The organism is Chitinophagaceae bacterium (genome assembly GCA_016717285.1).
Lineage (GTDB): Bacteria > Bacteroidota > Bacteroidia > Chitinophagales > UBA10324 > JACCZZ01.
The window spans coordinates 578,530-636,200 of sequence record JADKFU010000005.1 but is presented as its reverse complement, the minus strand read 5'-3'; the positions used below and the strand labels follow the sequence as shown (position 1 = coordinate 636,200).

At 40.9% G+C, this 57,671-nt stretch carries 40 protein-coding genes and 1 pseudogene (2 of these 41 only partly in view); 24 read left to right on the top strand and 17 right to left on the bottom strand.

The features are described 5' to 3' along the window. From IPO83_12475 to IPO83_12450, 6 genes are all read right to left on the bottom strand, one after another. Positions 1–139, bottom strand: the start of a protein-coding gene (locus tag IPO83_12475; GenBank protein MBK9732078.1) for a SusD/RagB family nutrient-binding outer membrane lipoprotein. 1,217 nt of this gene lie to the left of the window's left edge; 139 of the gene's 1,356 nt are visible here — the first part of the coding sequence; the start codon lies at positions 137–139; its stop codon lies off the left edge, out of view. A 32-nt stretch (positions 140–171) separates the two neighbouring features. Then, the gene (locus IPO83_12470) at positions 172–3,435 is read right to left on the bottom strand and encodes a SusC/RagA family TonB-linked outer membrane protein (protein ID MBK9732077.1); all 3,264 of its coding nucleotides are present in this window, start codon (positions 3,433–3,435) and stop codon (positions 172–174) included. A gap of 245 nt (positions 3,436–3,680) precedes the next feature. After that, on the bottom strand, positions 3,681–5,801 hold the full coding sequence (locus IPO83_12465; GenBank protein MBK9732076.1) for a thioredoxin family protein: 2,121 nt from the start codon (positions 5,799–5,801) through the stop codon (positions 3,681–3,683). A 144-nt stretch (positions 5,802–5,945) separates the two neighbouring features. Continuing rightward, positions 5,946–6,680: a phosphoribosylformylglycinamidine synthase subunit PurQ gene (gene purQ / locus IPO83_12460; protein ID MBK9732075.1), complete on the bottom strand. Its 735-nt coding sequence runs from the start codon at positions 6,678–6,680 to the stop codon at positions 5,946–5,948. A gap of 5 nt (positions 6,681–6,685) precedes the next feature. Continuing rightward, positions 6,686–7,693 carry a hypothetical protein gene (locus IPO83_12455; protein ID MBK9732074.1) on the bottom strand — a complete coding sequence of 336 codons (1,008 nt, stop codon included), beginning with the start codon at positions 7,691–7,693 and terminating at the stop codon, positions 6,686–6,688. Positions 7,694–7,705: 12 nt separating this feature from the next. Next, complete coding sequence (locus IPO83_12450) at positions 7,706–9,166, bottom strand: hypothetical protein (protein MBK9732073.1); 1,461 nt, start codon at positions 9,164–9,166, stop codon at positions 7,706–7,708. Positions 9,167–9,316: 150 nt separating this feature from the next. Between IPO83_12450 and IPO83_12445 the strand changes: the two genes are divergently transcribed. Then, positions 9,317–10,516, top strand: a complete 1,200-nt coding sequence (locus tag IPO83_12445; protein MBK9732072.1) for an acyloxyacyl hydrolase — start codon at positions 9,317–9,319, stop codon at positions 10,514–10,516. Positions 10,517–10,571: 55 nt separating this feature from the next. On the opposite strand, the gene IPO83_12440 is transcribed toward IPO83_12445, so the two are convergent. From IPO83_12440 to IPO83_12430, 3 genes are all read right to left on the bottom strand, one after another. After that, complete coding sequence (locus IPO83_12440; protein MBK9732071.1) at positions 10,572–11,045, bottom strand: SRPBCC family protein; 474 nt, start codon at positions 11,043–11,045, stop codon at positions 10,572–10,574. A gap of 25 nt (positions 11,046–11,070) precedes the next feature. Then, positions 11,071–11,757 (bottom strand): SDR family oxidoreductase, encoded by a 687-nt coding sequence (locus IPO83_12435; GenBank protein MBK9732070.1) that lies wholly within the window; start codon positions 11,755–11,757, stop codon positions 11,071–11,073. A 129-nt stretch (positions 11,758–11,886) separates the two neighbouring features. Further along, positions 11,887–14,802, bottom strand: a complete 2,916-nt coding sequence (locus tag IPO83_12430; GenBank protein MBK9732069.1) for a glycosyl hydrolase — start codon at positions 14,800–14,802, stop codon at positions 11,887–11,889. Between IPO83_12430 and IPO83_12425 the strand changes: the two genes are divergently transcribed. The 7 genes from IPO83_12425 (at position 14,801) to IPO83_12395 (ending at position 21,349) form a co-directional block, all read left to right on the top strand. Continuing rightward, positions 14,801–14,962 carry a hypothetical protein gene (locus tag IPO83_12425; protein MBK9732068.1) on the top strand — a complete coding sequence of 54 codons (162 nt, stop codon included), beginning with the start codon at positions 14,801–14,803 and terminating at the stop codon, positions 14,960–14,962. The genes IPO83_12430 and IPO83_12425 overlap by 2 nt on opposite strands. A gap of 222 nt (positions 14,963–15,184) precedes the next feature. Continuing rightward, the gene (locus tag IPO83_12420) at positions 15,185–15,553 is read left to right on the top strand and encodes a diacylglycerol kinase family protein (protein MBK9732067.1); all 369 of its coding nucleotides are present in this window, start codon (positions 15,185–15,187) and stop codon (positions 15,551–15,553) included. Positions 15,554–15,559: 6 nt separating this feature from the next. Further along, a complete protein-coding gene (locus tag IPO83_12415; GenBank protein MBK9732066.1) occupies positions 15,560–16,720 on the top strand; it encodes a hypothetical protein in 1,161 nt (386 codons plus the stop codon). Between the two features lie 264 nt (positions 16,721–16,984). Continuing rightward, the gene (locus IPO83_12410; GenBank protein MBK9732065.1) at positions 16,985–17,179 is read left to right on the top strand and encodes a hypothetical protein; all 195 of its coding nucleotides are present in this window, start codon (positions 16,985–16,987) and stop codon (positions 17,177–17,179) included. Then, the gene (locus IPO83_12405; protein MBK9732064.1) at positions 17,173–17,835 is read left to right on the top strand and encodes a hypothetical protein; all 663 of its coding nucleotides are present in this window, start codon (positions 17,173–17,175) and stop codon (positions 17,833–17,835) included. Before IPO83_12410 ends, IPO83_12405 begins: the two co-directional genes overlap by 7 nt. Before the next feature lie 8 nt (positions 17,836–17,843). After that, the gene (gene priA, locus IPO83_12400; protein ID MBK9732063.1) at positions 17,844–20,330 is read left to right on the top strand and encodes a primosomal protein N'; all 2,487 of its coding nucleotides are present in this window, start codon (positions 17,844–17,846) and stop codon (positions 20,328–20,330) included. Between the two features lie 233 nt (positions 20,331–20,563). Next, positions 20,564–21,349, top strand: a complete 786-nt coding sequence (locus IPO83_12395; GenBank protein ID MBK9732062.1) for a DUF3494 domain-containing protein — start codon at positions 20,564–20,566, stop codon at positions 21,347–21,349. A gap of 183 nt (positions 21,350–21,532) precedes the next feature. Here the strand turns inward: IPO83_12395 and IPO83_12390 are convergent, their stop codons facing one another. Beyond that, a complete protein-coding gene (locus IPO83_12390) occupies positions 21,533–22,933 on the bottom strand; it encodes a radical SAM protein (protein ID MBK9732061.1) in 1,401 nt (466 codons plus the stop codon). Positions 22,934–22,986: 53 nt separating this feature from the next. After that, positions 22,987–23,811 carry a class I SAM-dependent methyltransferase gene (locus tag IPO83_12385; GenBank protein MBK9732060.1) on the bottom strand — a complete coding sequence of 275 codons (825 nt, stop codon included), beginning with the start codon at positions 23,809–23,811 and terminating at the stop codon, positions 22,987–22,989. Between the two features lie 112 nt (positions 23,812–23,923). Here IPO83_12385 and prfA point away from each other — a divergent pair, with 112 nt between their 5' ends. The 10 genes and pseudogenes from prfA to IPO83_12335 all read left to right on the top strand — a co-directional run bounded on the left by prfA (position 23,924) and on the right by IPO83_12335 (position 37,376). Continuing rightward, positions 23,924–25,000 carry a peptide chain release factor 1 gene (gene prfA, locus IPO83_12380; GenBank protein MBK9732059.1) on the top strand — a complete coding sequence of 359 codons (1,077 nt, stop codon included), beginning with the start codon at positions 23,924–23,926 and terminating at the stop codon, positions 24,998–25,000. Positions 25,001–25,184: 184 nt separating this feature from the next. Continuing rightward, positions 25,185–26,531: a sigma-54-dependent Fis family transcriptional regulator gene (locus IPO83_12375; GenBank protein ID MBK9732058.1), complete on the top strand. Its 1,347-nt coding sequence runs from the start codon at positions 25,185–25,187 to the stop codon at positions 26,529–26,531. 635 nt (positions 26,532–27,166) lie between these two features. Beyond that, entirely contained in the window at positions 27,167–27,244 is a 78-nt protein-coding gene (gene kdpF, locus IPO83_12370) for a K(+)-transporting ATPase subunit F (protein ID MBK9732057.1), read from the top strand. 3 nt (positions 27,245–27,247) lie between these two features. After that, complete coding sequence (gene kdpA, locus IPO83_12365; protein ID MBK9732056.1) at positions 27,248–28,939, top strand: potassium-transporting ATPase subunit KdpA; 1,692 nt, start codon at positions 27,248–27,250, stop codon at positions 28,937–28,939. A gap of 36 nt (positions 28,940–28,975) precedes the next feature. Next, positions 28,976–31,009 (top strand): potassium-transporting ATPase subunit KdpB, encoded by a 2,034-nt coding sequence (gene kdpB, locus IPO83_12360; GenBank protein ID MBK9732055.1) that lies wholly within the window; start codon positions 28,976–28,978, stop codon positions 31,007–31,009. 20 nt (positions 31,010–31,029) lie between these two features. Continuing rightward, positions 31,030–31,602: a K(+)-transporting ATPase subunit C gene (locus tag IPO83_12355; GenBank protein MBK9732054.1), complete on the top strand. Its 573-nt coding sequence runs from the start codon at positions 31,030–31,032 to the stop codon at positions 31,600–31,602. Positions 31,603–31,608: 6 nt separating this feature from the next. Next, on the top strand, positions 31,609–32,685 hold the full coding sequence (locus IPO83_12350) for a porin (GenBank protein ID MBK9732053.1): 1,077 nt from the start codon (positions 31,609–31,611) through the stop codon (positions 32,683–32,685). 2 nt (positions 32,686–32,687) lie between these two features. Beyond that, complete coding sequence (locus IPO83_12345) at positions 32,688–33,812, top strand: sensor protein KdpD (GenBank protein ID MBK9732052.1); 1,125 nt, start codon at positions 32,688–32,690, stop codon at positions 33,810–33,812. 1 nt (position 33,813) lies between these two features. Continuing rightward, positions 33,814–35,548 (top strand): annotated as a pseudogene (locus tag IPO83_12340) (PAS domain-containing protein). A 157-nt stretch (positions 35,549–35,705) separates the two neighbouring features. Beyond that, a complete protein-coding gene (locus tag IPO83_12335; protein ID MBK9732051.1) occupies positions 35,706–37,376 on the top strand; it encodes an amidase in 1,671 nt (556 codons plus the stop codon). Between the two features lie 132 nt (positions 37,377–37,508). Here IPO83_12335 and IPO83_12330 read toward each other — a convergent pair whose 3' ends face one another. The 5 genes from IPO83_12330 to IPO83_12310 all read right to left on the bottom strand — a co-directional run bounded on the left by IPO83_12330 (position 37,509) and on the right by IPO83_12310 (position 43,134). Then, positions 37,509–38,576 carry a ketoacyl-ACP synthase III gene (locus IPO83_12330; GenBank protein ID MBK9732050.1) on the bottom strand — a complete coding sequence of 356 codons (1,068 nt, stop codon included), beginning with the start codon at positions 38,574–38,576 and terminating at the stop codon, positions 37,509–37,511. Positions 38,577–38,644: 68 nt separating this feature from the next. Then, positions 38,645–39,001 carry a hypothetical protein gene (locus IPO83_12325; protein MBK9732049.1) on the bottom strand — a complete coding sequence of 119 codons (357 nt, stop codon included), beginning with the start codon at positions 38,999–39,001 and terminating at the stop codon, positions 38,645–38,647. Then, complete coding sequence (locus IPO83_12320; GenBank protein ID MBK9732048.1) at positions 38,994–39,935, bottom strand: UDP-N-acetylmuramoyl-tripeptide--D-alanyl-D-alanine ligase; 942 nt, start codon at positions 39,933–39,935, stop codon at positions 38,994–38,996. Before IPO83_12320 ends, IPO83_12325 begins: the two co-directional genes overlap by 8 nt. A gap of 93 nt (positions 39,936–40,028) precedes the next feature. Further along, complete coding sequence (locus IPO83_12315; GenBank protein MBK9732047.1) at positions 40,029–42,398, bottom strand: fibronectin type III domain-containing protein; 2,370 nt, start codon at positions 42,396–42,398, stop codon at positions 40,029–40,031. A gap of 319 nt (positions 42,399–42,717) precedes the next feature. After that, on the bottom strand, positions 42,718–43,134 hold the full coding sequence (locus IPO83_12310; GenBank protein ID MBK9732046.1) for a hypothetical protein: 417 nt from the start codon (positions 43,132–43,134) through the stop codon (positions 42,718–42,720). Positions 43,135–43,413: 279 nt separating this feature from the next. Between IPO83_12310 and IPO83_12305 the strand changes: the two genes are divergently transcribed. Continuing rightward, positions 43,414–43,659, top strand: a complete 246-nt coding sequence (locus IPO83_12305; GenBank protein MBK9732045.1) for a hypothetical protein — start codon at positions 43,414–43,416, stop codon at positions 43,657–43,659. On the opposite strand, the gene IPO83_12300 is transcribed toward IPO83_12305, so the two are convergent. Then, entirely contained in the window at positions 43,637–44,587 is a 951-nt protein-coding gene (locus IPO83_12300) for an IS1595 family transposase (protein ID MBK9732044.1), read from the bottom strand. The genes IPO83_12305 and IPO83_12300 overlap by 23 nt on opposite strands. A gap of 255 nt (positions 44,588–44,842) precedes the next feature. On the opposite strand from IPO83_12300, the gene IPO83_12295 reads away from it, so the two are divergent. The 5 genes from IPO83_12295 to IPO83_12275 form a co-directional block, all read left to right on the top strand. Next, entirely contained in the window at positions 44,843–45,172 is a 330-nt protein-coding gene (locus IPO83_12295) for a hypothetical protein (protein MBK9732043.1), read from the top strand. A 438-nt stretch (positions 45,173–45,610) separates the two neighbouring features. Further along, positions 45,611–46,531: an exodeoxyribonuclease VII large subunit gene (locus IPO83_12290; protein ID MBK9732042.1), complete on the top strand. Its 921-nt coding sequence runs from the start codon at positions 45,611–45,613 to the stop codon at positions 46,529–46,531. Positions 46,532–46,536: 5 nt separating this feature from the next. Further along, entirely contained in the window at positions 46,537–46,833 is a 297-nt protein-coding gene (locus tag IPO83_12285; protein ID MBK9732041.1) for a hypothetical protein, read from the top strand. Further along, positions 46,811–46,999 carry an exodeoxyribonuclease VII small subunit gene (xseB, locus tag IPO83_12280; protein ID MBK9732040.1) on the top strand — a complete coding sequence of 63 codons (189 nt, stop codon included), beginning with the start codon at positions 46,811–46,813 and terminating at the stop codon, positions 46,997–46,999. Before IPO83_12285 ends, xseB begins: the two co-directional genes overlap by 23 nt. 221 nt (positions 47,000–47,220) lie before the next feature. Beyond that, positions 47,221–57,671: the 5' portion of a T9SS type A sorting domain-containing protein gene (locus tag IPO83_12275; GenBank protein ID MBK9732039.1), read on the top strand. The gene runs 709 nt beyond the window's last position; only the first 10,451 of its 11,160 coding nucleotides appear in the window; the start codon lies at positions 47,221–47,223; its stop codon lies beyond the right edge, outside the window.

The following is a 57,671-nucleotide window of genomic DNA, read 5'->3' as shown; positions in this document are numbered from 1 at the left end:
GTAACAGCACTCTCGGTATTACACTGGTAGGAGAATTCGGGTTGTCATTTACACCCTCCAAAAACCCTTTTCTGCAGGATTCTGAAACAACAATCATTGTTGTCATCAGAAGGATTATAAAAATTTTGTTGTATCTCATTGTTAAGAAATTTAAGATGAAAAAAAGAGCGATTACAGGGTAAGTCTTAGATTAAGTCCAAAACTTCTTACACCCGGCATATTGAAATAATCCATTCCCTGGCTATGATTGGCACCTGTCAAACTGGTTTCAGGATCAACGCCCTTGTAGTCAGTCGATAACCAAAGATTACGACCAACCAAAGAGATGTCGATTGAAGCAATTGGTGTTTTTTCCAAAACCTTGGGAGCAATTGTGTATGTTAACGCTAATTCTCTCAATTTGATGTAAGAACCATCTTCAATAAATTGCTCGGTTGGTCCGCCGAAACCGCTACCAAGTCCCTGGTACCAACTCTGATCTAAAGGCACTTCAATATTATTGGTTTGTCCATCAGACAGAACGCCTTCAAATACAGTCGTTTCACCACGATTTTCAGTTTCTACGGTTTTACCAAAGAAATTAAGTGCACCTCTTGTTCCATTCCAGAGATCTCCACCTTGTCTAACATCCATCAGCACACTAATAGAAAGACCTTTCCAGGCAAGAGAAGTGCTCAGGCCTGCGATCCAATCAGGATTCACATCACCAATAACACCAACCTGTGCATCCTGAATCGGATAGCCGTAAGTAGGATTCTCGCTTCCATCAGACAGGAATTGAACATCATCAATCACGATGTTACCATTATCATCCCTCAACCAACGACTTCCATATATAGAACCGTACTGTTCTCCAACAATTGCATAAACGGCTGAACCTTCAAATCCGCCAAGAAACAATTCATTAACGCCGTTAGCTAGTTCCAGCACTTCACTCTTGTTAGTGCTCCAGTTAGCGCCAATATCCCATTTCCAATCCTTAGTCTTGATAGCTGTGATGTTCAGGGCTACTTCAAATCCTTTATTTTCAATAGAACCTGAGTTAAGATATTGCTGCTGGTAGCCAGTAGAACCGGCGATAGGAGCAGGAATGATCTGATCAACAGATTTTGACTGGTAGTAGGTAACATCAAGACCTATTCTGTTATTGATAAAACGAAGGTCAGCACCTACTTCAAAGGAAGTTACTTTTTCAGGTTTCAAACCCGGATTTCCAAGCGTTGCTGAATTAGAATATGCAGTAGTTGCATTACCATTTGCATCAGGCAAAGGAAAAGCAATACCGGAAGTCCATCCATCGCTGGCAGTCGTTTGAGCGTAGTAATTTTCAAGTGCATACAAAGGAGCATCATGTCCAACCTGTGCAACAGACAAACGAAGTTTTCCATAAGGGAAAACTTTGTTATTGCTAAGTCCCAGCGCTTCTGTAAATACCCAGGAAAGTGATGCAGAAGGATAGAAGAATGAATTGTTTTCAGCAGGAAGAGTAGACGAATGGTCATTTCTGCCAGTAAGTGTAAGGTAAAGGCTATTTGCAAAACTAAGATCCAATGAACCATAAAATCCATAAATCCTGTAATGAGACTCATATTCGCGGGTGAGCACGTTTGCAGCATTAGAGAAGTTATAGAAATCAGGAATCACAAGATTATCTCCCTGTACGTAAATATCCTGTTTACTTTGACTGAGTGCATTGAAACCCAATGTCAAAGAACCGCTGAATTTATCAGAGAATTGTTTTGAAGCAGTACCCAACAGATCATTATTAATCTGGCGGTAAGTATAGTCGCGTTCAAAGATCTGTCCATCAGGCGTAGCACGTGAATTAATTGCGAAAATCTGGTTGCGGCGATCTGAATAGAAGTCAACACCCACTCTTTCTGTAAATTTCAACCAGGTCCAGGGAGACCATCCAACTTCACCATATCCGTACATGCGGTTAACATCATCCTGAAAAGGATTCTGATTGATAGTCCAGTAAGGATTGTCATAACCTACTCCCGCACGATAGTTCCGTTGTGACCCATCATCAAGAACATAGGCAGATGCTTCTGTGGGGTCATCAGAACCATTCGAATTATCAAAAGAAATAGGAGTACGAAGCAGATCCAGCATAAGACCAGAAAGGTTCGAACCCTGTTGCACCCGGTTTCCACCTGATTTTACATAGGTAATTGAACCGGCTGTTGAAAATTTCTCGGATATCTTCATTTCACCAGACAAGGTTCCGCTGTAGCGTTGAAAATCAGATAAAGGAACAACACCTTTCTGGTTAAGACTTCCAAAAGAAACTCTGAATCCACCCTTGTCGCCACCACCGGAAAGTGAAAGATTGTTTTCCATGGTATTACCGGTTCTAAAGAACTGGTCTTCGTTATTATAGGGTGTGAAGGGAATTGCCGCAGAGTTATTTGCTGCTGCCGATTGGCCAATCAGTTCACCATATTGATTATAAGGAGTTACCTGTGTTGGATCCCAGAAAAGTGTATCGGCTAAAGCGCCCCATGAACCGGAAGCAGTAGAACCGTATTTAGCGATAGTACCGCCAGACCCTTTGATATATTTGTCCTGCATTTCAGGTAATTTATTCACCTCTTCTACAGTGTATGTGCTGCTAAAAGAAGCATGCATACCCTTTCCGGCTCCTTCTGCTCCACCTCTTTTCGTGGTAATAATTATTGCACCATTTGATGCCCGTAATCCATATAACGCCGCGGCAGCAGGACCCTTGAGAACTGTTATAGAAGCAATATCGTCTGGATTTACGTCAATTGCCCTGTTGGAATTGTTTACACTTTCCAGCAAATTATTATTAATGAGCGCTCCTTCGTTATCAGGACTGCCCGATGCATTATAGGAGTTATCAACCGGAATACCATCAATTACAAAAAGCGGTGAGTTGTCACCTGTAATGGAAGTAGCTCCGCGAAGTTGCAGGAAAACCGAACTGCCTGGAGCTCCGGAGGAGTTAATTACCTGAAGACCAGCTACTTTACCAGACAAAGCTGATAAGGTATTGTTTGCGCCGGCTGCTGTTAATTTATCACCGGAAACATCCTGAACAGAATAACCAAGTGACTTCTTTTCAGCAGAAATACCCACAGCGGTTACTACTACTTCTTCCAAGCCGAGAACATCTTCTTCAAGTTCGATATTCACCACATTGGTAGCGCTGATAGGCACTTCTTTCGATTTGTAACCGAGGTATTTAAATACCAGGGTAGTTGCATTGGATGGAACGGACAGCGAATAATTGCCATCGACATCAGTGTAGGTACCTGTTGTAGATCCCTTCACGAGGACAGATGAGCCAATGATTGCTTCCCCGTTATTGTCTTTGACAGTTCCGGTAATCAACCGGTTCTGTGCAAAAGAAGCTTGCCATGTGAGTACTAGAACAAGCATCGCAAGCAGTAAGCGGATAGCTTTTGTCATAGGATTTTAGTTTGGTGAATGAAAAAAGATGGTGGTAAATGTATGTAAAATACTCTCAGAAAAGAATGCGGCATTTAACATTATGAACAATCCTTCGTGAAAGTGTTGATCCGGACGAACCAAATCTTCTGATAGACGAAACCATAGAAATAAAGGTTGTAAGGAGTTGTTTGTTTTTTATCGAAGGCCTGATCTTCTACAAAAGATGGCAGTACATAAGGAGACTACACAGAAATTCTTGCCTGCTATTTGGAAGATAATAACATGTTACGCGCTTTAAATTTGCTTATCCCTTCATCCAAAAACCTGACATAAGTGCTTATATCAGCCGTATAAGCTCTGGGTGGAGTGAGCAATTTTCCTTCATTATCAAGTAAAACATAATAAGGTTGTGCTCCTATTCCATAATTAGAATATTGAATATCAAAATTTCGGTCGCCCAAGGTAATGATTTGTTTGTCAAGCGCTTTGGAGAAGTATTGTTGGTCTTTGGGTAGTTCAAACTTATCATCCACATATAAAGAGACCATCACATATTCGTTTCTTAATCTTTTCAGCACTTCCGGATCAGGCCAAACTGACTTTTCCATCTTCCTGCAATTAACACAACCCCAACCGGTGAAATCGACGAATAATGGTTTCTTCAATTCTTTGGCTTTGGCCAATGCCTCATCATATTCAAAATACAAGTCAAGGCCCAGGGGCGATTCAAAGAGTGACCCGTATTTTTTAGCTACCGGAAGCTCACTACTATTTTCCTGGTACGGTTGATTGTGCACATTTGCCTCAAGGGTAAATTCAGAATAAACAGGAAGAAATCCACTTAAAGGTTTAAGCGGTGCGCCCCACAATCCCGGAACCATATAAATAGCAAAAGCAAGACTCACGAGGGCAAACAGTAATCTAGGTACGGAAATATGAGACGAATCTCCATCAAGTGCCAGCCGGATTTTACCTAGGAGATACAATCCTAACACAAGGAAAATGATAATCCAGATTGATAAAAATATATCACGGGAAAGGAAGTTCCAATGATAAGCCATATCAACTTTGGAAAGATAGATAAAACTAAGGGCGAGTTCTATAAATCCAAAAGATACCTTGATAGTGTTCATCCAACCGCCTGATTTGGGGAGTTTTTTTAATCCTGATGGAAACCAGGCAAACAAACCAAAGGGCAGTCCAAGTGCCAGTCCAAAAGCTGAAAATCCAATCAATGGTTTCACAAATTCTCCATCTCTGGAAACAATAGAAATAAGGTTAGCTACGAAGGGCAGGGTGCAGGAAAATGACACCAGTACCAGTGAAAAGGCCATGAAAAAGATACCGATCAGACCACCTCTGTCAGACAAAGATTCAGATTTATTGATCCAGCTCGAAGGAACACGGATTTCGAAAACGCCTAAAAATGATAAGCCAAAAAGAAAAAAAAGCACAAAAAACAAAAGGTTGAAAAACCAGCCGGTAGATAATTCATTGAGCTTTTGTTCATTGGTAAATAATGAAACGAGGATGCCCAGCAACACAAAAATTACAATGATGAAAAATCCATATAGAAATGCATTGAAACGACCCTGCTGCTTGCTTTTATTTTGTTTCAGAAAAAAACTAATGGTGAGAGGAATAACGGGCCAGACACATGGCATCAGCAAAGCAATAAGTCCATAGCCAAATCCTGCCAGAAATGTTTGCCAGTAACTCATCCTTCTCACGTCATCTTCATCAGCTTCAGTATTGACCTGAGCAGTTGCCATCGTTGAATCGATAACACCCACAGAAGAAATTGCTCCAACGGAAGTTGTATCGGGAATTGAATCCTTACTTATGGTTCCAACTGAAGCACGATCATCAATTTGCTTCATCGCTGCACCAACAGTATCAATAGCCGGTGTACCCGTTAATTTAAACTCAAACTTCTGATCGCTGGGTGGATCGCAGGATCGATCATTGCATGTCATAAAACTGACCATCCCATTTACGAAAACATCTGAAGCATTGATCTTCACTCTCTGGGAAAATGTCACATACTCTTCATACCATATCAATTTCATATCATCAAACAACGGCTCGATCGCTTCTTTACGGTTGCCAACTTCTTTTACGATTCCAATGCGCTTATAGTCCTTTGAGTTTTCAAATGTAAATGATGATGGTATAGGACCGCCTTCACCAATAAACTGGCTATATAAATGATAACCAGCGCCAATTTTAGCTTTTATAAGGAGATCGAACTCGTCTGATTTGATCTTTTTGGTATCGAAACTCCACTCTACATTCGGATTGGCATATTGGGCAGATATGCTAAACGAAAAAGCCGTCAGCAATAAAAACAAAAACAGTAATCTAATTACAGCACTTTTAGGCATGAAGCAAAATTGTACTATTATTTATCCAAGACACAAGGGACTCACGCAATTAACACTTTATTAAACAAGCTACCACAACACAATGGGTATTGGTTAAAACTCAATTTTTACGCTGATCAGCAATAAGTGTTTCAATTGCTGCTGTTAACGTAAGAGGTCATCCATCACATCCACTTCCAAAGCTTCGGCATAACTGATAAAAGTTTCGAACAATAATTTACCGTCAGTATTCCCGAGCATGTCTTCAGAAGCCCTTTCCGGATGTGGCATCATGCCGAAAACATTCCGCGTTTCATTGCAAATGCCTGCGATATTTGCCATTGATCCATTAGGATTTCCTGTATCATTCACCCTGCCGCTCTCATCACAATACTGAAAAATCACCTGCTTGTTTTTTTGTAAACGATCAAGTGTTTGCTGATCGGCATAATAGCGTCCTTCAGCGTGTGCAATCGGAATTTTGTAAGCACTTCCAGGCATTAATCCCTTAGTAATAGCCGATTCTGCGCCGGAAGGAGTGATGAAAACATTTTTGCAAATGAACTGCTGACCGGCATTTCGTAATAACGCACCAGGAAGCAAACCAGCTTCGCAAAGAATTTGAAATCCATTGCAAATGCCCCAGACAAATCCACCGCTGTTGGCAAATTCCACCACGGCATTCATAATAGGTGAAAAACGGGCAATCGCACCTGAACGAAGGTAATCGCCATACGAAAATCCTCCCGGCAGCATAATACAATCATTCAGGCTAAAATCAGGGAGTGATTTGTCTTTATGCCAAATCACAACAACTTCCTGTTGCAGTACTGATTCCAATACATGAATAAGATCCCGATCGCAATTGGAACCAGGAAAAACTACTACACCAAACTTCATGTAAATTAAATTAAGGGATTAAAAAGGTAGTAGAACTGAAAAAAAAGAATGGCCAAAATTAAGCATAAATGAACGACTTCAACAATAGCTTTTCGCCTGAACTCTGCAAAGAAAAATGCAAACGCTAAACCTGCCGGTATGCACAGCCAGACAAAATGGAACAATTCTCCCGTAAACTGTATCAAAAGTGATAGAATTCCTGCCACAAAGAACCATGCCACTACAATCAGATAATTGCGCACCTGTACTACCATACGAAACAGATTGGATTGTATAAACGTAGCTGCCCAAACAAGAATGGCAAGCACAGGTATTCCAATAGCGAATATGCGGATGTTGCGTTCGATTGCCGCCGCATTGAACCGTAATTCTGAGATAATAAGTGAGTTCAGAAACTCAGGAAGCTGATGAATCCAAAAAAAGTAAACACCGATAAAATAATACGGCAATACGAGTCCAATGGCCGCAATCAGGTATTCACGTAAACTGAAAGGCCTCAACACCATGAGCGCTGCCAAAACAAAAAGAAAAAAAACGATGTATGGAAAAAAGAAAAGCGAAGCAATAGCAATCAGGAAGGAGGTATCAAAAACGGGAGCCGTCACTTTATCCTTTTTGTACCATGCAAAAATCCGCGCAAGCGCCATCAGCAAAAAAGTATTGGCGATAAGCGCTGAAGTAAGCAAGGTGAATTCGACAAAAAGAGAAGAAACTAAGATAAAAGAGAAAGCAGGCAAATACGACGACTTAGCCATGATACGGTAATAATTAACCAGGTAATTGAAATACAATGCCTGGAAAAACAGTAATGCTGTGCTTATGACATGAAATATAAAATTGCGGTCACCGGCAAATGTTGCAATCGCCTGGTAGGTAAGCCCACTGAGCAAATTGGCATTTTCAGGCACTTCAAAAACAACAGGCTGTGCAAAAAGCACAATCCGCAGTAATACAGTATAAAGGAGCAACATGAAAATAACAGCAGGATGATACGACCGGAATATGCTGACCAATGGAGAATGTTTTTAAAATATGATTTTAACAAACTGAAGGTAATTTCTTTTTAAGCTTGGCACCACCACTTCATTCGGAGCCACCTGTTTTGCGGCCTGGGGAATGATCATGACACCTTTTCTGTCGGCATTAAAAACCTCCACATGCTGTTGCTTTCCGGTTACGTCAATATTATAGCCACCCACACTTGTTTGTCCATTTTGAACATCATTGTAAATAAAGTGCAGTGCAGCAGGTGAAATGACAGTTGCAAAGGAAGAGTAGTAACCGCCATCACCTTCCGTAGCCTGCTTCTTGTGAAGAATTTGTTTCCAATTGAGTGACAAATCATCGTTAAAAGAAAAAACAGCCAATTCATCATAGTGATAATAATTAACCGTAAAGCCGGAGCTGATTCCAAAAGTGCCATAACCTGAGTTATTAAATGATTCGGATGAAACTGAAATTGCTTCCGTAATCAGTATACCACCACCATCTCTTGTAACAATCAGTTCCTTTGGCTGAAACTCAAAAAATCCATCATTCTTACGTGGCGGTTTATTTCCTGTGAGCTGTGATATGAAATCGAGAGAGTGCGGCTCAAATTTTTTGGCAGGCAAAGAATCATTTTCACGCAATACAAAGAAATATGCACCTTCAGATTCAACTCCCGCAGCGCTTGCATATAAACCTGCCATGAGCAATTTCCCGGAGCTTAAATCGATCTTTACTTTGCACGGAGTCAGCAAATGATTTTTCTCAAAGAATTCAGTTTCACTTAAATGCTGTCCCTTCGCTTTGATGTGAAAAACATGAAGCCCTGAAAAAGTAAAATCGTTGTTGAAATTCTTAGTATAGCTTTCTCCCACCACTACTGATGCATTGCCTTGTGTGTCTACTACCGCTTCAATCAATATTGGAATTTCCATACTTTTTATTTTCCAGGAACTAGACCAGAACTTGTGAAGGTGGAAATTGTAACATCGTGCATGAAGCAGGTCGTTGGAATTAAATGCCGCATCCTGATAATAGATCAGAATTTTTGATTTATCCGGATTGAATGCAAAATGGAGATCAGGAGCTGCGTTGACAAGGGTTCTGTTGATGGTATCTACAATGTAAGACAGTGGTCCCGGTTCAAGCTTTGCATTCGTTCTGAAAGCTTTAAGAAGTGTGACATTTTTGACGATAATGGAATAAAAAAAAATAATGGAATCTTCATACAAAACAATCTGCTCAAGCTTGGCATTCTTCTCCTTTTTGGGAGTGGCTTTTTTCCATCTAAGCTGCATGTTGTCGTAAAAAGCAATCATTTCATCGGTATTTCTGCCGAGCGCATGCACAATTGTACCTTGAAGATTCTTGCCCAGCACATCCACCCTTGCATAACCCGTTGTTACTTTTTGAGGTGCTGAAAACAAAATTTCCTGCGAAAAAGAGCAGCAGGGTATTAAGGAAGTGATCAACAATCCAAAACAAATTTTAAGAAACATGCGCAACAGATTTTCCTGTTCAAAAATACTTAAAACGTGAATGAAGCCGCTAAGATATAACACATCAATGCTAATATTAAAAAGCTTTAAGAATGCAAAGCTTCAAAATTATGAATTAGAAAATCGAGTCGATCGTCTAAGTATTTATAAATGTTATCAGGCTTACTGATGGACAAAGCCAATTCATTTTATATTTACCGGATGCTTGATTCCAAACCATCATTGCTGTGGATTGCATTCATTTTAAATTGTCCTTTCTTACTCTGTGCTCAGTCAAATGCAAACTTTAACAGTAATGTTGTGTGGAAAGGCTGGGGAATTGCACCAACCTATTCTCACGGAAGAGTGATCAGGCATACGCCCAACTTTCAACCGGAGATTGAAGGGCCGTCCAATGCTTTTGAAATAAATTTATCCAAACAAACACATGGCTCCAAAGACTGGCAGCAATTGTATCACTATCCGTTACATGGAATTGCAATCGCCTACACTGATTATGGAAATAAAGAAGTGCTCGGCTACGGAATTTCGATTTTACCCAACCTTGATATTCCTTTGATACGCGGTGAACGACTGTGCCTTCATTTGAGAATCGGAACAGGCATTGCATTTTTATCAGAGCATTATGATTACAACAATAATCCGGAAAATAATGTGATTGCAACCACTATTAATAATACCACTTCATTTTCTTTGGGAGGAAGCTGGCGGTTTGCCCGCAATTTCTCTTTCCTTGCAGGCGGTTCGCTTACCCACTTTTCATCCGGTGCTGTTAAAACTCCTAATCTTGGTATCAACATTAAAGCATGGAACGTGGGGTTACGCTATGAACCGGTGCCGTATGATAAAAGTGAATTCATAAAAAGGAACCTTGCTCCGCTTCATAGAAGAGTGCTGTTCAACGTTGCCGCAGGGCTTGGTTTCCAGGAGCAATTACCTGCTGAAGGACCGATGTATCATGTTTATCAATTTCAGCTTTCAGCAGGCACATTACTTACACGATGGAACAAACTTTCCATCGGGGCAATGGGGACGTATAAGGAGGCTGCAAATAGTTTTATTAAACACGAAGAAATTTATCCTGATCAATATTTCCTCCACTCCTGTGCTGTATCAGGTTTTATAAAAGATGAATTTTTGTTTGGCTTTGCAGGCGTCTCGATAGTGGCCGGTTATAATTTTTACAAACCTTCTCCGCTGGAATATGGGTTTTATCAAAAGTTAGGAGTGCCCATTTACCTGCCTCCATTTGGAAAAGAAAAACATGAGCAGTTTTCTATTGGTGTATATGTGACTGCCGGAGAATTTACCGCCGATTATGTATCGGTGGATGCAGGGTTTGAATTTTAGCCTCACATTAATTTTCTATAAGTCTCTCTTTCTTCCTGATACAATTGAGACCTGCTTATTTTGTTGAATTGCCAAACAGCGATTCCATTTTCTTCTTTCTGAATGCAAAAATTCCTTCCACTCTTTTTTGTACCGTAAGCCGGTTGATGATATCACCTAAAAACCAACCCGGCACTTTCCAGCTCACAATATCAGTCATCTTCACTCCTTCAGGCACTGCTTCAAAAAAGTGCTCGTGGTGCCAGTAAGCAAACGGACCGCTACGTTGCTCATCAATAAAATGACGTTGGTATTCTACGGCTGTAATTTCAGTGGTCCAGTTTAATGGAATACCTAATAAAGGACTGACTTTATATTTGATCAGCATGCCAGCGTACACTTTGTCCTCCGGATTGAATGTAGATAGAATATTAAAATTCATTTCCGGTGGTGTGATCTTGTTCAGGTTTAGCGGAGAAGAAAAAAAATCCCATGCTTCGTTCAATGGAATGGAAATGATTTGTGTGTGCTTTAATGTATGTAGACTCATTTACTTTTCTTTTTTTATCGTTGCACTATCTGGTTCCTGAAATTCCACCGTCCATTTTTATTACCTGGCCGGTAACAAATTTCGATTCATCACTTAATAGCCAATAGGCAAGTGATGCAATGTCATTCGCTGATCCTATCTGTTTTAATGGATGACGTTCTTTTGCTGCCTGAAACTTGCTCCCGGAATCAGTAAAACGAGCGGAAAGTGGCGTTTCAGTAAGTGAAAGTGCTATTGCATTTACCCTGACAGCAGGAGCCAGTTCGGCAGCCAGTGAGCGCATCAATCCTTCAACCGCGCCTTTAGCTGCTGCAATGGAACTGTGGAAACTCATTCCTGTTTCCACCGCTACTGTACTGAATAAAACAATGGAAGCAATTGCTTCCTTCTTTAAGTTGGGCAGATATTTTTGAATCGTTTTCACGGCACCAAGGACATTGATGCTGAAGTCATTCAAAAAGTCTTCATCGCGAAGGGATCTGATTGGTTTTAGGGTGATGGAACCCGGACAATACACCAAGCCATGCAGAGGCATTTCGATTTCAGGAAGTGCATCTTTCAAAATATCCGCAGCATAAAATTCCACTTGCGAAAGATTCAGTTCACGTGCGTTGCGTGCAACGATTATGGGTTTATTTCCATCAACCATTATTTTTTTTACCAGTTCGAAACCAATTCCTGATGAGCCGCCGGCAATGAGATAATTTTTCATTCCGCGTATTAACAGCGAAATGAGGGAAAGGTTTTCTGAGGCTGCAAACAAAAATTCTTTGGATGAAGTGATACCTCAACGGCAAAATGCTACCCTCAGGCGGAAAGGTTACGATCCGGTGCTCATTTGCTAGTCCGGTTTTTCAATTACCAATATGCCCTCAGATTTGATCCCGTTTGCTTCCACCGTGTATTTATATTTTCCTGCTTGTAAATAATAGTTTCCATTGTCTGCTTTTTTCAACTTTATTTTATCGTCATCTTCTTTCAGGTCTTTGTTCAAAAATTGTTCGTATGAAACATTCTGTGTTGAATCCGTTGAAAAATCATAATCGAAATAATTCAATCCTTTCACACCATCATAACTCAATTTATTCAACACCAGACTACTGTCTGCAAAAATGGTGATAGTTACTTTAGCCGGCTGATTCAGATATACTGGAATTTTTAATTGTGGTTTTGCAATGGTGTCCCAATTAAAATCTTTTTGTCCCCAATTTTTATTATAGGCAACAGGTTCAATGGAGAAAACAAACAATGGCTTTTGCAATATCGAATCGCGTAGCTGTTGCAATTCCTTCACGGAAGCAATGTAGATGGATCTGCCATGTGTTCCAAGAATTAAATCGTGATCACGGGGATGAATCACCAAATCATGTACAGCCACTGCCGGTAATTTACCGTTCATGCTCATAAAGGTTTTGCCGCGATCAAGTGATACATAGCAACCATTATCTGTTCCTACATACAATATGTTTTCATTTACAGGATCTTCTTTCACCACATTGATAGGTTCCATCGGGAGCGTGGTTCCGATACGCGACCATGTTGTTCCAAAATCCTCAGAAGAATACAGGTAGGCAGCAAAGTCATCCCAACGATATCCACTCAACGCAGCATAAACCCGAGACTCTTTAAATGCTGATGCCTGTATCCTGCTCACCCATAAATCCTGCGGTAACTTTTCTGAAATTTTTGTCCAGCTATTGCCGCCATCCTTTGTTACATACATTAATCCGTCATCGCTTCCGGTATAAATCAAACCAAATTTTAATGACGACTCCTGAATACTTGTTAAAGTTCCATAGGGAACATCTCCCTTTTTTCCACCCTTGGTGAGATCCGGTGAAATCGGTTTAAAATCGCTCCCATTGTTGAGTGAACGGAATAATTTGTTCGCGCCAAAATAAACGATGTCGGCATTGTGTGTAGAAAGGCAGATCGGCGATTGCCAGTTCCACCGGTACGGACGTTCGCCAAGTTCATGTGATGGGGTGATATATTTGGATGTTCCTGTTAGTGTGCTCACGCGAAAATAATTTCCGAATTGAAACCCTGTATAAACATTACTTCCTCCGCGTGTATCAACAGCTACCTGCATTCCGTCGCCATCCATAATTTCTTTAAATGGATAAATGCCTGTCTGATGCCACTCATTTGAATTGGTGGTGTTGCTGCTTCCAAACCATACACCGTTATCCTGCAGTCCTCCATATACGTTGTATGGTTTTTCATTGTCGTAATTCACAGAGTAAAACTGACCAACTGGCGGATTGTTACACTTCATCCACGTCTTTCCATCATCGTAAGATATATTTACGCCACCGTCATTGCCATTGATCAAATGACCTTTTTTATCCGGATCGATCCATAAAGCGTGATGATCAACGTGCACATTTTCCTGGTTGATATCGCGGAATGTTTTTCCACCATCATCAGAACTGAGCACCACGAAGCCAACGAGATAAACCTTATCAGGATTATTTTTAACAACACGAACCTGTGCGAAGTAGTAACCGTAGGTATAAAAAAGCTCGTCCATATAATCATTGTAGGGTTTTACCCAGGTTTTTCCACCATCATCGGAGCGGTACAATTCAGCGCCAACCACATCGGTTTCGAATAGCAGTGAGTTGGCATCGTCTAAGTATTCCACCAGCGTTTGCGGCGTAATCGTTCCTGATTTCATCAGCGTTAAAATGGTATCGGCAGTGTATTTCTCCGGAAAATTTTCATCGCGTAAAAAATTTTCCACTTTCTTTTTCTGCAATTGTTGAAAAGCGGAAACATTCATCGTACGCAACATGTCTTTGGTGAGCAGTGTAGTGTCTTCTTCTTTTTTCTTTTCACGGCGGAATTGATTATCGAGAAAAGCATACAGGACGGTGTTGCCATTTTTTATTCCCGCATCTAATCCAATACGCCCAACACCATCGCCATGAGGAAAAGTATTCGTTCCATCCGTAATCAGTTGCCAGCTTTCGCCTGCATCTATGCTTTTATAAATACCTGATGAAGGTCCGCTTTCCTGGAAATTCCAGGCCCGTCGATTACGATCCCATGCAGTTGCATAAAGAAAGTTCTTATTGCCCGGATCGATTATGATATCGATGCAGCCGGTGTGATCATTTACAAAAAGTGTTTGCTTCCAGGTTACGCCACCGTCTGTAGTTTTATATACGCCTCGTTCTTTATTGTCAGAATATAAATGACCGAGGGCCGCAACATACACTACATCGGCATTTTCCGGATCCAAAACGATCCGGCCGATATGCTGACTTTCATTCAATCCCATATTCTTCCATGATTTTCCACCATCTTCACTTTTATAAATCCCAACGCCTGCGTAGGAAGAACGGCTGGAATTATTTTCACCGCTGCCAATCCATATAATGCTGTTTTTCCAATCCACCGCAATGTCACCGATAGTCATAACTGCTTCATGATCGAAGAGCGGAGTAAATGACATTCCGTTATTATCCGTGCGCCACAAACCACCGGAGGCAAAGGCCACATAAAATTGTGCTGAATTTTCAGGATTCACGTCTACATCAGTAACACGGCCACTCATAATTGTCGGGCCGACATTTCGAAATTCAACCTGCTGCACCAATGAGCTTTGATCAAGCTCGTTTCTGACATCAAATCCCTGTAATCTTTTTACTGCTGTCGTAAACGGTGGAGGTGATACAGGCGTGGTAGAAGATTTTTTTTGAGCGAAGCACCATGAGCTAATGAACAAAAGAAGCAAGCAGATTTTTTTCATGCGCGAATTTCTTGATGGTGATGAAAATACAAGAAAAGATCAGATCAACATAGAAACTTCGACAAAAGAGAAAGCCATGCAGCAGAGGAACGTCTCCATAACCTCCAATAATCAGTTTAAAAACTCAAACATATTTCAGGCTGACATCATCATTGAATAACTGCTCAAAAAAGAGGCTGAAATTAAATAGGAATCATAAATGTTTGAATGGTGACACTTGTATTCATTTACATTTTGCTATTTCACACCTGAACAAAATTGCTTTCATGATAACAATCAGAAATTTTCAATTGAAAAAATATTGCTTCGCTGTATTTTGAACTGAAAAATGTGGAATCAATTATACTTCACGCGACTAAATCCACTTTCTTTGCTCAAAAAGATGGAAAAAGAATTAAAGAGCAGTAATATTTTCAAGAAACTCACGACCGCATTTACCGGTTTGCTGATTCCATACCGAACAGAAACCAGCATCAGGATTCAAACTGCAGTTGTAGTTGCTGGCACTTTGTTTGGCTGGTATCTGCAGATCAGCAGGACAGACTGGATTCTTTTAGTGTTGGCAGCAGCTTTATTGCTGATCACTGAATGTATCAACACAGCCATTGAGCAACTGGTTAATTTTGTTTCACCAGGCTACCATGAAATGGCCGGGAAAGTAAAAGATATTGCCGCCGGAGCCGTCTTTTTAGCAGGCACTGCCGCTTTGATCATTTGCATTTTAGTTTTCGTTCCTTACTTCAACAAATAATTTACGATGCAATTAATAGTTGTTGCAGATACTGTTACAGAAAAGCGATTTCTTGAAGTGCCGCTTTCGATCTATAAAAATGATGCTAACTGGGTTCGCCCGTTGGACAATGATATCAAAGCAGTTTTTGATCCTGATAAGAATAAACTTCTGAAAACAGGTGCCGCCATACGGTGGATTTTGGAAAATGAAGATGGGAAGCTGATTGGAAGAATTGCCGCTTTTGTAAATGAAAAAACAGCACGTACATCAGAATATGTGACGGGCGGTATAGGTTTTTTTGAATGCATCAATGATCAAAAGGCAGCGAATATTTTATTTGATGCTTCTAAAGAATGGTTATTATTAAAAGGAATGGAAGCGATGGATGGGCCGATTAATTTTGGTGACCGTTCATCGTGGTGGGGTTTGCTGTTTGAAGGATTTGAGCCGCCCAGTTACCAGATGAATTACAATCCGCCCTACTACATTCAACTCTTTGAGTCGTATGGTTTTCAGACTTACTTTAACCAACTGGTTTTCAGGTACAATATTCAGGATGAAGTGCCAGAACTATTCAGAGCAAAAGCGGAACGCATCTTCAGAAGCAGTGCCTTCCGGTTTGAACATGTAGATAAGAAGCAACTTAATAAGTATGCTGCCGATCTCACGCAGGTTTACAATGAAGCCTGGAGCAAAATGGGATTTTTTAACCCTGTGACTTTAGAACAGATGATGACAGCGATGAAAAAGATGCTTCCCATTATGGATGAGAGACTGATCTGGTTTGGCTATTTCAAGGATCGTCCGATTGCGTTTTTTGTGATGCTACCGGAAATCAACCAGGTGATTCGCTATCTGAACGGTCGCCTTGATTGGTATGGCAAGTTAAAGTTTGCGTGGTATCGCTGGCGTGGTGTGATTGATAAAATGTCGGGAATTTTATTTGGTGTAGTGCCCGATTTTCAAGGCAAAGGAATAGATGGTGCATTGATTGTAGCAACCGGGAATGTAGTACAACCTTTAAAAAAGTACAAAACTTTGGAAATGAACTGGATTGGCGATTTCAATCCCAAGATGATCCGTATGGTGGAAAATTTAGGGACCACTGTTTCTAAACGTTATCGTACTTACAGGAAAATATTTGATCCTTCGAAACCATTTTTTCGGGCACCTATGGTAGATTAAGGATAAAATACTTTATTTAGCATTCATATTTTTTCATTCAGTTTATTTATATGCCTGATAGAACCCATTTTCATGAGCTTGCAATGGAAAGATTGCAAGAGACCAAATTACTTTCCGCAAATGGACATTTTACAGGAGCCCGCTATCTAAGCGGATGTTTAAGCTGCGTAAATCAAGGTTGCAAAAATTGACAGAACTGAAACGGGAGAAATCTCAAAATCATTTTTAACGCATAACTTTGACAGACTTATAAAATTGGGGGGATTGCAGAAATTCTTAAATCAAGAGATTTCTAAAAATCCTCAATTCGCGGCGAACTGGTCGTTAATAGCTGGTTGGAAGGAATCTGACCGATACAATAAAATTGGTTCTTCTTCTAAAGCGGAGATGGAAGAAATTTTAAGTGCGATTGAAGACAACGAGAACGGAATTTTAAACTGGATAACAAAACTATGGTAGGTGAACTAACAATCGAAAATACTTTGCGACAAATTGAAAAGTATTTTCTCAGGCAACTCGACTTTGAATTAGCGGGAAGATCATGTGATTTTATCCTATTAACTCCCTCTGAATCCGGTTTTGAAAACCCTCAATATTCATGGTTATTAAGTGACAGAAGATTTGACCACTATTCTCAACTAATTATTATCCGGGAATTACTTGAAATCTTTCGTGAAAACCTGAGTGAGGAAGAATATCTCTCCATAGCAAGAATTAACATTATCAATAGCCAGAGTCCGTTAGTTAGAAACATCAGATCAATGTTTCCTCTTAACAAAGAATTTATTGAAATAACTGATGTTGTTGTTGCTGGTGAAAAAATCAATTATGCGATACTCATTAATTCCAAAAGGCTTCAGTTACTTAAAGCTGGTAGAGCAGTAACTATTACCAGAAATGATGGAATTGAAATAAATGCTGGGATAATTTCAATGGATCATACTTATCAAATTAAATATTGGACTGGCAAAGGTCTCAGGGAGCTTTTCAATACGAGTGCATCTTCGGAAGAAATAATTATCGCTGATTCAAACAAATCGAAAGATGATGCTTTTCTGTCGGAACAAAACTATATTGCTTATATCAATTACGATGAAATTCTGAGTATCAGTTAAATTAATAGATGTTTCCAGATACATTATCGCATGAATTTTCAACATTTGCTGAGGTAATACTTCCATTATCACTACAGATAAACTACACGTACGGTATTCCAAAAGAACTTGAAGCTAACGCCACCATTGGAAAACGTGTCGAAATTCAATTCGGTCAGCGAAAGATTTATGCGGGAATCATTAAACGCATTCACCACCAAACTCCAAAGGAATACAGAATCAAACCCATCATCTCTGTATTGGATGAATCTTCAATAGTTACGGAAACGCAATTGAAGTTTTGGGAGTGGATGGCCGGTTATTATTTGTGTGCTGAAGGAGATGTAATGAATGCCGCGTTGCCCAGCGGATTTAAGCTGGAGAGTGAAACCAGCATTGTAATGCATCCTGCTTTCGATGACAACTTTTCAAATCTTTCCGATAAAGAATACCTGATTGCTGAAGCGCTGCATTTACAAAAAGAGTTAACCATTGACGAGATCGGGAAAATTCTACGGCAGAAAACAGTATATCCGATCGTTCAAGCGTTGCTGAAAAAAAATGTAGTGTTGGTGAAGGAACAATTGCTCGAACGTTTCAAGCCAAAGATGGAAACCTTCATCCGCATTAATCCTGTATATGAAAAGGATGATCAATTGCGACCGATCTTTGATGAACTCGAAAGAAAAGCACCTAAGCAACTGGCATTGCTGATGGCTTATACACACCTCAGCAATCTCCACGGTACACGCTATAAAGAAATTCTGAAAAGTGATCTGCTGGAAAAATCAAAAGCCGACAATGCCGCATTGAATGCATTGCTGAAAAAAAATATTTTCCTGCAACAGCAGAAAGAAACAGGGCGAATCAACGAAGTGGAATCTGAGAACATCACATTTGATCTGACATTACCACAGGAAGAAGCGTTAAAAAATTGCGCGAAACAATTTGCTGAAAAGAATGTAACGCTGCTGTATGGCGTAACGGGCAGCGGAAAAACAAATGTGTACATAAAGTTGATGGAGGCAGCACTTGCATCAGAAAAACAAGTGTTGTATCTGCTACCGGAAATTGCATTGACAACACAGATCATTGAAAGGTTGCGCAAACAGTTCGGTAAAAAAATAGGTATCTATCACTCACGTTTCAATCCGCAGGAACGTGTGGAAATCTGGAATAAGCTATTACATGGTGAATACCAGATTATTCTTGGCGCACGCTCAGCATTGTTTCTTCCATTTGAAAACCTCGGACTGGTGATTGTGGATGAAGAGCATGATTCTTCTTACAAACAAAATGATCCCGCTCCCCGTTACAACGGGCGTGATGCAGCCATTTATCTTGCAAGTTTACACGGTGCAAAAACTTTGTTGGGAAGTGCCACACCATCACTGGAGAGTTATCACAATGCCACAGCAGGCAAGTTTGGTCGTGTTGAACTAAACGAACGATATGCAGGACTTGAAATGCCGGAGATAGTACTAACCGATGTGAAAGATGCGAAGAAGAAAAAACAATTGCATGCACATTTCACTGCAATGTTGTTGGATGAATTGAAAGTAACCGTTGACAAAAAAGAACAGGCCATACTTTTTCAAAACCGGCGTGGCTATGCGCCTTACATGGAATGTGAAACATGCGGTTGGACAGCGATGTGTCCGAATTGTGATGTACACCTCACCTATCACAAATTTCAACATGAATTGAAATGTCATTATTGCGGACATAGAAAAAGTTCGTTCTCACAATGTCCGGCCTGTGGCAGCAGTCAACTAAAAATTACAGGATTCGGAACGGAGAAGATTGAAGATGACCTGAAAGTTTTTCTTCCGGGCGTTGTTATCGCACGGCTGGATTATGATGCAGTGAAAAGCAAGAATGGTTATCAAAAAATAATCGGTGCTTTTGAGCGCAACAAAACACAGGTGCTCGTAGGAACACAGATGGTGACCAAGGGTTTGGATTTTGAAAATGTTTCATTGGTTGGAATATTGAATGCCGATCAGTTGATTAACTATTCCGATTTCCGGTCTGCTGAACGTGGCTTCCAGGTGATGTCGCAGGTGAGCGGCCGCTCAGGAAGAAAGAACAAACGTGGCCGCGTGATTATTCAAACCAGCAACATGAACAATGCATTGTTGCCCTTTATCATCAATCATGATTACCGTGGATTTTATGCGGAAGAAATCAGGCACCGTCAAAAATTTCAATATCCGCCTTTTACAAGATTGATTCAACTTATTTTCAAACACAAGGATAAAAAAACGGTGTGGGAAGCGAGTCACCTTGTTGCAAACGCTTTGCAAAAAGAATTGCAGAAGAAATTATTAGGACCTGCAGAACCGTCGATTGCACGTATTAAAAATCAATATTTAGTTCAGGTGCTTATCAAGCTGGAACGGTCCGGTACATTGATTCAACACACTAAAAAAAGAATAAGGGAAGAATTAGACCGATTGGCGGAAGGGAATAAATATCGTTCGGTACATGTAGTGGTGGATGTGGATCCGTATTAGATTTACTACTGCTTTTTCAGCATCTCTGTAAATGTTTCAATATCGATCACATTTATTTTCAGAAATGAAAATGCTCAGCACCTTAAAATGTGAGTCGTTTGCCTGTCTTCTATAAAATGCATCAAAAGCATGAATGATGTAACATTTTCATAAAATTATGCAACACCATCCGCTGTGAAGGTGCTTAGGTTTGCAGGTTGACAATGAAGTCAACAATCAAAAAATAAAAATTCATGAAACCTGAAAAACTATTCCCCATCGCAGCGATGCTATTTGTTTTTGTAATGGGAAGCTGCAATAAAGAAGCGGATCCGGATGTTTCTTCCGGAATTTCTCCACTTGAAAAGATTGCGCCTGAACTACTTGGGCCAGCAAAAGTTGACCTTGGCGCTGCAGGCAAATTTGTGATACTGTCAAAAACAGGAATTACTGATGTCTTTCCTTCTGCTGTTACCGGAGATGTGGGAACAAGTCCGATTACCGGAGCAGCACTTCATCTGGCCTGTACAGAAGTAACTGGTACCATTTATACCGTAGATGCAGCCGGTCCGCTTCCATGCAGGGTGATCAACGCAATCAAGTTAACCAATGCTATAGGTGATATGCAAACTGCTTATACAGATGCAGCAGGCCGTTCCAATCCTGATTTCCTGAATTTGGGTGCCGGAAATATCGGAGGTAAAACACTAAAGCCCGGACTTTACAAATGGACAAGCGGAGTTACTATCCCAAGCGATGTCACTATCAAAGGCAATCCGAATGATGTCTGGATTTTCCAGGTTGATGGTACGCTCAACATGAGTTCTGCCGTCCAAATTACTTTGGCAAGCGGAGCACAGGCGAAGCATATTTTCTGGCAGGTTGCCGGTAGTGTTACTTTAGGAACTACCAGTCATTTTGAAGGAAATATACTTGGGCAAACGGGTATTCATCTAAAGACTGGCGCATCCATCAACGGAAGAATGCTGGCACAAACAGCAGTAACACTTCAAATGAATACTGTTGTAAAACCACAATAATTAACAGTTTCAAAATCGTGAAGGAGTCCTGCTAATTCAGTTGGGCTCCTTTTTTATTCCTTTGAATTGCAATGATTGATTTGAATCTCGGATTTAAAATTATCAGGTAGATCCTTTGCCCAATTTTATTATTACTAAATGTGAATTCGCAACTCAAATCAGTTATTTTTTCTGACCAATCAATTAACTTTTCCTCATCTCCCACTTCATCAAACTTCTCGAAGCCAGGGATTTTAATTTGTACAGCGCAACCCGGGAAAAATTAAAATTTGCATTTTGCCTTAACCGTTGCAACGACATCTCATTGTAAATCCACCGCACTGCATAATCATAATACTTCCGTGAATAGGTACGCTTAAAGTCAATCTGGCGATCAGTGGAAGATTCCCATGGAAGCTGTTCAATAAACTGTGATTCAACTTCTTCATACAATGGAGTTCCTTTAATCGGATAAGCAACAGTGATCGTGTATTGATCAGGATCAGATGTTTTTAAATGTTCGAGTGTGAGTTGCACATCTTCATCGGTTTCACCCGGATAACCCACCATGATAAAAGTGCCGGCCTGAATCCCATACTGTTTTGAAAGTTGAATCATCTCGCGCACCTGGTTCACTTCTACCCTTCTGTCCATAGCATCAATCACTTTTTGTGAACCACTTTCCGCACCAATCCAAACACGGAAGCAACCGGATTCCTTCAGCAACCGGATCACTTCTTCATTCATACGATCGCTGCGGGAAATGCACTCATAACGGATCTTCAATTGCTGCTGCTTCAGTTCCTGTGCAAATTCACGCAGCCATTTATGACTGATACTAAACACATCATCCACAAACCAAATAGTATCGACTGAATAATTTCTCTGAATAAGTGCAAGTTCTTCTACAACCTGTTTGGCAGTTCTTCTCCGATAAGTTTGACCATACACAGCACGACTGCACCATTTACAAGTGTAAGGACAACCACGCATGGTGCTGACAGAAATGGCGCTTTCACCATGTTTGTTTTTCCACGCATCGAAATATAACTGAAGGTTAACCTTTGAACGATTCGGAAATGGCAGTTCTTCCATATTACGAATGTTAGTGCGTGGTATCGATTTTATGACGTCGCCGTTTTCAGTTAAAAATGCAATACCCTGAATTTCTTCCAATTTCTTTCCGAGGTTGCCCTTATAAAACTGAGTGAGCTCGAGCATGGTTTGTTCGCCTTCACCCAAAACTAAAACGGTTGCACCTGCCTTCAAAAAATCAGAGACATGGTTACGCACTTCCGGACCGCCGAGAATTATTTTTGAATGCTGTAAATTTTCGTGCTCCTTTATAAAACGAATGATACGCAACACATTCAGTTTCGTCATCAGGTTGGTGTAGATGCCGATTACATCGGGTTGCTGAGAAAGGAGTTGTTCCTTTAATTTTTCGAAAGTTGAAAAAGTGGAATCAAAAATAAAATTGTCGAAACCATGCTCTTCCAGGAATGCAGAAATACAAAGGATCCCCAACGGTACATAAGGTCTCATGATCTCCTGCTCTTTGGGATCTTCTGCGATGAAATAGCCGTGGGTGAGGAAAATAGTCAAGAGTAGTGAGTAGTGAGCAGCGAGTAGTTAGTCATTGGTCATTGGTGGTAAAACTAATTTTTCTTTCGGAGGGAAATGTAAAAGTGGTCGGCGTAGTTGCTGAAGATTGAAAATGAAAAGATGGATTCCAGGTTATTCAAAAATGACAGGAGTGTTTTCTTTTTGGTGAAAAACGGATTGAGGTAGGAAGGCGGAATAGCGATTCCTACAGGTTTTAGTTTATTGATTTTAAACTTTTTTGCAGCAATCATTTGAATTTCAGAGGGTGAATAATACCAGGTTGGTTGCGCATCCTTTCCAAGTGAAGCTGTTATAGAATGCCTTTTATTTCTCCGGGATGCTTTGTTAGGTTTCCCTTTCCACAAAAAATACATTTGTTCCCAAATGCACTTTCTTCCCATAATGACTGCTATAAATTTGCCTCCGGTTTTTAATAAAGAACCTGCGACGTTCATTAAATCAATCAGTTCATCTTCCGGAATACAATTCAATCCACCGAAATCAGAAAAAACCAGGTCAAAGGATTCCGGTTTAAATACATTCTTCAATTCATTAAACGAGACCTGCTTTGTTTGAATCCTGTCTCCTAAAGATCTGCGTTTTATTTTTTCTTCCGCCATGCTAATCATCATTCCGGAAATATCTGTGGCCATCACATTGTGACCTTGTCCTGCTAACCAGATCGCATCTTCACCGGTGCCACAATTTAATTCCAATATCCGAAGTGATGTTCCGGTCAATTCATTGCCAAGAAAATAATGCACACGGTTGCGTTGCAATTTCCCGATAGGTGATTGGGTAAATGCACGGTCATATTCTATTGCCACAAGATCAAATGTGGCAACTGTTGCTTGTACAGGATTCGGCTGCTGTGCCAATGAAGTATTGATGTATTGGTTAAAAATACTTCAGGTCAACAAATAAATGGCTGTTTGTCTAACTTTGCCGCATAAATTATTTCCTCTTACTCACTGAAGTCGCATAAAACAAATGATTGATAAACTACAAGCCATCAAAGACCGTTGGCTCAATATACAGGAAGAACTGAATGACCCGATGGTGGTGAACAATCAACGCCGGTATGCACAACTCAACCGTGATTACAAAGAATTAGAAAAAGTGGTAGATGCATATGAGAAATACAAGCTACTGGTCAGCAATATTGGCAACAACCGCATCATTCTGAATACTGAAAAGGATGCCGATTTCCGGGATCTTGCAAAATCAGAACTCGAGCAACAGGAAGAAGAGAAGTTAAAACTGGAAGATTCCATCCGACAATTGCTGATTCCTAAAGATCCGGAAGATGAGCGGAACGCAGTGCTGGAAATTCGTGCAGGAACAGGCGGAGATGAAGCGAGTTTATTCGCCGGCGATCTGTATCGAATGTATGTGCGTTACTGCGAATCGAAGCGATGGAAAGTTGCAGCGATCTCTGAAAGTGAAGGCACGAAAGGTGGTTATAAAGAAGTAATTCTTGAAGTAACCGGTGAGAATGTTTATGGCACTTTAAAATTTGAGTCCGGTGTTCATCGTGTGCAACGTGTTCCGGAAACAGAAGCGCAAGGTCGTGTGCATACTTCGGCAGCGTCGATTGCAGTATTGCCGGAAGCTGATGAAGTGGATGTGGAAGTGCGCGATGCAGATGTGAAGATGGAAACAGCACGAAGCGGCGGCGCCGGCGGACAGAATGTAAATAAAGTAGAAACAAAAGTAATTCTCACACACCTTCCGACAGGAGTGGTAGTGATGTGCCAGACTGAAAGATCACAGTTGGGGAACCGCGAAAAAGCGATGACGATGTTGCGCACACGTTTGTATGATGAAGCACTTCGCAAACACAATGCAGCGATTGCAGGCAAGCGCAAGACGATGGTTTCAACAGGAGACCGCTCTGCTAAAGTGCGTACCTACAATTATCCGCAGGCAAGAGTAACGGATCATCGTATCGGCATGACGGTATATACGCTTCCCGATTTTATGAATGGCAACATCCAGGAAATGATTGACGCATTGCAATTGGCAGAAAATGCAGAGAAGCTGAAGGAAGGAAATGTGTTGATCTGAGCTCAGATATTCCAAATGATATTTTTTGTGTTATCAGATTGCAACACCGATCGTACTACGATGACAGGGTAAATTATTTCCTGGTAATTACCACTAAGCTTATAACAACATTTAATTACCACCCGGTTTTCTTCAGGGCCTCTTTTTAAAAAGTTAATTTCGCATTCAACTCACAACAGTCAACTTGAACCGCATCTTAATAATAGACGATGAAGAAAAAATCAGAACACTTCTGACGAAGCTTATCAGTCTGGAAGGGTTTGATGTACTGCAAGCTGCTGATTGCAAGTCAGCTTTAAAAAAACTGGAACAAACAGCTATTGATGTAGTTCTTTGCGATGTGAAACTTCCTGATGGCAACGGAGTAGAGCTTTGCGGAAAAATAAAAACCAGGTATCCTTTGGCAGAAGTTATTCTGCTTACTGCATATGGCAATATTCCTGATGGAGTGCAGGCCATCAGGAACGGTGCCTTTGACTACCTTGTAAAAGGTGATGACAACAATAAAATAATTCCCCTGCTGTATCATGCCGTTGAAAAAGTTGAGTTGGCAAAACGTGTTCAGCAACTGGAAAAACGATTGGGTAACAGGTTCTCCTTTGAAAATATTATTGGCAAATCAAAAACGATCCAGGCCGCAGTTGAACTGGCAAAAAAAGTTGCAGTTACTGACACTACCGTTCTGCTCACCGGGGAAACCGGTACCGGTAAAGAGGTTTTTGCGCAAGCCATCCACCAGTCAGGGAACAGGAGCAATAAAAATTTCGTGGCAGTCAACTGTTCCGCATTAAGCAAGGAGTTATTGGAAAGCGAGATGTTCGGGCACAAAGCAGGAGCATTCACAGGAGCGGTGAACGATAAGAAAGGATTGTTTGAAGAGGCCAATGCAGGAACAATTTTTCTGGATGAAATAGGTGAGATGAGCCTGGAACTGCAAGCCAAACTGTTGCGTGTACTCGAAACGGGTGAATTTATAAAAGTGGGAGAAACCACTTCCACCAAAGTAAATGTACGCATCATCTCCGCCACCAACCGAGACCTTCAGAAGGAAATGGAAACGGGAATATTCCGGAAGGATTTGTATTACCGGCTGTCTGCATTTGAAATCAGGCTTCCTGCATTGAGGGAAAGAGTGGCAGATATAGAAGCTTTGGCAAATCATTTTATGAATTTGTTTTCAGCAAAAACCAATAAGAAAATCAAAGCGTTTTCAAATGATTTTATTGAAGCGCTGAAACAATATTCCTGGAACGGAAACATACGGGAGCTGAAAAATATAATTGAACGAAGCGTCATCCTGTCTGACACCGATGAATTGCGAATTGATGTATTGCCGGTTGAATTTTCCGGTTATTCTTCGGTCTCCAAAAACAAAAGGCAACTTTCCGCCTTTGACCTGGCAAGTGTTGAAAAACTGCACATTCAAAAAGTATTGAATTATACCAATGGCAATAAAACCAAAGCCGCAGAATTGCTCAACATCGCTTTAACGACGCTATACAGAAAGCTGGACGACTACAATATCGGGTAAACACTTTCAAAACGCTATGATTTACCCTTTCGAAATGAAAGGAATAATTATAGAACAAACTATCAACAAACACTCCAAATGCTTGTCCTGTAAGGGTTTAAATACCTTATGCCTTATTAGGTATCAGAATTGAAAGGAGTCCGGCACAAATGACTTCCGGAATGAAAAACAAGCACTTCATAAACTTTCTTCGACAGAAGCGGCGATCTGCAACGGCTGTTAAATCACAGCAAAGGAGGCTTAAAAGGTTTCACTTAATTCCTTCTGAAATATTTTCCAAACTTGATTTAGGTCATTCAGATTCCTGACAGCAGTCATAGTAATCCTGTTTTAAAAACAATTGTTTTACCAACGAAATGAAAGGAAAGAACTACGATCCTAAACCCTGGCAAAAAATACTGGTGATCACCTTCATTTGGCTTATGGCGATTTCCGCAATGATCATCGTTTATGAGAAAATAAAAATACTGATTCACTGAAAACACAAAAAAAATGATCACAACAATTCTGATAGTTACCGGCCTTGTTTGTTTTTGGCTTTTTTACAAGTCGATTGATTTTTTTGAAAAAATCTGACGCTTCTATTCTTCTCCGCCAGGAAATGAAAGGAACAATTAACTTATAAATTCAAAACCATGATAGCATTGTTCATCCTCTGTATAGCCATGTTCTGTTACCTGTGCTATGTCCTCATCAAACCTGAAAAATTTTAAACTATGAACCCGGAAATAGCTGGAGTAGTCCTCATGTTTTTCCTTACGCTGGTGCTTGCCATTCCGTTTGGTAAATACATCGCAAAGGTTTTCAGTGGCGAAAGATCATTGCTTGATTTTTTTGCGCCACTTGAAAATTTCATTTTCCGCATCTGCGGCATTGATGCTAAAAAAGAAATGAACTGGAAGCAAAGCATGGTAGCCATGCTGACCATCAATCTTGTCTGGTTCCTGTATGCCATGCTGCTGCTTCTGAACCAGGGATGGCTCCCCATGAATCCTGACGGCAATCCATCCATGACACCTGACCTGGCCTTTAACACTGCCATCAGTTTTTTAGTGAATTGCAATCTGCAGCATTACTCGGGCGAAACAGGAGTAACGTATTTATCCCAATTGTTCTGCCTCATGTTTTTGCAGTTTGTTTCTGCTGCCACCGGTTTAGCCGCTGCCGCTGTGGTGTTCAACGCACTAAAAGAACGCACAACAGATAAACTCGGAAATTTTTACAACTATTTTATGAAATCCCTGACAAGGGTTTTATTGCCCCTTTCAGTTGTTGTTGCTATTCTTTTCATGTTGAACGGAATGCCAATGACCTTTGAAGGCAAACAAACCATCACAACTTTACAAGGTGACACCGTACAGGTTTCAACAGGCCCTGTTGCAGCGTTTGTTCCGATAAAACATTTGGGCACAAACGGAGGAGGATGGTTCGGCACTAATTCAGCGCATCCGTTTGAAAATCCAAATTACAGTACCAATATTATTGAGATGGTTGCTCAATTGCTTATTCCGCTTGCCATGCTTTTCGCATTGGGATTTTATCTGAGAAGAAGAAAACTTGCATGGATGATTTTCGGAGTAATGACAGCGGGATTTTTATGCCTTACTATTCCGAACATGATCATGGAGCAACATGGCAATCCCGAAATTGCAAAGATGGGCGTTGATATGAGCTCCGGGGCCATGGAAGGGAAAGAAGTCCGCTTTGGCGCGCCGGCATCAGCTTACTGGAGTATACTCACCACTGTTATTTCAACCGGCTCTGTGAATTCCTTCCACGACAGTTTCATGCCTTTGTCCGGAATGAATCAGATGCTGGCCATGATGGTGAATGCATTCTATGGCGGATGCGGTGTCGGCATTTTGAACTTTTACATCTTTATCATCATAGCTGTTTTCATTTCAGGATTGATGGTAGGCAGGACACCGGAATTTCTTGGTAAGAAAATAGAAGCGCGGGAAATGAAAATTGCAGTGATAGTAACTCTGGTGTCTGCTATATTGATAAAAGGAGGAACTGCATTCGCTTCTTACCTGTATGCAGGAGACCCTTCCCTGCCATGGCTCAACAATCCGGGCTTTCATGGATTCTCTGAAATGCTCTACGAATACACTTCTGCCAATGCAAACAATGGCAGCGGGTTTGAAGGATTGGGTGACAATACACCGTGGTGGAACATCAGCACAGGTATTGTCCTGATAATTGCACGCTTCATTCCCATTATAGGTCCCGTCGCGATTGCCGGAATACTGGCAAACAAAAAATACATTCCTGAAAGTGCAGGAACCCTGAAAACAGACACCCTCACTTTCGGTGTGATGATATTCGCGGTAATAGTCATTGTAACGGCATTGTCCTTTTTCCCTGCATTGGTTTTAGGTCCTATTGCCGAGTATTTCTCGATGTAAAAATTAAATAACCGAAAATATTTAAAGCATCATACCATGTCAAAAAGACAAAAAAAAGCATCCCTCTTTCAGAGGGACCTGGTTAAAGAGGCGCTGCAGCACTCATTTACAAAGCTGAATCCCCGCATCATGTTTCGCAATCCTGTGATGTTTACTGTTGAAATAGGAACAGCAGTAATGTTATTCGTAACAGTTTATAGCATGATGTCAAACGACAACTCACAGGGATCAGCGGTATACAACTTTGTCGTTTTCCTGATACTGTTTCTCACCTTGCTGTTTGCAAATTTTGCAGAAGCAATTGCAGAAGCACGCGGCAAAGCCCAGGCAGATTCACTGCGTAAAACAAGGGAAGAAACTCCGGCAAAACTTAAAATTGAAAATGGGCAAATAAAAGTCATTCCTTCTTCACAATTGAAAAAAGGGGATTTGTTTTTTTGCGAAACCGGAGATATCATTCCTACAGATGGTGAAATCATGGAAGGACTTGCCACTATTGATGAATCAGCAATAACGGGAGAAAGTGCACCTGTGATCCGTGAAGCAGGTGGAGACAAAAGTTCCGTTACAGGTGGAACAAAAGTGCTCAGTGATAAAATCACAGTTGAAGTTACAACAGCACCGGGTGAAAGCTTCCTGGATAAAATGATTGCATTGGTTGAAGGTGCAACACGCCAGAAAACTCCCAATGAAATTGCATTGACAATCTTACTCGCTGGTTTTACGCTCCTGTTTACAATAGTATGTGTCACCTTAAAATTTTATGCTGACTATGCTCACACACCAATCAGTATTGCAGCATACATCTCGCTTTTCGTTTGCCTGATTCCAACAACAATTGGAGGATTGCTTTCCGCCATCGGGATTGCAGGAATGGACAGGGCATTGCGTGCCAATGTGATCACCAAATCAGGTAAAGCAGTTGAAACGGCAGGAGACATTGATGTTTTGCTTCTTGATAAAACCGGAACGATCACAATCGGTAACCGCAAGGCAACACATTTTTATCCGGCCAATGGTGTGGATGAAAAACATTTTATCAAATGCACCATACTCAGTTCAATCAGTGATGATACGCCGGAAGGAAAATCAATTATTGAATTGTCCGGAATAAATCCGCTAAGCTACCAGGTGGATAATCCACGTTTCATCAAATTCACCGCTGAAACCCGCAGTTCCGGAATTGACTTTGAAAACACACGTATCAGGAAAGGTGCTTCAGATGCCATCAGAGATCTTTGTCAAAAAGCGGGGAATAGTTTTCCATCAGAAACTGCTGAACAAGTGAAAGTAATTTCAAGCAATGGAGGCACTCCGCTTGTGGTATGTGAAAATGAAAAAATTATTGGCGTGATCGAGTTGCAGGACATCATCAAAACCGGCATCAGTGAACGGTTTGAACGACTCCGCAAAATGGGAATCAAAACGGTGATGGTAACAGGCGATAATCCGCTCACTGCAAAATTTATTGCAGAAAAGGCAGGTGTAGATGATTTTATTGCCGAAGCCAAACCCGAAGACAAGATGAATTACATCCGCAAGGAACAAAGCGAAGGAAGATTGGTGGCCATGATGGGCGATGGAACAAATGATGCGCCTGCACTTGCACAGGCTGATGTAGGAGTTGCCATGAACAGTGGAACGCAGGCCGCAAAAGAAGCCGGCAACATGGTTGATTTAGACAATGATCCAACCAAGCTGATTGAAATAGTTGAAATCGGAAAACAACTCCTGATGACAAGAGGAACGCTCACAACATTCAGCATTGCAAATGATGTTGCCAAATACTTTGCAATAGTTCCTGCTCTGTTTATTACTTCCATTCCTGCATTGCAGGCACTGAATATCATGCACCTGTCATCACCCGGAAGCGCGATACTTTCAGCAATCATTTTTAATGCCGTCATTATCCCAATGCTGATTCCACTCGCATTAAAAGGTGTCGCATACAAACCCATCGGCGCAAGTGCATTGCTGCAACGCAACCTCTTTCTATATGGAGGAGGAGGCGTGCTGATCCCTTTTATCGGAATCAAGCTCATTGACATGATTGTTTCATTATTCGTTTAATAAAAAACAATGATCAACAAATGAAAACTCAATTATTTCCTGCTATCAAGCTGACATTGATCTGCATCCTGGCTTTTTCCGGCTTTTACACTTTAATTGTCTGGGGTATCGGGCAGGTAATAGCTCCCAACAATGGCAAAGGAGAAATTGTAAACTATGGTAGCGATAAAACAAAATATGGTTTCGCCAACATCGGTCAGTCCTTCACTGCCGACAATTATTTCTGGTCGCGCCCATCTGCTGTAGGTTACAATGCAGCAGGTTCCGGCGCTAGCAATAAGGGGCCATCCAATGCGGATTATCTTGCCCAGGTGCAGGCACGCATTGACACATTCCTGGTGCATAATCCGGCGGTTAAAAAATCAGATATTCCCGTTGAAATGGTAACTGCATCAGGCAGTGGTTTAGATCCGCATATTTCTCCGAAAGCGGCATTCATCCAGGTTGCCCGCATTTCAAAGCAAAGAAATATCTCTGATGAGGTACTGAATAAACTGGTTGATCTGAATATTGAAAGGCCTTTATTCGGTTTGTTCGGCCCATCACAGGTTAATGTTTTAAAACTCAATACAGCATTGGATCATCTAAAATAACCAGCTATGAAAAAAATAATTTTACCAGTAATGCTTTTGATTGCAGTTTTTACATCAGCGCAATCGGATACTTCAAAATCAAATCTGAGTTTCAGCGGATATGCAGAAGTTTATTACACTTATGATTTCAACCGGCCTGATAACCATGTTCGTCCCTCCTTTATTTACAGCCATAATCGTCACAACGAGTTTAACCTCAATCTTGGTTTCCTGAAAGCATCCTATAACTCAGACAGGATTCGGGCCAATGTCGCGCTTGCCGCGGGCACTTACATGAATGCCAACTATGCAGCGGAACCGGGAGTTTTGAAAAATATTTATGAAGCAAATGCAGGAGTAAAACTTTGCAGCAATAAAAATATATGGGTCGATGCGGGAATTTTCGCATCGCATATCGGATTTGAAAGTGCAGTATCAAAAGATTGCTGGGGATTGACAAGAAGTATTCTAGCTGAAAATTCACCTTATTATGAGAGTGGAGTTAAACTTTCTTACACAACTGACAATAGTAAATGGTTTTTGAGCGGATTACTTCTGAACGGATGGCAACACATCCAACGACCGGATTTTAACAACACACCGGCATTCGGTACACAGGTTACTTACACCCCAAATTCCAAAATCACTTTAAACTACAGCACTTTTATCGGGAATGATAAGCCTGACAGCGCAAAACAGATGCGGTACTTCAATAATTTCTATGGCATGTTCCACCTCTCAGACAAATTTCATGTTACCGCCGGTTTTGATTATGGTATGGAACAGAAGCAGGGAGAAACCAGTGAATACAATAGCTGGTACAGTCCTGTTGTAATTATTAAAGTGATCTTAGATAATAAGTGGTCCATTGTGGCCCGAGGTGAATATTATGCGGATGAAAAAGGAGTGATCATCCCCACAGGAACAGCTAACGGATTTAAGACAACGGGATATTCACTGAATGTTGATTACCGCATTCGCGAAAATGCAGTCTGGAGAGTCGAAGCAAGATCACTGAACAGCAAGGATAACATTTTCACTGAAGGAGACGGCACCACAAATACAAATACATTTGTAACAACATCCATTGCAATTTCATTTTAATAATGACCGAGAAAGAAACATCCGTTCAGCATTTTCTCGACCTGATAAAGAAATCAAGACGGGGAAAATTTAAAATTTATATCGGCATGAGCGCCGGAGTAGGTAAAACATTCCGGATGTTGCAGGAAGCCCATTCCCTTCTGAAAAATGGCATTGACGTAAAAATCGGTTACATAGAAACACACAACAGGAAAGAAACACATGAGTTGCTGGAAGGATTACCGGTTATTCCAAGGCGAAAACTTTTTTATAAAGGAAAAGAGCTGGAAGAACTGGATGTGCAGGCTGTCATCAATCTCAGGCCTGAAGTGGTTATTGTTGATGAACTGGCGCACACCAACATCGAAGGGAGCAAAAACGAAAAACGCTGGCAGGATGTATTGGAAATTCTTTCGGCAGGAATCAATGTGATTTCCGCAGTTAATATTCAGCACATTGAAAGCCTGCATGAAGAAGTCAAGATCATCACAGGCATTGAAGTAAAAGAAAGAGTGCCTGATACTGTTCTTGCGCAGGCTGATGAAGTAGTAAACATTGACCTTACTTCTGATGAACTTATTCTGCGATTAAAGGAAGGGAAAATATACCAGGCAGAAAAAATTGAAGCTGCGCTGAAAAACTTTTTCAAAAGTGATCATATTCTGCAGTTACGTGAACTTGCCTTAAAAGAGGTGGCATCGCAGGTGGAACGGAAAGTGGAGACTGAAGTGAAGAAGGAATATGCCATGAAGCATGAACGTTTTCTGGCCTGCATCAGCAGCAATGAAACCACTGCAAGAGCGGTCATCCGGAAAACAGCGCGGCTGGCAAACTATTATAACAGCAAATGGTATGTGATGTATGTGCAAACACCCAAAGAAAGTGCAGATAAAATTCCATTGGACAAACAGCGGCACCTGATCAACAACTTCAAAATGGCCACGGAGCTGGATGCGGAAATCATTAAAGTTGAAAATACGAATGTGGCAAAAGCAATCATTGAACAGGCTGAACTCCGTGAAATAACCACCATTTGCATGGGGAAACCGCACCTTAGTTTGATGCGGGTAATTATTGCAACCAATGTTTTCAACGAACTCTTAAAAAAACTTTCTTCAAGTGATATTGACCTGGTAATACTTTCCTGATATGAAAATCAAAACCAAATTAACACTAAGCGTAGGCCTTTTATTTTTTATGATCGCGCTACTGGCCGGCATCGGCGCCTTAAAGATCAACTCCCTTGCTTCCGATTCGAACAATATCCTGGTCGCAAACTACAATACACTGGATTATGCGCGGAACATGCTCAAGGCCCTCGATGAATTGCAAACAGAAAAGAGCGCACTTGATGTTTTTCAAACCAACTTAAACAGGCAGAAAGAAAATATTACTGAGGTAGGCGAGGCAGAATTCACCAACAATCTTTTGCTTCATTTCAATCAACTCAAAAAAAATCAGTCTGATACTACCGCTTTAAAAAAAATCCGGAATGATATCAATGACATCATGAAATTAAATATGGATGCTATTCAGCGGAAAGCAAAAGTAGCAGCCGAAACCGCCAAAGATGCAACCATCTGGATCGCCATCACCGGAACATTCTGCTTCCTGATCGCTTTCTCCTTACTGATCAATCTTCCGGGTGGAATCGCAAACCCCATCAGGGAACTTACAGACAGCATTAAGGAAATAGCGGCAAAAAACTATTCTCAAAGAGTACATTTTAAAAGCAGCAGTGAATTTGGTGAACTGGCCGATTCATTTAACACAATGGCTCAGAAACTGGAAGAATACAATAACAGCAACCTGGCGAAGCTGATGAAGGAAAAGAAGCGCATTGAGACACTCATCAACAACATGCACGATCCGGTTATCGGACTGGATGAAAACAAAAAGGTAATTTTTGCGAACGAAGAAGCTTTAAGAATTGCCGGATTGAAAGAGGAAGAAGTGATTGGAAAAAATTCAGAGGAACTTTCCATTCACAACGACCTTATCCGTTCCTTACTCCAGGAAATTTCCGGTAAAGAAATCCTTAAGGGTAAAGTTGAAAAGAAACCGCTCAAAATATTCGCCGATGGAAAGGAAAGTTATTTTGAAAAAGAAATCCTCAACATCTCCATCATTCCAACAGGCGAATTGCAGGCACAGGTAATAGGGTATGTAATTATTTTAAGAAATGTAACTCCCTATAAAGAACTGGATTTTGCAAAAACAAATTTTATCGCCACAGTGTCGCACGAATTAAAAACGCCGATCTCTTCCATCAAGATGAGTTTACAACTTTTAGAAAATGAAAAAGTCGGCAAAATAAACAATGAGCAAAAAAACCTGATAGATAGCATCCAGGAAGACGCGTCGCGATTACTTAATATCACCGGTGAACTCCTCAACATGACGCAGGTTGAAAGCGGAAACATTCAATTGGGAATAATTCCTTCAGCACCAAAAGAAATTTTAGATTATGCCCTGAAAGCCACTAAAACACAGGCGGAAGAGAAGAAAGTACAATTAGAAATTAACGCTCCTGAAACCATTTCAAGAGTACTTGCGGACAGTGAAAAAAACGGCCTGGGTGCTAACCAACCTGATTTCAAATGCCATCCGCTATTCTTACGAAAACGCTGTAATTTATCTAACCATTGCAGAAGTTGAAGGAAGCATCAGGTTTTCAGTGAAAGATACAGGCCAGGGAATTGCACCACAATACAAGAACAAAATATTTGATCGCTACTTCCGGATACCGGGAACAAAAAAAGAGGGAACAGGGCTTGGGCTGAGTATCAGCAAAGAATTCATTGAAGCTCAAGGAGGGGAAATTACAGTTGAAAGCGAATTTGGAGTAGGAAGCACTTTTACAATTTTTCTGAAAAAGGCATAAGCAATTTCTTTTGACGGCTAATTATTTCCGCTCAGAAAGGATTACTTCATTTCCAAATAAAACGACTGTATTCCAAATGTTTTAGCGCTTTCACTGTAAAGTATAAGTTTGACCTGCGAAGAATTACTAATTATCTTACGCATCAAACAAGCCTCCCATGAATTCCCTGTCGAAAGCTGTTCTTTTCCTATTCAGTTGCATTTCCTGTTTTGCATTCGGCGTTTTTCTAACCAATGAAAAAAATAAAGTAAGTGCAGATGAAGTACATCAGGCTCAACAACTGATCGGAATGGATTTTACGGTTGCGGAAACAGACAGCATGCTTTCATTGCTGGATGATCAGTTGAAAAATTATGAGAACATGCGCAAGGTGGAACTTCCCAATGCTGTTCCTCTTTGTTACAATTTCAATCCTGTTCCTGTGGGAATGAACTTTGATCAATCACGCAAAGCTTTCCAATCATCTGACTACAGCAAAACGATGTTGCCGAAGGACAGCAACGAACTGATCTTTTATTCGATCGGACAATTAGCTGAACTGATTCATTCGAAAAAGATCACTTCCGTTCAACTCACTAACTTTTATCTGAACAGGCTGAAGCGCTTCAGTCCGAAGTTGCATTGCGTGATCACCTTTACAGAAAACCTTGCCATGCAACAGGCAAAACAGGCTGATGCGGAAATTGCAGCGGGAAAATACAAAGGACTGTTGCATGGTATTCCTTATGGAATCAAAGACATGTATGCAACCAAAAATTATCCAACCACATTCGGTACGCCACCATTCAAAAACCAGGTGATTGATGAAGATGCAACCGTTGTTAAAAAACTGCAGGATGCAGGAGCAGTGTTGATTGCAAAACTTTCTTTGGGAGAACTGGCAATGGATGATGTATGGTTTGGTGGGTTGACAAGAAATCCCTGGGATACCACAAAAGGCTCCAGCGGTTCATCAGCAGGACCAGCCTCCGCTGTTTCCGCAGGGCTTGTACCTTTTGCAATAGGTTCCGAAACGTGGGGCTCCATTGTTTCTCCTTCAACTATTTGTGGTGTCACCGGATTGCGCCCTTCGTACGGTAGAGTAAGCCGGAATGGCGCCATGGCTTTGTGCTGGACAATGGATAAAGTTGGTCCGATCTGTCGTAATACAGAAGATTGTGCAATTGTCTTCAACGCGATTTACGGTCCGGATGGAAAAGATCAATCCTTGTTTGATTTGCCTTTCAACTATTCACCAAAAGTTGATTTGAATGGCATGAAGATCGGTTACTTCAAAAACGATTTCGAACTTGATACGGTGAATAAACCATTTAACAATGCAGCAATCGAGCAATTAAAAAAAATGGGTGCCCAATTGATTCCATTGCAACTTCCTGATCTTCCGGTGAATGACATTGCCGTGTTGTTGTTCTGCGAATCAGCCAGCGCATTTGATGATCTTACTTTCTCGAATCGCGACGACCTGATGGTACAGCAACACAAATACCGCTGGCCGAATTATTTCAGGGCCGCGCATTTTATTCCTGCAACGGAATACATCCGTGCCAACAGGTTGCGCTACCTGTTGATTCAGCAGATGAATGACGTGATGAAACAAGTAGATGTCTGTGTTGCACCTTCATTAGTTGGTGACAATCTTTTAGTAACCAATTTAACCGGCCATCCATCTGTCGTGCTGCCAAATGGTTTTATCGATCCGAAAACACCTACGAGCATTGTCTTCATCGGACAACTTTTTGGTGAAGCGAAAATGCTGGCTGTTGCCAAAGCTTACCAGGATGCAACAGGATTTCAGTTGAAGCATCCGCCATTTGCATTTTCAAATTGAGCCGATCTCTAAAACAAAAACTGAGAATCATTTCAAGCTATTACTGTAAGATTAATTTTTCTCTTCCATTCTCAATCCACCATGTGGGAAACCGATAAAGAATGGAGATAATCTGCGTTACGTTCACTTTATTTATATTCGATACAATACGGCATTAATATGCATCCCTGCTCCAACCGAAGCCATCAATACCAAATCACCATTCTGTAATTGGTGTTCATTCAACTCGCCTTTCCGGATCAGGTCGAATAAGGTGATGACTGTTGCAACCGAACTATTGCCCAATTTGTGAATGCTCATGGGCATGATGTATTCCGGTAATTGATTAATGCCATACAATTGAAATAATCGTTCGATGATGGCATGATCCATTTTTTCATTGGCCTGGTGAATCAACACTTTCTTTAATTGCGAAACATGAACATTCGCTTTGTCCAGGCATTTCTTCATGGCCAAAGGAACATTGAGCAAAGCATATTCATAAATTTTACGGCCTTTCATTTTGATATAGCGCACATTCGGATCCGCATCCGGCAAATTGGATTTTCCAAGAAATAAATAATACGCTTCATCAGTAGTATGACTTTGCACTGCATAAGAAAGAATACCGCTCCCTGCTGCGTCAGACGTTGCTTCAATTACAGAAGCTCCTGCACCATCAGCAAAAATCATCGAGTCGCGATCATTCTGATCAAGCACGCGTGAGAGGGTCTCCGTTCCAATCACCAGACAGCGCTTTGCCACTCCGGCCTGAATAGCGATATGTGCCTGAATCACTCCCTGTAACCAACCCGGACAACCAAATAAAATATCATAAGCAACACAATCAGGATTTTGAATGCGAAGCAAGTGTTTGATGCGTGCAGATAATCCGGGAAGAATATCTGTTTGAATCGTTCCTGACTTTACATCTCCAAAATTATGCGCTACAATAATCTGGTCAAGCTCTTCGCCGGTCAGGTTTGCATCTTCCAATGCCAATCGGGCTGCAATCGCGCCAATGTCAGATGCATGCAAATCATCTGTAACATAGCGCCGTTCCCCAATGCCTGTAATTTCTTTAAACTTGCGCACGATCATTTCACCGGTTTGCTTCAAGGGTTTTTGGCTTTCATCAAAAAAAGAATGCTTGCCGAATTCAGCATTCGTGACGATGCGTTCAGGAATGTAACTTCCGGTGCCCGTAAAGATTGATGCCATAAAATCTATTATTGTTGTTTGAAAATTTTGAAGGATCAGGAATTTGAAGGTTACCGTGATCTGTCCCACTACTGTGTGGCTACCAATTTCTCGAGTCCGATCAATCGCGATCCCTTCAGCAAAAAGTAATGATCTGAAAAATGTTGTTCCTCAAACCAGTTTCTTAATTTCATTACATTTTCAAAATGAAGCGCAGTAGGAATTGAACCGTTCATTGCCTTTCCGAATTCCTTTCCAACAAAAATAATGTACCTGAATTTTTTCTGATCAATGCTTTGTATAATTTCCGAATGTTCCTTTTCACTCGATGCGCCAAGCTCCAGCATATCGCCCAGTATCAACACTTTATTTTCTGAAGGCAGTTGCGTAAAATTCAGCAACGCCGCCTGCATGCTGGAAGGATTTGCGTTGTAAGCATCAAGAATGAAGGTATTGCCATCTTTTTTGCAAAAGCTGTGAACGGTTGTTGGAAGGAATGTAAGATGCTATAGCTTGCGCTACCTGAGAAGTTGTGATACCGAAAAAATTCCCCACTGCCACGGCTGCCATGATGTTATCAAAATTGTAGCTCCCCATCAGTAATGTTTCGATTTCAGCATGGCTGTTAGGCAAATAAATTTTCAGGAATGGAAATGTAGCTCTGATAGTCCCGCAGTAATCAGCCGATGTTGTTTCGCCATAAGTAATGCGATTCAATCCTTCACTCCTTTCCATCAGATCCGGTTGATCCATGCAAACGAAAGCTGTGCCTTTATTTTCCCGCAGGTAATCATACAATTCTCCATTTCCTTTTCTCACGCCTTCAATATTTCCATATCCTTCGAGATGGTCTTTACCGTTGTTAGTGATAAGACCGTAATCAGGCGCTGCGATTTTGCAGAGTAAAGTTGTCTCCTCCAAATGATTGGCGCCTATTTCAATGATGGCAATTTCGGTTCTGGCAGGAATGGCAAGTAAAGTGAGTGGAACGCCAATATGATTATTGAAATTTCCTTTCGTGGAAAAAATTTTATGCCTTGTCTCAAGCACACGTGCAATCAGTTCTTTGGTAGTTGTTTTCCCATTGCTGCCGCAAATAGCCAGCACTTTCAACTGCAATGCTTTCCGATGATGAAGCGCAAGCTGCTGTAGTGTTTCCAATGCATCTTCTACAACAACCATTTTTTCCTGTTGTGCAAAAATCGCTTCATCAACAATAACTAAAGAAGCTCCCGACTTTATGGCTTCTTCGGCGAAAAGGTTTCCATTGAAATTTTCTCCCTTCAGTGCAAAAAATATTTTCCCTTTTTCAATTTTCCGGGTATCGGTGGAAATTCCGGAGGAGTTTAAATACTGCTGATATAATTCTGTTATCTGCATCCTTCAAAAATAATGGAAGCAATCTAAAGTGGTTACAAAAAAAGAAGCTGTCTCTTTCGAGACAGCTTCCTGAATTAAATTTCAACAAAACAATTAATGTGTTACCACAAACTGTTTGCGCATTGCAGCTCCATTGTTTATCACTTCTGCAATGTAAGTTCCATTGGTAAATTCACTCACATTCAGATTAAACAGATTGTCTCCCTCCAGCGCAAGAACAGAAGTCGAATACATTTTTTGTCCGAGCAAATTGTAAACGTTTAACAACGCATCACCTTTCTTAACACTTGCAAATTGCAGTGTCATGTTATCAGCCACCGGATTCGGATAAACCTGGAAATCAGTATTTACAGTAACCGCCTCTTGTGCACCTTCTTCAAAACGGAAAGCTGTTGCGCTTGTGTAAATATGCATGGTATAACAGGAAGAAGCACTTAATGCTCCATTGTATCCGTACACCTGAATTTTATAAGTTCCGACCGTTGTGCTGTTATAAATAATTGTTTCGCTGGTAGTTCCTCCATTTTGTGAAGTCTTCACGTTGGTTCCACCTGGATTGAATAACTTGATGTCATAATCTCCGGGCAAGGTGGTTAACGTCACCTTGATGTTTTTAAGAGTTGAAGTATTCGCGAAAGAGTACCAATCCTGATCGGTGCTGGTACTGATCTGCGAAGTAATATCTATACCCACGGTTGCTGCTGCTGCTGTACCCGTTGTATTATTGGGTTCGAAAGTTTCTGCGCAACCTCCACCTGATCCGGGTTGAATATTCAAAGTGTAATCTTCCACTTCTCCCTCAGCAAATGATTCGCACGATGTTGGTGCTGCCCCATATTTCATGCTTACCCTCATGCGGGTGCTTGCTGTTGAAGCTGTTGAAGGAATAGTGATGGTTGCCGTATTGTTGGCAGCAGTGGAAGAAGAGAATGAAGCTGCTGTTTCACCTGCATCAGTAAAATCACCATCCGCGTTCCAGTCACAGAAGACTGCCCACTGTTCAGCGTAGGTACTGCCTGTAAACCCACCGCTGGTTGTAATTGTGTAGGCTGATCCTTTATTTACTGTGGTGGAAGAAGCAGTGCCATTATAATAACCACCTGCATCAGCACCAGATGTTCTTGAAATAGATCCAAGTGAAACCAAATCAATGTATTCATAAGTCTGACTGATTCCATTAGATGCACAATAAGTAATGCCACCTGATGCAGAAGTGGTAAAAGATAAAGCGGTTGAATAAGCAGAAGTTCCACTTGCACACACGGCCTGTACCTGATAATTGTAAGTGGTGCTGGCAGTTAAACCTGACAATGCTTTTGAGGTGGTAGTTGAAGTAGTAGTAGTCCATGTTGAACTGCCCGACAATTTGTATTGCACATTGTAACTCGTTGCTCCACTTACAGCTGACCAGCTAACCGTTGCAGAAGAACTGGTGATAGCAGAAGAACTCAAACCTGCAGGCGTGCCACAGGAGGTACTTGGAGGTGTACAACCAAGAGATGTCGTCAGGGAAACTCTTGTTCCGCCTGTTCCAAACAAAGCCTGCATACGTGTTTTCTGACCTGCGGAAAACATATTCATGCAAGCATCATCCGTGTAGTCCATGTAATTCATAAACATGTCACCGTTAGGACCATTGCTGCAAGATACATTTGGAAAAACCGGGCAGCCATAATTTTCATCAGCCTGGTTCGGTGTATCTGAAACCTGGTCAGAGCCTGTGCAAGCCGTGCCATCATCACCCCAAATGTGATAGAGGTTGAGCCAGTGGCCCACTTCATGCGTCAGCGTTCTGCCATAATTATAAGGCGCAGCAGTTCCCGGTTGTGCAATACTTCCGATAGAAGAATATAAAACAACTACGCCATCTGTTGCAGCGGCGCCACCTGGAAACTGCGCATATCCCAGTAAACCGCCGCCCAGATTGCACGACCACAAATTCAGGTAAGAAGCAGCGGGCCAGGCATCATCACCACCGGTGCTGTTGTGTTTTGCCGGATCACCGGTATCGAGGAATGAAGTTTTTGTGGTTGATTTGCGAATGATACCATTGGTAGCTGCACCACTTGGATCGCGTTGCGCAAGGCAAAACTGCACTTCGCAATTGGCCGCGATAGATTGCCAAACAGAAGGCGTGTTACCAGCATCGGAATTCAATCGCGCATAATCAGCATTCAATTGATTGATCTGTGCCTGCACTTGCGCATCTGAAATATTTTGTGCCGTCGTATTATACAATACATGAACCACTACCGGAATGGTGATCACGGTGCGCGTTTCACCACCATTGGAAGCAATGTAGGTTTGTGTTGCATTTTCGATGTCATGCATTCGCTGAGCAAGATTGGGATCTTGCTGTTGCAACCAATTGAGATGATCCATGGTGCCGCAATTGCGCAGTTGTGCGAATGAGCCGCCAGCGATCGACAATAGGATGGCCAGGGAGAGGAAAGCTTTTCTCATATGCAAAGGGATTTAAAAGGTTAGAAAAATTAGAATAGAAAGGTAATCAAATATAGGTACTCACCCCTTACTTAGACCCAAATTATTTTTACATGGTAAAAGAGGCAAATTTTTTACGTTGTAAAAGTAGATGAGGGATAATAGCAATGGCGGGAAAAATTACCTTTATTGGAAGTAATTGCAGGATGAAAAATCAAATTTGCCATGTAAAAGTGAGTATGAAAAAAGAAGCAATGAATTTGATTTAAATTTTGTGTTTATATTAAAATTTAATATCGGGACTGTTAAGGTTTATAATGAAATAAAACATTACTACTGTTTAGGGCTTATCTAGTATTTTTAATGAATCAAGTAATGTTTCACCTGTCTTTGGGAAATTTTTTTTAATAAAATCCCGTCTATTTTCTTCTGTCATGGTTAATAAGAAGTCAATAATGAAAACCATGTATTCTTTATATCTATCATCGACGTATTGAGTACTTTCTTGGGATAATTCTTCCTTAAGTTTTTTCAAAACTCTTTGTGCCTTATTTTTTGCATCTATCTCACTTTTCTTTTCCATGAGTTTGACATATTCGCTAATTTTATTCATGTCAAATATGTCAGTATATGTCTTGATTGAAGTCAGTAGGGTATCTAATTCTTTTATCTTATTTTTTTGAAAATTCCATACTAATCCATTTATAACGGTATAAATTCCTAACACAATTATTGTTATCCATTCATCTGGGGTCATAAGCATATCTTATTTTTTCTTTTTGTCCAGATTCCTTTTTACTTCTTCTTTGCTTACCGCCGTCTTTAATATTTCATCGAATGAGGCATTTACGGTAAATACTTCCTGATATTTGGAGGGCTTTTTCTTTGTGGTTTTTTTCACTTTCATATAGTAAAGATAAGGGTAATTAACATTTTAAGTGTGACTAATTACTTACCTTTAAGAAGACCAAATTGAATTAACGGTGTAAATTGTTTCATATTTACTACGTAAATTTGCATTTAACATAGTATGGGTATGGATGAAAAGCAAACCACAGATGAACTCTTAACCGAAATCCTTCGCAGCGTAAGGGGTATTGATACTCGTCTTTCTTCTATGGAAATAAAGATGAAAGGTCTATCTAATAGGATTGATGGGATAGACAACAGATTAGGAACTATTGAAAGCCGATTAGATATGATTGACGGCAGATTAGCAAATTTAGAAGCATGGATTCCTGTTGAAAATACCAATATCCTTAAGAAGAGGGCTGTTTCTTAGCTATCAAATCAGCATATTTCAACCTTCCTTCGCAGTTAGCAAGTGATAAGTTAATCCGCTCCATTTCACCTACTTTACGTGTTTCATACCTGAAACCACTTTCCTGGCAGTAACGGATAAGGTGTTTTTTAGAGACTTGATGGTAGATTCCATAGATAGACCTTGAAAGCAAGCTAAAAAAGCCTTCTACGGTGTTTGTATGCAGCTCACCACGTACATATTCATCGGTGCTATGAGATACTATTTGATGGTCGTAATCATTCTTTAGGTTATAGTAACCTGAATGGCTATCTGTCATAACCTTTGTACCTTCCTTTACATTTGCTTTTACTGCTTCAATCAGGACAGGGGCACTAACGGCTAGTATTATTTGGGTATGCACTTTTCCTTTGCCACGTTCAAGGAAAGCAAGCACAGGTGTTTTGCCCATTGTTCCGCCGTTACTTTTTTCAGCCCTTATTTTAGCCCTGATATGTTTGTGCATATTTGAAACTTTTCCACCGATAAAAACCTCATCGCATTCAGTTACGCCTGTAAATTCATAGTGTTCTTTATCCCGCATCATTTCACGAATACGATGCAGCATAAACCACGCTGTCTGTTGTTTAACTGATAAATCCCTTGCTAACTGACAGGAAGAAATACCTTTCTTATGGGAAGAAATCAGGTAGATAGCCACAAACCATTTCGATAAAGGCACTTTGGTATTTTCAAAGACAGTCCCAACGGTAACGGTGAACTTCTTACGGCAATCAGCGCATTTGAAATACTTACCATCTTTAAACCTGTAAATTTTCATAGTACCACAGAAAGGGCAAGCCACACCATTTTTCCAACGTAGCTGTTCCATGTGATTACGGCACACTTGTTCATCAGAAAAGTAAGCCATCACATCTATGAGGTTCTTTACTTCTTTACCGTCTTTCATTTCTTTGATTTTTTAGATTCCACTAAAATTTCAAGTTGCACCCGAACATAGTCAGACAGTTTGCGCCTGTCTGCATCGGCTAATTTTGAATGGCTTTTTTCAAGTTCTCATTCATTCTGATTACGATTTGTGTTTCCATGTTTGAATTGTTATGCAACAAATATACATTGCATTACATCGTATTCCTAATATTTCGTCGAAAAGTTTTAAAATAATTTTTGAATACCTTCATCAAACAAAAAAATATTAAGAGTAATGCTGCCAGAAAACGAATCAACCCCAATCAATGAGAAAAAGACATCGGAACAAAGAATGATAACCATTTCCGAAGAGACTCTTTTAAGAATGGTTAAGCCAGATTATTTTAAATTCACAAACTATGTAGAATGGAGGCAGGATAACGATTCAAAAAGAAAGCATATAAAATTTATTAAAATAATGTATGCTTTAGTAGTAATCGTCCTTGCTGCAACTATTATTATTCTTGCATCATATTGTCTATTAAATCAGACGGCAGCAGCAGCATTGTTAGGCAGTTTGGTAGGTATAGCAGGGAATGAATTTAAGAATCAACAATTTAAATGAGATATGAGTATAGACATTAAAAAGGACGTTCCCATTATAGCCATAATCCAAAGAAAATGTTCAATAAATAGCATAAAGTATTTGGCATCATTTCTATTTTCCCCCTTTCCTTTCCCTGATTCAACTAATTTGTTTTGATTTTCCATAAAGTTGATTTTCCCAAAACCAACTCAAAGAAGCATATTGGCAATACAACTAACTTACAAAGATTTTGGGTCTAAGTAAGGGATAAGTACCCAAATATAACTAACCACCCAATTTAAATTAACGTGCTTTTGCAAGATGAAATGCACACGTATTTTTTATAGGTCTATCTGATGCTGCTTCAAAATGTTGTTGCGGCCTGTGCGTGACAATTGTATTAAACAATTGAGAAGTTACCATTGAAGACAAATCCCTACGCAGGTTGCCAAAAATGAAAATAACTATTTTTGATTCATGCCCACCTTAATGCGTCTTTCAGAATTGGTAAATGAAATTCAAGACACTGTTGAAAGTCGTTTTGAGGGAACAGCGTATTGGATAAACGCTGAAATTACCGACGTTAAAAAATATGCTGACAAAAAATGGTGCTTTCTTAAATTCATCGAAAAAGAAGGATTTTCCATAACCGCTGAAATAAAAGGTGTTTTCTGGGGCGCCACTTTTCACCACATAGAAAAATTTGAGCGGCAGACAGGTCAGCTTTTTTCAAACGGATTGCAGATCAATTGCCTGGTTCGTGTCAGGTTTCATAAACGGTACGGTCTTACCCTGGAAGTTCTTGAAATAGATCTTGCCTATGCGCTTGGAAAATTAGCCATCGAACGTGAAGCAGTTCTTAACAGGTTACAGAAAGAAAATCCGGAACAGATTCAATTGATTGACGGACGGTTTGTCACTTTTAATAATTCATTGCCACTGCCAATTGTGATGCAGCGTATTGCACTTATCACCGCACCTGCTTCAGACGGGCAGCGGGATTTTTTGCAGGAATTGGAAAAGAACCGTTATGGTTATGCTTTTGATGTTTGTGAATACCTCGTTCAAATTCAGGGTGACTCATCGAGCGGTTTGATTCGTCAGCAACTGCAACTCATCTTAACAGAAAAAGTAGCGTTTGACGTCGTGATAATTGTTAGAGGTGGCGGTTCGCAAACAGATTTCAAACCCTTTGATGATTATGAGTTGTCAAAGAGCGTTGCCTGTTTTCCAATTCCGATTTTAACAGGCATTGGGCACGACCGTAATACCAGTATTGTAGACATGATGGCACGAGCAAACAAAACACCCACTAAAGCCGCAACAACTGTAATTGATCACAATCTGTCCTTTGAGCAGGAACTCCTGTCGCTGACAGACCGGTTTTTAAAGGGGTAAATGAAATGCTCGATCAAAGATCTTTAGCGCTGAGTACTTTAAAAACAGACTTTACCATTGCATTGTCTTTATACTTTAAAAATCGCAAGAATGAACTGGATGCAATAAGAAGGCTGGTTAAAAACTTAAGTCCTTCAAGACTACTCACCAAGGGATTCGCGATCGTTATGCAACATGACACTATTATCACTGATCCTTCGAAAATAGATGAGAACACTGTCATTAAAACAATTCTGAAAACAACTATCATTCACAGCAACGTAACCGAAAAAACACCCTATGAAAACCAACCTGAGCTATAACAGCGCCTTTTCAGTACTGGAAAAACTTGTTGAACAAATGGAATCCGATGAGATACAGATTGATGAACTCGCCGAGAAAGTGAAACAAGCCAATGAGCTTATTTCATTCTGCGAAAAAAAATTAAGGACTGTAGAAAAAGAAGTGAAAAAGACCATAGACAATTGATAAAAATAGAATTATAAAATAAATACATATAAATCCTTATCCCCTTTTTAACGTATATTGCTCTCATGAATAGAAGTCGCCGGAATGCTGGTTATCTGCTTCTATCTAAAATTAGTTTTGTTGCTTTACTTTTCAAATATAGCCTTTGTATTTTCGCGTTTTCATAGGCTGCTTTGCAGCTATTGCTTTCGCAATTAACTAATTCATAAAATCAATAGCGTATGTCGAATTCTACATTATCATTGGGCAAACTATCTATAGTCGTTGCTATATTTTCATTGATCGCATCGCAGCAGTCTTTGTTGGCACAAATTCCGGCGCAAACCATTATCTGGCAAAAACCTGTAGGCGGAACAAAACATGATGAAATACGCGACATGGTGAACACGCCAGATGGTGGTTGTGTATTCACCGGTTTCACTAATTCCATTGACGGAGATGTAGCTATTAATAAAGGAGATGATGATTTAATGGTCTGTAAATTAGATGCCTTTGGAAATATTGAATGGATTAAGACTTATGGGGGAAGTGGGCAGGAATGGGGAAGAAGCATTAAATTAACAAGAGATGGAGGTTACATTATCGGCGGCCATAACACGTCCCAGGGCGACTTACTTGATGTAACCGGTAACCATGGTGGTTTTGATTACTGGGTTTTAAAGTTAAACAGCAAGGGAGAATTGCAATGGCAGCAATCATTTGGCGGTTCCCTCCTCGATCTGGGTTACAGCATAGATCAAACCGATGACGGCGGTTATATAGCTTTTGGAGGCGTTAAGTCTATTGATGGAAATGTAACCGGCAAAAACACGGTCGATGCAGACTATTGGCTGGTAAAACTCGATTTCAACGGGAATATATTGTGGCAAAGAACAATCGGAGGACCCGATCATGAAGAAGGCAGTTCTGCCAGAATCACTACCGACGGTGGATTAATAATTTCAGGTTTCACCAGTTCCAACAGCGGTGATGTGACTGGGAATCACGGTACAGATGATGTTTTCATGGTAAAAACAGATTCGCTCGGTAATATAGATTGGGCCCGTTGCTACGGTGGGTCGTTAGAAGATGCCGCACGCGATGCCTGTCAAACCTCTGACGGTGGATATGTTTTCGCAGGTTATACCAATTCAGATGACGGTGATGTGAGCAGCAAGCATAATGATCAGGATATCTGGGTCGTAAAATTAGATTCTATTGGAAACATTATATGGGAGAAGGCATTCGGAGGTAACTCCCTTGAATATGCCTATTCTATTGAAGAAAACATTGATCATACAGGATACCTGGTAGCGGGTCACACGGGTTCTACCGGCGGAAATGTTTCCGGCAACAACGGATTGTATGATATCTGGGTTTTTGAACTTGACCTCAACGGTAAGCTTGTATGGCAAAAATGTTTGGGCGGATCTGACAATGATTATGGTCGCACCATTACGCAAACTTTAAATGGGGATTATTTAGTGGCCGGTTATACCAGTTCAATTGACAGTGATGTTGTAAATAAAATCGGTGGAAGCGATGGCTGGATCGTAAAGCTGAAAGGAGATTGTTTCAATCAGACATTTTATCAGGATGCTGATGGCGACAAATATGGTAACCCTTCGATCAGTATTTATACCTGCGATCAGCCTGTGGGATACATTTATGACAACACCGATTGTAATGATGCAGATGCCGCTGTTTTTCCAAATACAATTGAAGTCTGCAATGGTTATGATGATGATTGTGATTTTCAGAGTGACGAAGATATTCAAACAACGTACTATGGTGATGCAGACGGAGATACTTACGGTGATCCTTCCGTAATCAAAATGGCCTGCTCCATTGTGCCGGCAGGTTACACCACCAATAATAGTGATTGCGATGATTCAAATGCAGCAATTAAACCGGGTGTGACAGAAACCTGCAACAGCTTTGATGATGATTGCAATGGAGCAATTGACGAACCTGCAAAAATATTTTATTATACCGCCGACATTTCCGGAATACCGGCATCGGTTTCGGCAAACTCTACAGCAACCAATTTAATACGGGTAAATGGTGCCATGGTAACTACAATCTGTGAAACAGGTTTTTCTTCCAAGAATTTTGCTACCGGCAATGCATTCAATAATTCCCTGCCGGCAGTGGAATTAACCATGACACCGGCAAGTGGCTACCAACTGCAGCTGGCATCCTTTTCAGCCGATCTGAGGAGGAACAGCAACGGACCTTCAAAGGTGAGATTTGCGTATAGTTTAAATGGCGGTAATACATGGATCGACCAGGGAAGTGATTTCACCATCAACAACAGTCAGTGCGGCGCAGGAACTCCTTCCTCATGGGATTTTGCGGACTTTACACTTGCACAAACTATCATTTTCAGAATCTACGGCTACGGCTCAGTCAATGCCGCAGGCGTGCTGCAATTGCTCAATGTATCCATTAATGGTACCGTTTGCCTGATGTTTGATGAAGACCATGATGGTTATATTGCTGCTCTGGATTGCAATGATGGCAATGCTTCCATTCATCCCAATGCCATTGAAAAATGCAATGCCATCGACGATGATTGTGATACAGAGATTGATGAAGGCGCCAAGACAACCTTCTATGCTGATGCAGACCATGACGGTTATGGAAATCTGGCTGTTACCTCCAAGGCCTGCAGTGTTCCCCAGGATTTTTCCCCGGATAGCAGTGATTGCAACGATCTTGATGCGGCTATACATCCCGGCAGTGCAGAAGTATGCAATGGTATAGATGAAAATTGCGACACCCAGATAGATAATGGCGTGCTGATCTCTTTTTACGCTGATACCGATAATGACAATTTCGGAGATCCGAATAACATGACGCCGGCTTGTTTACAACCTTCCGGATACGTTTTGAATAACAGTGATTGCAACGATGCAAACACTGCCATCTCTCCATCTGCAACCGAAACCTGTAACGGAGTGGATGATAATTGCGACGCTTTTACCGATGAACCGGTCAGGATTTATCACTATGTCGACAATACTTCAGGTATACCTGTGATTGTAGGTCTTCATGCCACAGCGTCTAACCTGCAACCGGCAAACGGAGTATTTCCTGCCTTAGGAACCTCTGGCTGTCCAACCGGTTACACAACAAAAAATTATTCCACCGCATTGGATTTCAGCACTTCATTTAGTGCAGTGCAATTTACCATTACACAAAATTCAGGTTATCAGATTAACGGCTCATCCTTTTCTGTTGATCTCAGAAGAAGCGGATCCGGACCCAAAAAAATCAGGATGGCCTACAGTGTAACCGGAGGTAGTAATTGGGTAGATGAAGGTGTTGATCATGATATAATATCTAATTCGGACTGCGGTGTTACCACTAACTTCCAATGGGATTTTCCGGATTTTGCCACAGGACAGCCGCTCATAGTAAGAATATACGGATTTCAAGCAGGCGCGGGGTCAGGTACACTGCAAATACTTAATGCCCGCCTGGATGGAAATATTTGTCAGATACTGGATGCGGACAACGACACTTATAATACAATAGTTGATTGCAATGATGCAAATCCTACCATACATCCTAACGCTTTAGAATCCTGTAATACTGTTGACGACAATTGCAATTCAGAAATTGATGAAGGTGTTAAGCTGACCTTTTATGCTGATGCCGATAATGATGCATTCGGTAACGCTGCAATTACAACACTTGCCTGCACGCCGCCGGCAGGTTATGTTTCGTCGAATACCGATTGTAATGACGCCGTAGCAACAGTTTATCCCGGTGCCCCTGAACAATGCAACGATGTAGATGACGATTGTGATAACCAGTTTGATGAAGGCGCGAGCGCTACCTTTTATTTAGATACCGACAACGATGGTTATGGAAGTCCCGATGATTTTATCGTAACATGCCCTGCTCCTCCGGGTTATGCGCCGACCTTTCCCGATTGTAATAATAATGATGCCTCCATCAATCCGGGAGCTACAGAAATATGCAATCTGGTAGATGATGATTGTGATGCCGCAACAGATGAAGATGTTGAACTATCTTTTTACTTAGATGATGATAACGACACTTTTGGCAATCCGGCTATCAGTATTTTAGCGTGTGTTGCTCCTCCAGGTTATGTTGCAAGCGATGCTGATTGCAATGATGCCGATTCGGGCATTCATCCTAACATACCTGAAACCTGCAATAATATAGATGACAATTGCAATGGAATCCTGGATGAAGCTGTTCAGATCTATCATTATGTTGACAATACTAACGGCACTCCGCTTTCTGTCGATGCAGATGCAACAGCTACTAACCTGATAATGGTCAATGGTGCTACCACCAGTAATTCTTGTCCAACTGGTTTCTCAACAAAGAATTTCCCCGATTCAACCTTGTTTGATACCACATTGCCGGCTGTTGAATTCAGCATATTAGCCAATAGCGGTTATCAGATTGGAGCTTCCTCAATATCGGCCAATGTTAGAAGAAGCAGCAGTGGTCCGTCAACCATCAGACTTGCTTACAGTTTAGACAATGGTGCCAGCTGGATTGACGAAGGAGTTAATCATTCGATCACAAACGAATTGTGCGGAGTAACCAACAGTACTATTTGGGATTTCGATGATTTTATCACCTCACAAAATCTTAAATTCCGTTTTTATGGATTTAATGCTTCAGCCACAACAGGCACGCTGCAACTACTGGATATAAATTTCAATGGCAATGTTTGCCACTTTGCAGATGATGATGGCGATGGATTCAATACTTCTGTTGATTGCGATGATAATAACGCATTCGTATATCCAAACGCCCCTGAAATCTGTAATGGCGTTGATGATAATTGCAATGCGGATATAGATGAAGGCGTAAAAGTGAAATTTTATACAGATGCAGATAATGATACTTATGGTAATTCAGAGGAAACCATTCTCGCCTGCAATGCGTCAACAGGTTTCGTAGCAGACAGCACTGATTGTAACGATATGAATGTTGCTATTCATCCCAATACGGCAGAAATCTGTAACGGCCTGGATGAAGATTGTAATAATCAGATTGATGAGGGTGTGCTGACTATCTTCTATGCTGATAACGATCACGATACTTACGGTACACCTTCTTTCAATATTTTGGCCTGTACTCTTCCGGCAAATTATTCCTTAAATGATGACGATTGCAATGACGCTAATCCTGCTGTTAATCCTTCCGGCAACGAAACCTGCAATGGCATTGATGACAATTGCAATGGCACGAAGGACGAACAGGTGGCTGTCTATAAGTACACTACCAACACTTCCGGAATTCCTTCCCTTATTTCAGCCAATGCTACAGCAACAAATGTGGGTGCAGTAAACGGTGCTGCGCTATCAACAGGATGCCCAACCGGGTTGATAATTGTAAACTTCACCAATGCTGCTAATTACAGTACTTCCTTACCTGCCATTGAATTCACTCTTAATCCGCTGAGCGGCTTTCAAATTGAACCCGCTTTTTTTACAGTTGACCTTAGAAGAACCGGCAACGGACCCTCACTTGTTCGTTTCGCATACAGCATCGATAACGGAAACAACTGGATAAATCAGGGGATTGATCAAACTGTACTTACCGGCCCGTGTGGTGGCACAACTACTTTCACTTGGGATGTCAATGACTTTATAACTACGCAACCCATTAAATTCAGAATCTTCGGATTTAAAGCATCTAAAACATCAGGCATGCTTCAGGTACTCAATCTGACACTGACAGGAAAAGTGTGTCCGCTTTCTGTTGATGCGGATAGCGATGGATATGATGCATTATATGATTGTAATGACAATGATCCAAAAATCAATCCCGGAACAGTTGAAATATGTAACACGTTGGATGATAATTGCGATGGCCAGACAGATGAAGGGGTCACTCAGACTTTTTATGCAGATAATGATCATGACAATTATGGCGATCCTGCAATTTCAGTCATTGGATGCAATGTACCCGATGGATTTGTTACTAATAATGCTGATTGCAACGACGGACCGGATGGGAGCGTTTTTAATCCCGATGTATCAGAAATCTGCAATTCTCTCGACGATAATTGTAATTCGCAAATTGATGAAGGTGTAAGTACAACTTCCTATGCTGATACTGATCTTGATGGATATGGAAATGCAGCAGTTTCCTTTACCGGATGTTTTGTGCAATCGGGATATGTGCTAACAAGCTCTGACTGTAATGATAGCAACCCATCTGTAAATCCTGTTGCGAAAGAAATATGCAATCTTATTGACGATGACTGCGATGCACTTATTGATGAACCTGGAGACATTTATCATTATACTGACAACCATGAAGGCATTCCGGACGCAATAGCTCTTCATGCGACCGGAACGAACTTCAAATTGGTGAATGGTGCTATCACTACCGTCAATTGTCCAACCGGATTTCTGTCAAAAAATTATTCTACCGCCTTCAATTTCAGCACTTCTGTTCCTGCAATTGAATTTACAATCGTGGCAGATCCGGGATACAGAATTGAAGCCTCCTCTTTTACGGCAGCGCTGAGAAGAAATGGTGGCGGACCTTCCAAGATTCGTTTTGCATACAGCATTGATAGTGGTTTTTCATGGATCACCCAGGAAACCAACCAGGCTTTGCAAAATGCGGAATGCGGAGTGATGACCAATTCTTCATGGGACTTTCCGGATTTTTTCACAACAGGACAGGTGTACTTTAGAATTTATGGTTTTGATGCTTCTTCAACATCAGGCATGCTTCAGGTGCAGGATGTAATTATTAACGGAAATGCTTGCAAGCTGATATTTGATGATGATCATGACGGATATAATACGACAGTTGATTGCGATGATTCCAACCCCGCGATATTTCCCAACGCGACAGAAGTATGTAATGATGTCGATGATAATTGTGACAGCCAGATTGATGAGAATCTGAAATTAACTTTCTATGCTGACGCAGATAATGATTCATATGGTAACCTCAATGTTTTATTGTTAGCCTGTTTCGCTCCGGCAGGATACGTTTCTGATAATACTGATTGTAACGATGCCGCTGTAAATGTGCATCCGATGGCAACTGAAATCTGCAATTTTATTGATGATGATTGCGATACGCAGATTGATGAAAATGTAGTTCCCACCTACTATCTTGACAACGACAACGATTCTTATGGTAATCAGACTGATTCAGTAATCACCTGCTTTGCTCCTGCAGGATACGTTCCTGATAATACTGATTGCAACGATGGCAATGGAAACATTCATCCCAACGCTGCGGAAACCTGTAACAACATCGATGACAATTGCAGTGGGTCAACAGACGAAGCAACCACTATTTACAGTTACACAGACAATTCATCAGGAGCTTTTAATTACGTTGATATCAATGCAAGCGCTTCGAATTTGAGCCGCCTCAATGGCGCTGATAAAAGTACGTCCTGCCCAACCGGCTTTTCTTCCAAAAACTTTGTTTCTACAGTTGAATACAGTACAAGCCTTGGTGCTGTAGAATTCTCCCTGTCTCCTTTAGCCGGATATAAAATTGAAGCTACTTCATTTACTGCTGAACTGAGAAGAAGCAACAGCGGCCCGGCTTCCATTCGTTTTGCATATAGCCTCGACAATGGAGTTACCTGGATCGATCAGGGTTTTAATCAGTCATTGTTCAGTAATGGTTGCGGTCTAATGACGCCAACTTCCTGGGATTTTTCCGATTTTTCAACACCTCTCCCACTCAAATTCAGAATCTACGGATTTAATGCGGTCTCCACTTCCGGAGTGCTTCAAATAATGAATGTTAACCTGAATGGAAAAGTATGCCCGTTAGTTGATCTTGATGCTGATGGCTATGAATCTGCGGTGGATTGCAATGATACAAACGCGTTAATAAATCCAGGCGCAATTGAAGTTTGTAATAATGTAGATGATAATTGCGATGCGCAAGTTGACGAAAATGTGAAACTAATTTTCTATGCTGATGCAGATGGTGACACGTATGGTGATTCGTTAGTTTCAACGCTTGCCTGTTTACAGCCGGTAGGTTATAGTTCTGATGCTACCGATTGTAATGATGGCAATGCTGCAATAAATCCGGCACAGGCTGAAATGTGTAACAACGTCGATGATAACTGTGATGGTATTACTGATGAAGCCATACAGGCATTTCATTATACGACTAATACAGCAGGTGTTCCTGCATCTTTCGCAAAGCATTCAACGGTTACCAATTTAATTCTTGTCAATGGTGTTACCACTGCGACAGGTTCAGGTGCTTGCTTAACAGGAACATCTAACAAAGGTTTTACAAGTGCAACTACTTTCAATACTTCTTTGCCTGCTGTACAATTTACTATTACACCGGACTCAGCTTACCAGGTGGATGCCGGAACTTTCTCCGCAGAGTTCAGGAAAAATGGGGGTGGTCCGGCTTCCTTACGGTTTGCATATAGCAAGGATGGTGGAAATTCATGGATTGATCAAGGCATCAACCAGTCGCTCACTAATTCCGACTGCGGTGTGATGACGAGTGCTCTTTGGGACTTTGATGATTTTTCAACCTATCAGCCGCTTGTTTTCAGAGTATATGGTTTCAATGCTTCCTCTACTTCCGGAATACTTCAGCTCTCAAATATAAACCTTGTTGCTAAAGTATGCCTGATTCCAGATTTGGATAACGATGGGTATAATTTAGTGGATGATTGTGATGATACAAATCCTGCGATTCATCCAAATGCTCCGGAAGCATGCAACAGTATTGACGATAATTGCGATTCTCAAATTGATGAAACAGGAGATATCATTTTCTACGCTGATGCGGATAATGATTCTTATGGTAATCCTAATGTTACAAAATTTGCCTGCACAACACCGGTTGGTTATGTTGCAAATAATAACGATTGCAACGATTCAAATGCTGCCATTCAACCTCTCGCCACAGAAACCTGTAACACTGTTGACGACAATTGCAATGGAACAATTGATGAAGCTTCAAAAATTTATAACTACACAGACAATACTTCAGGAATTCCTTTCTATTTGTCAACCAATGTAACTGCTACCAATCTCAAAGTTGTAAATGGTGCTATTATAGGAACCGCCCCTGCAGCTTGTCCCACCGGATTCTCTTCAAAAAATTTCCCTGTTACCACAACTTATGCCGCTACGTTGCCGGCTGTTGAATTTACCCTGACTCCGGCTACAGATTACAGAATTGAAGCGCAGTCATGGTCGGTGCAGTTTAGGAAAAGCGCCGGTGGACCTGGTTCGCTCCGGCTTGCATACAGTATAGATGGTGGTGCTAACTGGATTGATCAGGGAAGCAATCTATCACTACCTAACAATACAGCATGTGGTGTTATGACAACCGCTTCCTGGGACTTTGCGGACTTTTATTTAGAGCAACCTCTCAAATTCAGGATTTACGGATTTAATGCTTCAAATATTACAGGTATTCTTCAATTGATGAATGTGACTGTTACTGGAAAAGTCTGCTTTGTAGGAGACGCTGACGGAGATGGATTTGACGTTTCGATTGATTGTAACGATAACAACCCTGCGATCTATCCGGATGCAACAGAAGTTTGCAACGGTATAGATGATGATTGCGATACACAGACCGATGAAAATGTAAAGTCGACGTTCTATGCAGACGACGATCATGATTCTTATGGCAACCCTGCTTTTACAACTTTGGCCTGCATGGCACCTGTTGGTTTTGTGGCTGACAGTAACGATTGCAATGATGCCAATGTGGCTGTGAACCCAACAGCAACAGAAATTTGCAATTCCATTGATGATGACTGTGATAGTGAAATTGATGAAAACGTAATACTAACTTTCTATGTTGATAGTGACAATGATGGTTACGGTAATCCTTTCGATTCAACGACAGCTTGCGTTGCTTCGGCTGGTTATGCGGCGAACAATACGGATTGTAATGACGATAACATGAATGTGAATCCCGGTGCATCGGAAATTTGCAATGGTCTTGATGACAATTGTGATACACAAATAGATGAAAATTTAATTGTCACTTTCTATTCGGACGATGATAATGATTCTTACGGTAACCTCTCGGTTGCTATAACAACTTGTTCCGCTCCGTATGGTTACGTTGCAGATAGTACCGATTGTGATGATTCCAATGCAGACATTCATCCCAACGTTGTTGAAACGTGCAACCTTATTGACGACAACTGTAATGGAACAATTGATGAAGACGTAATTATTTATTCTTATACAGACAATATCACTGGCACTCCATTTTCCTTTGCTGCCAATTCAACGGGTGGTAGTTTAATCCGCGTGAACGGAGCTAAGAAAAATACTCAATGTCCAACTGGATTTTCTTCCAAAACCTTTTCATCTGCTGCATCATTTAATACAGATTTAGCCGCTATTGAATTCGCCATTGCTCCATTAACCGGCTATCAGGTCGAAGCCACTTCTTTTAGTGCCGAGTTGAGAAGAAACAACAAGGGTCCTGCTTCCGTGCGCTTTGCTTACAGTCCTGACAATGGAACCACCTGGATTGATCAGGGTATCGATCAATCATTAAAAAATAAGGGCTGTGGTGTAATGACAGTTGCTTCCTGGAATTTTTCAGATTTTTCATCCTCTGTTCCTATAAAATTCAGAATCTATGGATTCAAAGCGACAGGTACATCCGGCGTTCTTCAGGTTATGAATATTACGCTCAACGGAAATGTTTG

Coding starts and splice junctions, on each gene's coding strand:
- IPO83_12430 (MBK9732069.1), bottom strand. CDS start 14,802: ATGAAAAAAATCTGCTTGCTTCTTTTGTTCATTAGCTCATGGTGCTTC.
- kdpB (MBK9732055.1), top strand. CDS start 28,976: ATGTCAAAAAGACAAAAAAAAGCATCCCTCTTTCAGAGGGACCTGGTT.
- IPO83_12440 (MBK9732071.1), bottom strand. CDS start 11,045: ATGAGTCTACATACATTAAAGCACACACAAATCATTTCCATTCCATTG.
- IPO83_12465 (MBK9732076.1), bottom strand. CDS start 5,801: ATGCCTAAAAGTGCTGTAATTAGATTACTGTTTTTGTTTTTATTGCTG.
- IPO83_12300 (MBK9732044.1), bottom strand. CDS start 44,587: ATGAAAGACGGTAAAGAAGTAAAGAACCTCATAGATGTGATGGCTTAC.
- purQ (MBK9732075.1), bottom strand. CDS start 6,680: ATGAAGTTTGGTGTAGTAGTTTTTCCTGGTTCCAATTGCGATCGGGAT.
- IPO83_12395 (MBK9732062.1), top strand. CDS start 20,564: ATGAAACCTGAAAAACTATTCCCCATCGCAGCGATGCTATTTGTTTTT.
- IPO83_12420 (MBK9732067.1), top strand. CDS start 15,185: ATGGAAAAAGAATTAAAGAGCAGTAATATTTTCAAGAAACTCACGACC.
- IPO83_12415 (MBK9732066.1), top strand. CDS start 15,560: ATGCAATTAATAGTTGTTGCAGATACTGTTACAGAAAAGCGATTTCTT.
- kdpF (MBK9732057.1), top strand. CDS start 27,167: ATGATAGCATTGTTCATCCTCTGTATAGCCATGTTCTGTTACCTGTGC.
- IPO83_12335 (MBK9732051.1), top strand. CDS start 35,706: ATGAATTCCCTGTCGAAAGCTGTTCTTTTCCTATTCAGTTGCATTTCC.
- IPO83_12310 (MBK9732046.1), bottom strand. CDS start 43,134: ATGACCCCAGATGAATGGATAACAATAATTGTGTTAGGAATTTATACC.
- IPO83_12435 (MBK9732070.1), bottom strand. CDS start 11,757: ATGAAAAATTATCTCATTGCCGGCGGCTCATCAGGAATTGGTTTCGAA.
- IPO83_12355 (MBK9732054.1), top strand. CDS start 31,030: ATGAAAACTCAATTATTTCCTGCTATCAAGCTGACATTGATCTGCATC.
- IPO83_12290 (MBK9732042.1), top strand. CDS start 45,611: ATGCCCACCTTAATGCGTCTTTCAGAATTGGTAAATGAAATTCAAGAC.
- IPO83_12295 (MBK9732043.1), top strand. CDS start 44,843: ATGCTGCCAGAAAACGAATCAACCCCAATCAATGAGAAAAAGACATCG.
- kdpA (MBK9732056.1), top strand. CDS start 27,248: ATGAACCCGGAAATAGCTGGAGTAGTCCTCATGTTTTTCCTTACGCTG.
- IPO83_12405 (MBK9732064.1), top strand. CDS start 17,173: ATGGTAGGTGAACTAACAATCGAAAATACTTTGCGACAAATTGAAAAG.
- IPO83_12470 (MBK9732077.1), bottom strand. CDS start 3,435: ATGACAAAAGCTATCCGCTTACTGCTTGCGATGCTTGTTCTAGTACTC.
- IPO83_12315 (MBK9732047.1), bottom strand. CDS start 42,398: ATGAGAAAAGCTTTCCTCTCCCTGGCCATCCTATTGTCGATCGCTGGC.
- IPO83_12445 (MBK9732072.1), top strand. CDS start 9,317: ATGTTATCAGGCTTACTGATGGACAAAGCCAATTCATTTTATATTTAC.
- prfA (MBK9732059.1), top strand. CDS start 23,924: ATGATTGATAAACTACAAGCCATCAAAGACCGTTGGCTCAATATACAG.
- IPO83_12345 (MBK9732052.1), top strand. CDS start 32,688: ATGACCGAGAAAGAAACATCCGTTCAGCATTTTCTCGACCTGATAAAG.
- IPO83_12350 (MBK9732053.1), top strand. CDS start 31,609: ATGAAAAAAATAATTTTACCAGTAATGCTTTTGATTGCAGTTTTTACA.
- IPO83_12425 (MBK9732068.1), top strand. CDS start 14,801: ATGCGCGAATTTCTTGATGGTGATGAAAATACAAGAAAAGATCAGATC.
- IPO83_12305 (MBK9732045.1), top strand. CDS start 43,414: ATGGATGAAAAGCAAACCACAGATGAACTCTTAACCGAAATCCTTCGC.
- IPO83_12320 (MBK9732048.1), bottom strand. CDS start 39,935: ATGCAGATAACAGAATTATATCAGCAGTATTTAAACTCCTCCGGAATT.
- IPO83_12330 (MBK9732050.1), bottom strand. CDS start 38,576: ATGGCATCAATCTTTACGGGCACCGGAAGTTACATTCCTGAACGCATC.
- xseB (MBK9732040.1), top strand. CDS start 46,811: ATGAAAACCAACCTGAGCTATAACAGCGCCTTTTCAGTACTGGAAAAA.
- priA (MBK9732063.1), top strand. CDS start 17,844: ATGTTTCCAGATACATTATCGCATGAATTTTCAACATTTGCTGAGGTA.
- IPO83_12450 (MBK9732073.1), bottom strand. CDS start 9,166: ATGTTTCTTAAAATTTGTTTTGGATTGTTGATCACTTCCTTAATACCC.
- IPO83_12285 (MBK9732041.1), top strand. CDS start 46,537: ATGCTCGATCAAAGATCTTTAGCGCTGAGTACTTTAAAAACAGACTTT.